The 55447-nt window shown below is 68.0% G+C and carries 49 protein-coding genes (2 of these 49 running past the window's edge); 18 read left to right on the forward strand and 31 right to left on the reverse strand.

Translation table 11 applies throughout. The features are described from left to right. A protein-coding gene (gene zapE / locus BM198_RS15355; RefSeq protein ID WP_074971062.1) for a cell division protein ZapE crosses the window boundary here: on the forward strand, positions 1–829 show its 3' portion. It extends 275 nt beyond the left edge of the window; 829 of the gene's 1104 nt are visible here — the last part of the coding sequence; its start codon lies off the left edge, out of view; the stop codon is at positions 827–829. A 209-nt stretch (positions 830–1038) separates the two neighbouring features. On the opposite strand, the gene paaZ is transcribed toward zapE, so the two are convergent. The 9 genes from paaZ to paaA form a co-directional block, all read right to left on the reverse strand. Beyond that, positions 1039–3099 carry a phenylacetic acid degradation bifunctional protein PaaZ gene (paaZ, locus tag BM198_RS15360; RefSeq protein WP_074971064.1) on the reverse strand — a complete coding sequence of 687 codons (2061 nt, stop codon included), beginning with the start codon at positions 3097–3099 and terminating at the stop codon, positions 1039–1041. 59 nt (positions 3100–3158) lie between these two features. Further along, entirely contained in the window at positions 3159–4394 is a 1236-nt protein-coding gene (locus BM198_RS15365) for an OprD family porin (RefSeq protein WP_074971066.1), read from the reverse strand. A 27-nt stretch (positions 4395–4421) separates the two neighbouring features. Then, positions 4422–6065, reverse strand: a complete 1644-nt coding sequence (locus BM198_RS15370) for a cation acetate symporter (protein ID WP_074971068.1) — start codon at positions 6063–6065, stop codon at positions 4422–4424. Then, the gene (locus BM198_RS15375) at positions 6062–6370 is read right to left on the reverse strand and encodes a DUF485 domain-containing protein (RefSeq protein WP_074971070.1); all 309 of its coding nucleotides are present in this window, start codon (positions 6368–6370) and stop codon (positions 6062–6064) included. Before BM198_RS15375 ends, BM198_RS15370 begins: the two co-directional genes overlap by 4 nt. Before the next feature lie 143 nt (positions 6371–6513). Further along, entirely contained in the window at positions 6514–7590 is a 1077-nt protein-coding gene (gene paaE / locus BM198_RS15380) for a 1,2-phenylacetyl-CoA epoxidase subunit PaaE (RefSeq protein WP_074971072.1), read from the reverse strand. Positions 7591–7654: 64 nt separating this feature from the next. Continuing rightward, the gene (paaD, locus tag BM198_RS15385; RefSeq protein WP_074971074.1) at positions 7655–8179 is read right to left on the reverse strand and encodes a 1,2-phenylacetyl-CoA epoxidase subunit PaaD; all 525 of its coding nucleotides are present in this window, start codon (positions 8177–8179) and stop codon (positions 7655–7657) included. Beyond that, entirely contained in the window at positions 8166–8927 is a 762-nt protein-coding gene (gene paaC / locus BM198_RS15390) for a 1,2-phenylacetyl-CoA epoxidase subunit PaaC (RefSeq protein WP_044404049.1), read from the reverse strand. Before paaC ends, paaD begins: the two co-directional genes overlap by 14 nt. Positions 8928–8937: 10 nt before the next feature. Beyond that, the gene (paaB, locus tag BM198_RS15395; protein ID WP_044404046.1) at positions 8938–9219 is read right to left on the reverse strand and encodes a 1,2-phenylacetyl-CoA epoxidase subunit PaaB; all 282 of its coding nucleotides are present in this window, start codon (positions 9217–9219) and stop codon (positions 8938–8940) included. Positions 9220–9272: 53 nt separating this feature from the next. Further along, positions 9273–10262, reverse strand: coding sequence for a 1,2-phenylacetyl-CoA epoxidase subunit PaaA (gene paaA / locus BM198_RS15400; protein WP_074971076.1), 990 nt, complete (start codon positions 10260–10262; stop codon positions 9273–9275). Between the two features lie 369 nt (positions 10263–10631). Here paaA and BM198_RS15405 point away from each other — a divergent pair, with 369 nt between their 5' ends. Next, positions 10632–11024 (forward strand): DUF4280 domain-containing protein, encoded by a 393-nt coding sequence (locus tag BM198_RS15405; protein ID WP_044404039.1) that lies wholly within the window; start codon positions 10632–10634, stop codon positions 11022–11024. Between the two features lie 18 nt (positions 11025–11042). Here the strand turns inward: BM198_RS15405 and BM198_RS15410 are convergent, their stop codons facing one another. The 11 genes from BM198_RS15410 to tssB all read right to left on the reverse strand — a co-directional run bounded on the left by BM198_RS15410 (position 11043) and on the right by tssB (position 24505). Continuing rightward, positions 11043–11585, reverse strand: a complete 543-nt coding sequence (locus tag BM198_RS15410) for a toxin-antitoxin system YwqK family antitoxin (protein WP_074971078.1) — start codon at positions 11583–11585, stop codon at positions 11043–11045. Positions 11586–11736: 151 nt separating this feature from the next. Continuing rightward, a complete protein-coding gene (gene tssI, locus BM198_RS15415) occupies positions 11737–13746 on the reverse strand; it encodes a type VI secretion system Vgr family protein (protein ID WP_074971080.1) in 2010 nt (669 codons plus the stop codon). 176 nt (positions 13747–13922) lie between these two features. Continuing rightward, positions 13923–15023, reverse strand: coding sequence for a nucleic acid/nucleotide deaminase domain-containing protein (locus tag BM198_RS29340; protein WP_083422390.1), 1101 nt, complete (start codon positions 15021–15023; stop codon positions 13923–13925). 103 nt (positions 15024–15126) lie between these two features. Beyond that, positions 15127–16011 (reverse strand): hypothetical protein, encoded by an 885-nt coding sequence (locus BM198_RS29655; RefSeq protein ID WP_139233629.1) that lies wholly within the window; start codon positions 16009–16011, stop codon positions 15127–15129. Between the two features lie 68 nt (positions 16012–16079). Next, positions 16080–18629: a type VI secretion system ATPase TssH gene (tssH, locus tag BM198_RS15425; protein WP_044404030.1), complete on the reverse strand. Its 2550-nt coding sequence runs from the start codon at positions 18627–18629 to the stop codon at positions 16080–16082. Next, positions 18629–19669 carry a type VI secretion system baseplate subunit TssG gene (gene tssG / locus BM198_RS15430; protein WP_074971083.1) on the reverse strand — a complete coding sequence of 347 codons (1041 nt, stop codon included), beginning with the start codon at positions 19667–19669 and terminating at the stop codon, positions 18629–18631. Before tssG ends, tssH begins: the two co-directional genes overlap by 1 nt. Next, positions 19633–21420, reverse strand: a complete 1788-nt coding sequence (gene tssF / locus BM198_RS15435; RefSeq protein WP_074971085.1) for a type VI secretion system baseplate subunit TssF — start codon at positions 21418–21420, stop codon at positions 19633–19635. Before tssF ends, tssG begins: the two co-directional genes overlap by 37 nt. Next, a complete protein-coding gene (gene tssE / locus BM198_RS15440; protein WP_074971087.1) occupies positions 21404–21844 on the reverse strand; it encodes a type VI secretion system baseplate subunit TssE in 441 nt (146 codons plus the stop codon). Before tssE ends, tssF begins: the two co-directional genes overlap by 17 nt. A 15-nt stretch (positions 21845–21859) precedes the next feature. Next, positions 21860–22357: an Hcp family type VI secretion system effector gene (locus tag BM198_RS15445; protein WP_074971089.1), complete on the reverse strand. Its 498-nt coding sequence runs from the start codon at positions 22355–22357 to the stop codon at positions 21860–21862. Between the two features lie 82 nt (positions 22358–22439). Beyond that, entirely contained in the window at positions 22440–23918 is a 1479-nt protein-coding gene (gene tssC / locus BM198_RS15450) for a type VI secretion system contractile sheath large subunit (protein WP_074971091.1), read from the reverse strand. 29 nt (positions 23919–23947) lie between these two features. Next, positions 23948–24505 (reverse strand): type VI secretion system contractile sheath small subunit, encoded by a 558-nt coding sequence (gene tssB / locus BM198_RS15455; RefSeq protein WP_074971093.1) that lies wholly within the window; start codon positions 24503–24505, stop codon positions 23948–23950. 204 nt (positions 24506–24709) lie between these two features. On the opposite strand from tssB, the gene BM198_RS15460 reads away from it, so the two are divergent. The 5 genes from BM198_RS15460 to tssA all read left to right on the forward strand — a co-directional run bounded on the left by BM198_RS15460 (position 24710) and on the right by tssA (position 32267). Then, positions 24710–25186 (forward strand): type VI secretion protein, encoded by a 477-nt coding sequence (locus tag BM198_RS15460; RefSeq protein WP_074971095.1) that lies wholly within the window; start codon positions 24710–24712, stop codon positions 25184–25186. A 66-nt stretch (positions 25187–25252) separates the two neighbouring features. Then, positions 25253–26587 carry a type VI secretion system baseplate subunit TssK gene (gene tssK, locus BM198_RS15465; protein WP_074971097.1) on the forward strand — a complete coding sequence of 445 codons (1335 nt, stop codon included), beginning with the start codon at positions 25253–25255 and terminating at the stop codon, positions 26585–26587. Positions 26588–26605: 18 nt separating this feature from the next. After that, positions 26606–27376 (forward strand): DotU family type IV/VI secretion system protein, encoded by a 771-nt coding sequence (locus BM198_RS15470; RefSeq protein ID WP_074971099.1) that lies wholly within the window; start codon positions 26606–26608, stop codon positions 27374–27376. Further along, entirely contained in the window at positions 27373–31194 is a 3822-nt protein-coding gene (locus BM198_RS15475) for a type VI secretion protein IcmF/TssM N-terminal domain-containing protein (RefSeq protein ID WP_074971102.1), read from the forward strand. The genes BM198_RS15470 and BM198_RS15475 overlap by 4 nt, the downstream gene beginning before the upstream one ends. After that, positions 31191–32267, forward strand: coding sequence for a type VI secretion system protein TssA (gene tssA / locus BM198_RS15480; RefSeq protein ID WP_074971104.1), 1077 nt, complete (start codon positions 31191–31193; stop codon positions 32265–32267). The genes BM198_RS15475 and tssA overlap by 4 nt, the downstream gene beginning before the upstream one ends. An 8-nt stretch (positions 32268–32275) precedes the next feature. Here tssA and BM198_RS15485 read toward each other — a convergent pair whose 3' ends face one another. Continuing rightward, a complete protein-coding gene (locus BM198_RS15485; protein ID WP_074971106.1) occupies positions 32276–32632 on the reverse strand; it encodes a DUF1428 domain-containing protein in 357 nt (118 codons plus the stop codon). Between the two features lie 165 nt (positions 32633–32797). Here BM198_RS15485 and BM198_RS15490 point away from each other — a divergent pair, with 165 nt between their 5' ends. Then, positions 32798–33190, forward strand: a complete 393-nt coding sequence (locus BM198_RS15490) for a VOC family protein (protein ID WP_074971108.1) — start codon at positions 32798–32800, stop codon at positions 33188–33190. Position 33191: 1 nt separating this feature from the next. Then, positions 33192–33923, forward strand: coding sequence for a hypothetical protein (locus BM198_RS15495; protein WP_074971110.1), 732 nt, complete (start codon positions 33192–33194; stop codon positions 33921–33923). A 36-nt stretch (positions 33924–33959) separates the two neighbouring features. On the opposite strand, the gene paaK is transcribed toward BM198_RS15495, so the two are convergent. The 6 genes from paaK to paaF form a co-directional block, all read right to left on the reverse strand. Further along, complete coding sequence (gene paaK, locus BM198_RS15500) at positions 33960–35273, reverse strand: phenylacetate--CoA ligase PaaK (protein WP_044404129.1); 1314 nt, start codon at positions 35271–35273, stop codon at positions 33960–33962. Between the two features lie 104 nt (positions 35274–35377). Further along, positions 35378–36583 (reverse strand): 3-oxoadipyl-CoA thiolase, encoded by a 1206-nt coding sequence (pcaF, locus tag BM198_RS15505; RefSeq protein ID WP_201774863.1) that lies wholly within the window; start codon positions 36581–36583, stop codon positions 35378–35380. A gap of 7 nt (positions 36584–36590) precedes the next feature. Continuing rightward, positions 36591–37040, reverse strand: coding sequence for a hydroxyphenylacetyl-CoA thioesterase PaaI (gene paaI, locus BM198_RS15510; RefSeq protein ID WP_044403985.1), 450 nt, complete (start codon positions 37038–37040; stop codon positions 36591–36593). Further along, on the reverse strand, positions 37027–38550 hold the full coding sequence (gene paaH, locus BM198_RS15515; RefSeq protein WP_074971112.1) for a 3-hydroxyacyl-CoA dehydrogenase PaaH: 1524 nt from the start codon (positions 38548–38550) through the stop codon (positions 37027–37029). Before paaH ends, paaI begins: the two co-directional genes overlap by 14 nt. A gap of 4 nt (positions 38551–38554) precedes the next feature. Further along, on the reverse strand, positions 38555–39346 hold the full coding sequence (paaG, locus tag BM198_RS15520) for a 2-(1,2-epoxy-1,2-dihydrophenyl)acetyl-CoA isomerase PaaG (protein WP_074971114.1): 792 nt from the start codon (positions 39344–39346) through the stop codon (positions 38555–38557). 41 nt (positions 39347–39387) lie between these two features. Further along, entirely contained in the window at positions 39388–40161 is a 774-nt protein-coding gene (gene paaF / locus BM198_RS15525) for a 2,3-dehydroadipyl-CoA hydratase PaaF (protein ID WP_074971116.1), read from the reverse strand. Positions 40162–40497: 336 nt separating this feature from the next. On the opposite strand from paaF, the gene paaY reads away from it, so the two are divergent. Both paaY and paaX read left to right on the forward strand, forming a co-directional pair. After that, on the forward strand, positions 40498–41094 hold the full coding sequence (paaY, locus tag BM198_RS15530) for a phenylacetic acid degradation protein PaaY (RefSeq protein WP_074971118.1): 597 nt from the start codon (positions 40498–40500) through the stop codon (positions 41092–41094). Positions 41095–41182: 88 nt separating this feature from the next. Then, a complete protein-coding gene (gene paaX / locus BM198_RS15535) occupies positions 41183–42106 on the forward strand; it encodes a phenylacetic acid degradation operon negative regulatory protein PaaX (protein ID WP_074971332.1) in 924 nt (307 codons plus the stop codon). A 75-nt stretch (positions 42107–42181) separates the two neighbouring features. Here paaX and BM198_RS15540 read toward each other — a convergent pair whose 3' ends face one another. Then, positions 42182–43675, reverse strand: a complete 1494-nt coding sequence (locus BM198_RS15540; RefSeq protein ID WP_074971120.1) for an aldehyde dehydrogenase family protein — start codon at positions 43673–43675, stop codon at positions 42182–42184. 407 nt (positions 43676–44082) lie between these two features. Here BM198_RS15540 and peaA point away from each other — a divergent pair, with 407 nt between their 5' ends. The 6 genes from peaA (at position 44083) to BM198_RS15570 (ending at position 51668) form a co-directional block, all read left to right on the forward strand. Then, complete coding sequence (gene peaA / locus BM198_RS15545; protein WP_074971122.1) at positions 44083–45648, forward strand: quinohemoprotein amine dehydrogenase subunit alpha; 1566 nt, start codon at positions 44083–44085, stop codon at positions 45646–45648. 73 nt (positions 45649–45721) lie between these two features. Beyond that, positions 45722–47152 carry a quinohemoprotein amine dehydrogenase maturation protein gene (gene peaB / locus BM198_RS15550; protein ID WP_074971124.1) on the forward strand — a complete coding sequence of 477 codons (1431 nt, stop codon included), beginning with the start codon at positions 45722–45724 and terminating at the stop codon, positions 47150–47152. A 1-nt stretch (position 47153) separates the two neighbouring features. After that, positions 47154–47477, forward strand: a complete 324-nt coding sequence (gene qhpC, locus BM198_RS15555; protein WP_044403960.1) for a quinohemoprotein amine dehydrogenase subunit gamma — start codon at positions 47154–47156, stop codon at positions 47475–47477. 28 nt (positions 47478–47505) lie between these two features. Beyond that, positions 47506–48627, forward strand: coding sequence for a quinohemoprotein amine dehydrogenase subunit beta (gene peaD / locus BM198_RS15560; protein ID WP_074971126.1), 1122 nt, complete (start codon positions 47506–47508; stop codon positions 48625–48627). A 223-nt stretch (positions 48628–48850) separates the two neighbouring features. Continuing rightward, complete coding sequence (locus BM198_RS15565) at positions 48851–50551, forward strand: AMP-binding protein (RefSeq protein ID WP_074971128.1); 1701 nt, start codon at positions 48851–48853, stop codon at positions 50549–50551. A 91-nt stretch (positions 50552–50642) separates the two neighbouring features. Beyond that, positions 50643–51668 (forward strand): AraC family transcriptional regulator, encoded by a 1026-nt coding sequence (locus BM198_RS15570; RefSeq protein ID WP_074971130.1) that lies wholly within the window; start codon positions 50643–50645, stop codon positions 51666–51668. Between the two features lie 6 nt (positions 51669–51674). On the opposite strand, the gene BM198_RS15575 is transcribed toward BM198_RS15570, so the two are convergent. Continuing rightward, positions 51675–52100: a VOC family protein gene (locus BM198_RS15575; RefSeq protein WP_074971132.1), complete on the reverse strand. Its 426-nt coding sequence runs from the start codon at positions 52098–52100 to the stop codon at positions 51675–51677. 104 nt (positions 52101–52204) lie between these two features. On the opposite strand from BM198_RS15575, the gene BM198_RS15580 reads away from it, so the two are divergent. Then, entirely contained in the window at positions 52205–53110 is a 906-nt protein-coding gene (locus tag BM198_RS15580; RefSeq protein WP_074971134.1) for a LysR family transcriptional regulator, read from the forward strand. 28 nt (positions 53111–53138) lie between these two features. Here BM198_RS15580 and BM198_RS15585 read toward each other — a convergent pair whose 3' ends face one another. Further along, complete coding sequence (locus tag BM198_RS15585) at positions 53139–54584, reverse strand: SulP family inorganic anion transporter (RefSeq protein WP_074971136.1); 1446 nt, start codon at positions 54582–54584, stop codon at positions 53139–53141. A gap of 95 nt (positions 54585–54679) precedes the next feature. Further along, positions 54680–55447: the 3' portion of a LysR family transcriptional regulator gene (locus tag BM198_RS15590; RefSeq protein WP_074971138.1), read on the reverse strand. Its footprint extends 105 nt past the window's final position; 768 of the gene's 873 nt are visible here — the last part of the coding sequence; its start codon lies beyond the right edge, outside the window; the stop codon is at positions 54680–54682.

A 55447-nucleotide genomic window follows, 5' to 3' on the forward strand; every position in this document is an offset into this window, starting at 1 on the left:
CCTGACCGGTACGCCGGACCCACTGCTCGCCCTGGCCCGTGAGCTGGCCACCGAGGTGCGGGTGCTGTGTTTCGACGAGCTGTTCGTCAGCGACATCGGCGATGCGCTGATCCTCGGGCGGCTGCTGCAGGCGATGTTCGACGAGGGCGTGACCCTGGTGGCCACCTCCAACCAGCCGCCTTCGCAGCTGTATGCCGACGGCTTCAACCGTGACCGCTTCCTGCCCGCCATCAGGGCCCTGGAGCGGCACACCGACGTGGTGGAGGTGGACGGCGGCCAGGACCACCGCCTGCACCCGGGCGCGGTGACCCAGCGCTACTGGGTGGCCGATCCGGACGCCCTGGCCGGGGTGTTCCGCACCTTGAACGGCAATGCGTCGGCCACCGATGCTCCGCTGCAACTGGCCCACCGCGAGGTGACGGTGCGCCTGCGTGGCGAGGGCGTGCTCTGGTGCGACTACGCCCACCTGTGTGAAGCGCCCCTGGCGGCGCTGGATTTCATCGAACTGTGCGACCGCTTTCCGGCCATCCTCCTCGGCGCGGTGCCGGTGCTGGGTGCGGCCGAACGGGAAGGGCGCATCGCCCGAGGCACCGAGGACGCCGCCGAGAAGGTCGCCGCCGGCGACCGCCAGCTGCCGCGCCTGTCGCCCAAGGACGACGGTGTACGCCGCTTCATCGCCCTGGTGGACGAGTGCTACGACCGCCGGGTGCCGCTCTACCTGGAGGCTGCCGTGCCGCTGGAGGCGCTCTACACCGAGGGCGGGTTGGCCTTCCCCTTCCGCCGTACCCTCAGCCGTCTGCGTGAGATGCAGATGACGCGATTCGCATGAGCCCCCGGTGGTGAGCTCGCGAACCGCATCGTTCCGGTCCCGATCCCTGGTCTGCGATCCCAGGGCTTGTCTTTCGTCAAACGGGGCTGGCCCGGGAAGGCGAGACGGAGTCGGTAATCGACTTGACCCCGTAACAGCGGTGCTGGAGCCCAGCCGAAAAAAGACCGGCCACAAGGCCGGTCGAATCGCTCACGGAGAATCGAGGCTGATCAGGCGCCTTCCGGGCGCTTGAGCACCAGGGTGAGGATGTCGTAGCTGGCCACCAGCTCGCCGTGCTGGTTGGTGACTTCCACGTCCCAGGCGACCACGCCCTGGGGTTCGCCTTTTGGGCTCTTCTTGCCCTGGTCGATCTTGCGCTTGCAGGTCAGGCGCGCCTGGAGGGTGTCGCCGATGCCCACCGGGTTGATGAAGCGCAGGGTGTCCAGGCCGTAGTTGGCCAGCACCGGGCCGGGGGCGGGGGAGACGAACAGGCCGGCGGCGGCGGAGAGCACGAAGTAGCCATGGGCGATGCGCTTGCCGAACTGGGAGTCCCTGGCCGCCAGCTCGTCGAAGTGCATGTAGAAGTGGTCGCCCGAGAGGCAGCCGAAGTTGACGATGTCCGCCTCGGTCACGGTGCGGCGGTGGGTCAGCAGCGACTCGCCGATCTGCAGTTCGTCGAACCAGCGGCGGAACGGGTGCACCTCGGTCTCGATCACCCGGGCGCCGCGTACGTGCTCGCGGGTGACGGCGGCCAGCATGCTCGGCGAGCCCTGCACGGCGGTGCGCTGCAGGTAGTGCTTCACGGCACGCAGGCCGCCCAGTTCCTCACCACCGCCGGCGCGGCCGGGGCCGCCGTGCTTGAGCATCGGCAGCGGCGAGCCGTGGCCGGTGGATTCGGCGGCGGCCTCGCGGTCGAGGATGTGCACGCGGCCGTGCAGGGCGCCCATCACCGGCACCACGCGGGCGGCGACGGCCGGGTCCTTGGTGACCAGGCTGGCCACCAGGCTGCCCTTGCCATGGGCGGCGAGGGCGACGGCTTCGTCCAGGTCCTCGTAGGCCATCAGCGTGCTCACCGGGCCGAAGGCCTCGATGTCGTGGGCGCCGCCCTCGGCATGCGGGTCGCGGGCGCGCAGCAGGGTGGGGGCGAAGAAGGCGCCTTCGGCCACGCCCTCGCCACGGGGGGCGAAGCCGTCCCGGGCGCCGAACAGCAGCTCGCTGCCGGCCAGCAGGGCATTGACCCGCTCGGCGACGTCCGCCTGCTGGGCATGGGAGGCCAGGGCGCCCATCTTCACGCCCTCCACCGACGGGTCGCCCACCACCACCTTGGCCAGGCGCTCGCGCAGGCGCTCGGCCACGGCGTCGATGTGCTTCGCCGGGACGATGGCGCGGCGGATGGCGGTGCACTTCTGCCCGGCCTTGACCGTCATCTCGCGGGCCACTTCCTTGACGAAGAGGTCGAACTCCGGGTCGTCCGGGGTGATCTCCGGGGCGAGAATGGCGCAGTTCAGCGAGTCCGCCTCGGCGTTGAAGGGGATGGAATGGCGCACCAGGTTGGCGTTCACCCGCAGCTTGGCGGCGGTGTCGGCGGAGCCGGTGAAGGTCACCACGTCCTGGCCCTGGAGGCGGTCCAGCAGGTCACCGGTGCTGCCGATCACCAGTTGCAGGCTGCCTTCGGGCAGCAGGCCGGATTCGTGCATCAGGCGCGCGGTGGCTTCGGTCAGGTAGCTGGTGGCGCTGGCCGGCTTGACGATGCAGGGCATGCCGGCGAGGAAGGTGGGGGCGAACTTTTCCAGCATCCCCCAGATGGGGAAGTTGAAGGCGTTGATGTGCACCGCCACGCCGCCGCGCGGCACCAGGATGTGGGTGCCGGCGAACTGGTTCTGCTTGCCCAGGGGCAGGGCCGGGCCTTCGTGGACGAGGTTGCCGGAGGGCAGTTCGCGGGCGCCGACGCCGGCATAGGCGAACAGGGTGCCGGTGCCGCCCTCGATGTCGATCCAGCTGTCGGCGCGGGTGGCACCGCTGTGGTGGGAGAGGGCGTAGAGCTGCTCCTTGCGCTCGTTGAGATACAGCGCCAGGGCCTTGAGGCGCGCGGCGCGCTGCTGGAAGTCCAGGGCCATGAGCGCCGGGACGCCGCGGGTGCGGCCGAAGTCCACGGCTTCGGCGAAGTCCGGCGTTTCTTCATGGGTGCGGAACAGCGGTTGCCCGTTGAGGGCGCTGCGCAGCACCTGGGCACCGTGCTGGCCGATCCAGCGGCCGCCGATGAAGCTCTGCAGGGTGGGGGCGTTGCTCATGGGGATTCTCCGTGAAAAAGGCCGGCACCCCGGGTGCCGGCTGGGGCTCGTGGGTGGCGCTACCAGAGGGCCAGGGTGTAGCCGAGGATCAGGCGGTTCTCGTCTAGGTCGGTGGTCAGGCCGTTGCCGGAGCGGAAGGTGACGTTGCGCCAGCGCAGGCTGACGCCCTTGAGGGCGCCGCTCTGGATGACGTAGGCGATGTCGGTGTCGCGTTCCCACTCCTCGCCGCGATCACCGCCGGTGGTCTTGGCGTTGCGGCCGTCGACGTAGCGGGTCATGAAGGTCAGGCCGGGGACGCCGAGGGCGGCGAAGTCGTAGTCGTAGCGCAGTTGCCAGGCGTCTTCCTCGGCGCGGGTGAAGGTGTTGTAGGTCACCAGGTTCACCACGTAGGGGTCGCCGCCGTTGAGGAAGGGGAAGGCGCTGCTGCCGGACATGCGCTGGAACGCCGCGCTGAGGCGGTGGCCGCCCTGGCTGAGGCTGAACAGGCCGTTGAGGTTGCGGTTGTCGATGCGCCCGGCGCGTTCGGCGCCATCGCCCCGGCTGTCGAAGTAGCGCAGGTCGCTCTTCAGGCTGAAGCCGCCCGGCAGCGGCAGGGTGTGCACCAGGCCGGCGAACTGCTGGCGGTAGATGCCGTCGAGCTTGCCGTAGTAGTAGCTGGCCGCCAGCTGCGGGTTGATGGCGTAGGTGCCGCCGGCGAAGTCGAAGGCGTCGCTGGTGGCGGCGCCGTAGCCGATGTCGTCGCGGCCGGAGGAGTCGCGCAGGTTGGCGCGGGTCAGGCGGCCGCCGTTGAAGGTCAGGCCGTCCAGCTCCTGGCTGGTCAGCATCCCGCCCTGGAAGGTGGAGGAAAGCAGGCGAGTGTCGTTGTAGGTGGCCACCGGCAGCAGCGGTTGCAGGGTGCCCAGGCGCAGCACGCTCTTGGAGACGCGCAGCTTGGCGGTCAGCCCCAGTTCGCTGTAGTCGTCCACCGGCTCCTTGCTCGTGGGGCCGAAGGGCAGCAGGCCGGTGCCGCGCCGGTCGCGGCTGGAATCCAGCTTGACGCCCAGTTGGCCGATGGCGTCGAGGCCGACGCCGACGGTGCCTTCGGTGAAGCCGGATTCGATGCGCGCGGTGAAGCCCTGGGCCCATTCCTCGGCCTTGGACTGGGCCGCACCGTGCTGGCGGAAGTCGCGGTTGATGTAGTGGTTGCGCAGCTCCAGGCTGGCCTTGCTGTCGTCGACGAAGCCGGCCAGGGCCGGGGTGGCCAGGGGCAGGGCCAGGGAGGCGAGCAGCGGTGTGGTCCGGTTGAGGCGTTTCATTGTTGTTGTGTCCGTCAATCCGTGGGTTCAGTGGCGGCTGGCAGCGGCGGCGCCGATGCCGGTCATGGAGCGGATGAACTGCGCCAGGTAGCGGCCGCGTTCCTGCCGAGCGCGCTCGGAGGCATCCGTCACCGAGAACGCCCAGGCACTGAAGAAGGCCAGGCCCATGGAGAACAGCGCCGGGTTGGAGTAGGGGAACAGCGGCGATTCGTGGTGCAGCACGTTGACCCACACCGCCGGGCTGAGCACCAGCAGGACGATGGCCGAGAGCAGCCCGGCGACGCTGCCGGCGACCGCGCCACGGGTGGTCAGGCCCTTCCAGAACATGGAGAGGAACAGCACCGGGAAGTTGACCGAGGCGGCGATGGCCAGCACCAGGCCGGAGAGGAAGGCGATGTTCTGCGACTCGAAGAGCAGCCCGAGGATCACCGCCAGCACGCCGATGCCGAGGGTGGCGATGCGCGAGACGCGCATTTCCTCGCGCTCGCTGGCCTTGCCCTTGCGCACCACGCAGGCATACAGGTCGTGGGACACGGCGGAGGCACCGGAGAGCGCCAGCCCGGCCACCACCGCGAGGATGGTGGCGAAGGCCACGGCGGAGATGAAGCCGAGGAACAGGCTGCCGCCCACCGCGTGGGACAGGTGCACCGCCACCATGTTGCCGCCACCGATGATGGCGCCGGCCGCGTCGCGGAACTCGGGGTTGGTGCCGACCATGACGATGGAGCCGAAGCCGACCACGATCAGCAGCAGGTAGAAGTAGCCGATGAAGCCGGTGGCGTAGAACACGCTCTTGCGCGCTTCACGGGCGTCGCTGACGGTGAAGAAGCGCATGAGGATGTGCGGCAGGCCGGCGGTGCCGAACATCATGCCGAGCCCCAGGGAGATGGCGTCGACGGGGTTCGACAGCAGCCCGCCCGGCGCCATGATCGCGGTGCCCTTGGCGTGCACCTCGGTGGCGGCGGCGAACATCGCCTCGGTGCTGAAGCCGAAGTGCCGGAGCACCATGAAGGCCATGAAGCTGGTGCCGGAGAGCAGCAGCACGGCCTTGATGATCTGCACCCAGGTGGTGGCCAGCATGCCGCCGAAGGTGACATAGCAGACCATCAGCACGCCCACCAGCAGCACCGCCTGCAGGTAGCTGAGGCCGAACAGCAGTTCGATCAGCTTGCCGGCACCGACCATCTGCGCCACCAGGTACATCAGCGCCACGGTGAGGGTGCCGAAGGCGGCGGTGATGCGGATCGGGCTCTGTTCCAGGCGGTAGGAAACCACGTCGGCGAAGGTGAACTTGCCCAGGTTGCGCAGGCGTTCGGCGATCAGGAAGAGGATGATCGGCCAGCCGGCGAGCACGCCCAGGGCGTAGAGCAGGCCGTCGTAGCCGTTCATGAACATCATCGCGGAGATACCGAGGAAGGACGCCGCGCTGATCATGTCGCCGGCGATCGCCAGCCCGTTCTGGAAGCCGGTGAGGCCGCCGCCGGCGGTGTAGAAATCGGCGGTGGAGCGGGTGCGCAGCGCGGCCCAGCGGGTGATGCCGAGGGTGAACACGACGAAGGCCAGGAACATGTAGATGGCCGTCCAATTCAGCGGGCGAACGGCATCGGCGGCGAAGGCCAGCGGCGAGGCCAGCAGGCTGGCGCCGAGCAGCAGGGAGGCGAGCGCTTTCATGGGGCGAGCACCTCTTTGACCTTGTCGTTGAGCGGGTCGATGACGCTGTTGGTCTTCGAGACGTAGATGCCGGTGAGGGCGAACGACAGCAGGATCACGCCGACGCCCACCAGCATGCCGACGCTGGTGACGCCGCCACTGAGTGACTGGCCGAGCACGCCGGGGGCGAAGGCCACCAGCAGCACGAAGCCGTAGTAGATGACCAGCATGGCGCCGGTGAGGGACCAGGTCAGGCGCTGCTTGCGCCGGACCAGCTGGATGAAATCCGGGTGCTGCCGGATGCGTTCGAGGTCGTGCGGGGTCATGGGTGCTCTCTCTTGTTGTGGTTGTAGAGGCGGTGCAACGCAGGTGAAGCCGGTGGAGCTGTCTCCTCGTAGGGTGGGCTTCAGCCCACCGATGGATGCACGTGACGTGGCGGGCTGAAGCCCACCCTACGGAGCGAGTCGGTTCAGGGCTGGTCGAAGTCGAGGACGACCCTGTCGCTGACCGGGTAGGACTGGCACGAGAGCACGTAGCCGGCGGCTACTTCGTAGTCCTCCAGGGCGAAGTTGCTGTCCATCTCCACCTCGCCTTCGATGACCTTGCACTTGCAGGTGGAGCACACCCCGGCCTTGCAGGAGTAGGGCAGCTCCAGGCCCTGGGCGTTGCCGGCGTCGAGCACGCTGCGGGTGTTGCGCGGCAGGTCGAAGCTCAGGGCGCGGCCGTCGCTGATGACGGTGACCTGGCTGCTGGCGCTGTCGGCGGCGCGGGCGGCTTCGCGGGCCTCGCGGCGGGCGGCGGCGCCCTCGCTGGCGAAGAGTTCGAAATGGATGCGTTCGGCGGCCAGGCCGTGGCCCTGCAACTGGTCGCGGACGGTCTCGGTCATGGCCTGCGGGCCGCAGATGAAGGCGGCATCCAGGGCTTTCACGTCGATCCAGCGGGCGAACAGCTGGCCGCATTTATCAGCGTCGATGCGGCCGTTGTAGAGGTCCACGTCCTGCTGTTCGCGGCTGAACACGAAGATCAGGTTGAGGCGCTGGAGGAAGCGGTTCTTCAGGTCCTCCAGCTGTTCGCGGAACAGCGCGGAGGCACTGGAGCGGTTGCCGTAGAGCAAGGTGAAGCGGCTGTGGGGCTCGCGCTCGAGGGTGGTCTTGATGATCGACAGGATCGGCGTGATGCCGCTGCCGGCGGCCACGGCGAGGTACTGGCCGTGGCGGGCCGGGTCGAGGGGTACGAAGAAGCGCCCGTCCGGCGGCATCACATCCAGGCGCTGGCCGGGTTGCAGGCGCTCGTTGGCGAAGGTGGAGAAGCGCCCGCCGGCCACGCGCTTGATGGCCACGCGCAGTTCGCCGTCGCCGGTGCCGGTGCAGATGGAGTAGGAGCGGCGTACCTCCTCGCCATCCAGCTCGGTGCGCAGCACCAGGTACTGGCCCTGGGTGAAGTGGAAGGCCTCGGCCAGGTTCTCGGGGATGTCGAAGGCGATGGACACGGCGTCGCGGGTTTCCGGGCGCACGTCCTTGATGGTCAGGCTATGGAATTGGCTCATGTTCTCTCCTGCGGCTTGGCCGCGCGGGGGACGAAGGCAAGCGCCGCCGTTCGTGCTCGCCCGCCTAGATGCACTTGAAGTAATCGAACGGCTCCAGGCAGTCCCTGCAGCGGTGCAGGGCCTTGCAGGCGGTGGAGCCGAATTCGCTGAGCTGTTCGGTGTGGGCGCTGCCGCATTGCGGGCAGCGGATCTCCGGCGCCTCCCCGAGCAGGCTGCGTTTGCTGGCACTGCCCTCGGGCGGGGCGATGCCGTAGGCGCGCAGCCGTTCGCGGCCTTCAGCGCTGATCCAGTCGGTGGTCCAGGCGGGTGTCAGGCGGCGCTCCAGGCGTGGGACGAAACCCGCCTGCAGCAGCGCCTGCTCGATGTCCCGCTCGATGACCTCGGTGGCCGGGCAGCCGGAGTAGGTGGGCGTGACCACCACGTGCAGCCGGCCGCCGTCGCACTCCAGCGCCCGCACGATGCCGAGGTCGACCACGCTGACCACCGGGACTTCCGGGTCCATCACCGCATCCAGCACCTGCCAGGCACGGGTGACGTCGCCGGCGCCGAGGGGCGCGCGGTCGCTGGCGATCAGCTCACCAGCTCGCATCGGGGTAGGCCCGCTGGAGGAACTGCATCTCGGCCAGCAGCAGGCCCAGGTGCTCGGTGTGCAGGCCCTTGCGACCGGAGAGGTAGAAGGGGCTGGCCGGTGCCGGCAGCGGCAGGGTGGCGCGGGCGAACACGTCGGCGACCTTGGCCTGCCAGCCGGCCGCGACCTGCTGCGGGTCGGGGGCGAGGCCGGCCTCGAACAGGCGCTGTTCCACCTCGTCGGCATTCACCAGCTCGACGCTGAAGCGCCACAGCGCGCTCACGGCGGCGAGCATGCGCCGGTGGCTTTCCTCGGTGCCATCGCCCAGGCGCTGCACCCATTCGCTGGAGCGGCGCAGGTGGTAGGTGACTTCCTTCAGCGCCTTGGCGGCGATGCCGGCGACCCGTTCGTCAGCGGAGGTGGAGAGGCCATGCAGCACCTGGAAGTGCCAGGCATCAAAAAGGAACTGCTTGGTCATGGTGACGGCGAAGTCGCCGTTGGGCTGCTCCACCAGCAGTAGGTTGCGGTAGGCGCGTTCGTCCCGGCGGTAGGCCAGGTGGTCGGCGTCGCGGCCGTCGTCCAGCAGCTCGGCGGCGTAGTCCAGCCAGTTGCGGGCCTGGCCCACCAGGTCGAGGCCGACGTTCATCAGGGCCAGTTCTTCTTCCAGGGCCGGGGCCCGGCCGCACCACTCGCACAGGCGCTGGCCCTGGATCAGGGCACTGTCGCCGAGGCGCAGCAGGAGGTCGATGAGATCGTGCTTGGCAGTCATGGCAGGCGCCTCACATGTGGCCGACTTCGGCCGGCAGCTCGTAGAAGCTGGCGTGGCGGTAGACCTTGTCCTGGGACGGGTCGAACAGCGGCTCCTTCTCGTCGGGGGCGGAGGCGGTGATCAGTGCGGAGGGCACCACCCACAGGCTCACGCCCTCGTTGCGGCGGGTGTACAGCTCGCGGGCGTTGTCGATGGCCATGCGGGCGTCGGCGGCGTGCACGCTGCCGACATGTTTGTGGTTGAGGCCGTGCTTGCTGCGCACGAAAACTTCGAAAAGGGTCCACTCAGTCATGGGGCTATCTCCTCATGGGGCCGGGTCGTGCCGGCGCCCTTCTTGTCGTCAGGTCAGGCGGCGCTGTGTTCACGCTGCTTGCGGGCATGGGCCACGGCGGCTTCGCGCACCCAGGCACCGTCCTCGATGGCCTTGCGGCGGGTGGCGAGGCGTTCGTGGTTGCAGGGGCCGTTGCCCTTGAGCACTTCGTAGAACTCGCTCCAGTCGATTTCGCCGAAGTCGTAGTGGCCGCGCGCTTCGTTCCACTTCAGGTCCGGGTCGGGGGCGGTGCAGCCGAGGAACTCCAGCTGCGGCACGGTCTGGTCGATGAAGCGCTGGCGCAGCTCGTCGTTGCTCTGGCGTTTGATCTTCCAGGCCATGGACTGGGCGCTGTTGGGGGAGTCGGCATCGCTCGGGCCGAACATCATCAGTGCCGGCCACCAGAGGCGGTTGATGGCGTCCTGGACCATGTCCCGCTGGGCCTGGTTACCGTGGCGCATCATGTGCAGGAGGATTTCGTAGCCCTGGCGCTGGTGGAAGGACTCTTCCTTGCAGATGCGCACCATGGCGCGGGAGTAGGGGCCGTAGGAGGTGCGCTGCAGCACCACCTGGTTGACGATCGCGGCGCCGTCCACCAGCCAGCCGATGGCGCCCATATCGGCCCAGTTCAGCGTGGGGTAGTTGAAGATGCTGGAGTACTTCACCTTGCCGGCGTGCAGCTTGGCGACTTCCTCGTCGCGGCAGGCGCCGAGGGTCTCCATGGCGCTGTAGAGGTACAGGCCGTGGCCGGCCTCGTCCTGGATCTTCGCCATCAGCTGCAGCTTGCGCTTGAGGGTCGGCGCGCGGGTGACCCAGTTGCCTTCCGGCAGCATGCCGACGATCTCGGAGTGGGCGTGCTGGGAAATCTGCCGGATCAGCGTCTGGCGGTAGCCGTCGGGCATCCAGTTCTTCGGTTCGATCTTGATCTCGGCGTCGATCCGCTCCTGGAAGGCGCGTTCCTCGGGCGACATCTCGTCCAGCGCCTTCACGCGCTTGGCGCCGGTTTCTACCAATTGTGCGTACATGCCGTTCTCCAGCCATGCAGGGTTCGTGGGAGGGCCATGGCGCTCTTTTTAAATGATACGAAATCAAATATCAAACATAAAAATATGTATCGCGTAGTGATCGTGTATCGCTTTGCGGATGGCCGGCTCCAATGCCTGGGCCTTGCATGCTGCATTTTTCCTGGGCTTTGAGCGTGTGTTGACGCTCTGGGGCGAGGGTTTTGGTCGTTGGGTTGGGCGCGCGGGAGGTGTCTCGATCCAGATTATGTATCGTATTTTGCGATACGGAATGCTGCGCCGGTTTGTCGGCGAAAAAGCGGCATGGGGACGCTGGTGGAGGGCGGATGGCTGGTCTAGAGTCACTGCCGACCAGCAAAAGGAGGGGGTGCGATGGGATGTCCGCAGGTGTGCAGCGGGGCGACGCTGCAATGCAGTTTCGGGGTGGCGCCGTCGGTGCTGAACGTGCTGCCGGTCAACCGGACGCTCACCAACAACATGCCGGCGGCGAACATCATGGATCACATCCCGCTGGTGAACATCATGCCCTTCGGCATGTGCCAGAGCCTGGCCAACCCCATGGTGGCCGCCGCCACCGCTGCCGCACTGGGCGCGCTGACGCCGATGCCGTGCATCCCCGCCACGGCTTCGCCCTGGATACCGGGGGCGCCGACGATGCTGCTGGGCAACATGCCTTCGCTGGATGCCAACTGCGTGCTGATGTGCAACTGGGCCGGGGTGATCAAGGTCGCCATGCCGGGCCAGATGCAGATGCTGATCCCCTAGGTATCGCTCAAGGTCGGATCAGTCCTCGCTCGATTCGCTCCAGCGCCTCCACCACCAGCGCAGCCGCGAGATCGGCTTGCCCTCGGCGTCCAGCGGCCGGCCGTCCTCGGCGAAGCCCTGGCCTTCGTCCAGCGGCTTGCCGTTGAGGTAGCGGCTGCGCTGGGCCACCTGGCCGTTGCCGTGGAAGCGCTGGTAGAGGCCGTCGCGCACGCCATCGCGGTACTGCTCCAGTTCGGCCAGGCTGCCGTCCGGGTAGTAGCTGCTGGCTTCGCCGTGCATCAGCCCCTGGCGGTAGCCGACCTTGCGTTGCAGTCCGCCTTCGGCGGCGAAGTACTGGGCCACGCCCTGCAGGCGGCCGTCCACGTAGGGCAGCCGCGCCGACACCTGGCCGTTGGGGTGGTAGAGGGTGCTGGTGCCGTGCAGTACGCCGTTGGCATAGAGGAGCTGGGCCTGGGGGCGGCCGGCTTCCTGGATGCGCACCGGGCCGTCGAGGGCACCATCTTCCAGGCGGCCCTGCAGGCGGCTGTCGCCACGGGTGAGGTCGAGGGTTCCGTTGGCCATGGACGCCTCAGAGGGTGTTTACAAGATAGGCGAGCGAAGGCAAGACAAGGCGAAAATGATCGAGAAAGCGGAGTTTACGTGCTGTAAATGAGCATTTCGAGATCGTTTTCAACGCAGTATTGCCAAGTGCAGCCATTTTGTAGAAACCCTCTCAGTTCACCTTTACCAGTCCGCCCTTGAGGGTCAGCATGCCGCCGCCGTCCACGGTCTGTTCGGCAGCGGCCTTGTTGGTGAGGCTGACGCCGGCGTCGTTGGTCAGGGTGGTACCGGCCTTGTTGTCCAGGGAGGTGCCGGCCTGGTTGGTGAGCGAGGTGCCGGCCTTGTCGGTGAGCGCCATGCCGGCCTGGGTGGTGAGGTTCTTGTCGCTCTTGGCGGTGAGGTCGCCGCTGCTCTGCAGGGTGAGGGTGCCGGTCACCTTGATGGTGAGGTTGCCGTCCACGGTCAGTTCGTAGTTGCCGCTCACCTTGTGGCTGTAGTTGCCGCCGGTGCTGTGGGTCTGGTCGGCGCCGACGCTGACGGTGCGGCTGTCCTTCACATCGAGGGTGTCGCTGCCGGTCTGGATGGTCACCGTGCGCTTGCCCTTCTCCAGGGTGATGGTCTCGTCGCCTTCCTTCACCGTGCGGGTGCGGGCGTTCTGCACCGTGAGGGTTTCGTCGTGGCCGATGGTGGCGGTGCTGTCGTTGAGCACGTTGACCTTCATGTCCTTCTGCGCCTGGAGGAAGACCTCCTCGGCGTCCTTCTTGTCTTCGAAGCGCAGCTCGTTGAAACCGCCGCCGCCCTTGGAGGAGTTGGTCTTGATGCCGGACTGGGTCTGGTTGTCCGGCAGGGTGTAGGGCAGGGTGTTGTCGCCGTTGTAGACGCAGCCGGTGACCAGCGGGCGGTCCGGGTCGCCGTCGATGAAGGTGACGATCACTTCCTGGCCGATACGCGGGATGAACTGCATGCCGAAGCCCTTGCCGCTCCAGGGCAGCACCACGCGCACCCAGCAGGACGAGGTTTCGTCGTTCTTGCCGTCGCGATCCCAGGGGAACTGGATCTTGATGCGGCCGTACTGGTCGGTCCAGATCTCCTCGCCGGCCTTGCCCACCACCTGCGCGGTCTGGGTGTGCATGCGCGGCTTGGGCGTGAGCCGGGGCGGGCGGTAGGCAGTGGCCTTGGGTATGGCTTCGAAGCGGTTGCGGTAGTGCTCGTGGCTGGCGTCGTGGGTGACGGCGGTCACCACCCAGTCGATGTCGAGGCTGGCGTCGTCATGCCCGGTGAGGGTGAACCAGTGGCCGGGCACCAGCCAGCGGCAGTCGCTCTCGCCGATCAGGCGCTTCTCCTGGCTGCGCAGCCCGTCCACGCGCTGCTTGGTCAAGGCATCGCCCCGCGCCTTGGCGATGTAGCCGCCCGGGTGCTCGTACATCGACAGCGGCCCGGCCACCGCCTCGGCCTTGCTGTAGAGCGAGGTGGTGGGCGTCGTGAAGGCGTAGTCCGTGGCGCTGTACACCCCGCTCACTGCCTGCACGCTGTACTGCGCCGAGCGGATGCCATGCAACTCGCGCACGCCGATGCCCTGGCCCAGGTAGGGCACCTTCGGCCCGTTGGGGATCGGCACGAAGGCATCGCTGCTGTCGCCCAGCACCAGCGTGTGCTTGCCATCCTCGTGGGTGAAGAACCAGAAGATGCCTTCCTCCTCCAGCAGCCGCGAAACGAAGGCGAAATCCGTCTCGCCGTACTGCACGCAATACTCGCGCGGCTCGTAGCTGCCGGAGAGCGACAGCTTGAAGTCGGTGAAGCCATGGGCCTTGAAGATCGTGGTGACGATGTCGCTGGTGGACAGGTTCTGGAACACCCGGTTGTTGCTGGCCAGCGTCAGCCACCAGAGCCAGGGGCGCAGCACCACCTGATAGCGGTCGGCGGTGGCATCGGCGGGAAGCTGGCGGATCTCCGCGACCAGGGCATCGAGGGGGCGCTGGTTGGCGTCGTTGTGCAGGGTGAGGGTGACGTGGGTGGCGATGGCGTCGGGGAGGGTGAGGGATGCGCCGTCGTTGAGACCACTAAGGTTCTGCGAGCCTAGTGCATTGAGTGTTTCGTCACCAGCCAGGGACTCAGGGTAAATAGCTGATAGCGAGACGGCGCTGAGGGCGAATGTAGTGTTGCTATCGGTAGATCGTGGCATCACTCATCCTCTAAAATTTGAAAAGGGGAGCGGTTTCGGATACTACTTTTAACGTGGATTTAATTCTTGCTCTAGTGTGGCGGGGTTTTGTGTCTTTATATTGTCAAGCAAGAAGAGTTAGGTTGCTCGGTTTTTCGTGAATTTTTTATTTTTGTAAATATTTCTGCTGTAGCGCTTTAGTATCCATCAGAATCAGAGTCAGATAAATCTTCAGTCATATGTTTGCCTACCCCGGGTGCAAGGTCTGAAGGGGGGAGTGAGCTGAGGACTATTTTTTCAATAAGTGTGCCGTTTTGAATGAGGTTGGTAAGTAGTGGCGGCGCCTGCCAATTTGAGTCCATAATTCCATGTTGCCCTCTACTCGAAGGTAGTAATAGTCGCTCACTACATTTTCTATATAAAAAGAAAAATGCAACGCATTTTGAGCAGCAAAGCAGTGATACGCCGATATATAATGGGATTGGTTTTTCTTTTGTGAGCAGGCCGTTCTCGCAACTATACCAGTGTATATATTCGAGTATTCTTAGTTCGGCATGGACATCATTTGACCGGGTTTTTACAACAAAAAACTTTCCATTTTTAATTGCCGTTGCTGCTCTGCTGTTGTCTCTATTTAGTTTTGCATGGTCACGCGCGCTCAAAAAAGCCTGCATATCTGCTGAATACGCTGCTGGAGGGCGATTATGATGTTTATTTTTGAGGCTGGCTTTTTCTAAGGCTGAATATTTTTCTTCCTGAGCAGGAGGGTTGTAGTTGGAGAAAAAAGTGAGAATCTTCTTTTTTATCTCTCTATCAGTAGTTCCTAACTCTCCTTGGCATTTATTGGTGCTAAAAACTATGCTGGGCGCTCCTAGGTCCCACTGATAAGGAGTCCAGCAAGCAGCAACACACACTTCGTTCTTTAGAGGTCCTGCCTGCAGTAGCCTGCAAATCCGATCAAGATCGCGCTCGTCTTTATTGGCATCATTCATGAAGCGCTGGCCTATGCCAGCATCTGGCATTGCGGCCATAACTTCATTTCTTAGTGCTGCTTTTTTTTTCGAGATTGCAATGTTGATTATTTTTTTTGCTTCTTTTTGGAATTCTGCTCTTGTGCTCTGCTTGTTATCGAAGATAGTTCCACTGCAGACGTCTCCAGGTATCGTTTGAGTGAACGGCACATCAAGTAGTGAAGAGGTTTTAGCCGTGATGATCGAGTTTGATGCGATATTAAGCTCCGTGATGTTTTTGGTGTCGCACTTAATCGCTATCGTGGTGAGGAAGCAAGTTATGCACATGTCTCGATCTCGAGTGGTATTTGGAATTAAATTGTAGTGCGAGGTGTGTTTTAATTTTCTTGTCCTGACGGGATTGTGGGTTGTGTTAAGTGGCTATCCACAGCTAAGGGAAATAATATTCTTTTGCTAGATCGCATAACAGATTGTTCCCATTTCTATATATATTGAATACGGCAAGTGAGAGCCATTTGTAATAGAGTTGGCCATTCATTTGGTACTTTATTGGGAATCCTTCCTTGTATCTGATTTTTACTGTAAGGTGAATTACTTTCTCATACTGCGGGCCATTAATTGTGTTGGCTTGGTGAACAAGTTGCGTGCTATTTGGGAAGTGGCTATTAAGGTCGGAAAGTTTTTGTGGGTGCTGTGTGTCGGTGAGTTTCATGAGGGAGTTATAGCTCATGCCGTATCCATCTACTTTCGGGAGTCGCGGCTGCCCTCTTTTGTTCTTAGGGCGCACATGTTGTTGATAAGTTGTAATCAGGCTAAAAAGTTTATCGCGTGCAGCTGTCTGGAATTCATCAATCGTCATGCAGCCTATGGTAGAGTTTGGCGACGGCCAAGGGTTCTCTGAGTTGTGAATAGACATATCAATTATCAGTCTGTCGTTTGATCGTGGCATCTCTCCCCTCTCGCCGGCCAGCTGATTTGCTGCCTCTCGAATCATATTGTTCACTGCAGCTGGATCAGCTTGTGTTGTGCTTTTCATTTGTACAGATTTGGCGATAACTGAATCCGAAGCGCCAATTGAAACATCTGCATAGCTACCGAGAATCGTTCTTCCTTTGATGGTTCTGTGCTTGTACATTTCAATGAATTCAGCAGAATATCCATTGGATATGCCGTGAATCTTGTTTGCCCACTCTGTAATCTTATCTAGAAAATATTTGTCGACTGGATTTGCTTGTTTTGAAATGATTTCGTCATAAGCGCTGTATAGTTTCTGAAGCAGATCATAAACTTGTCCCAACTTTTGCTTAGTATCCATTGCATCTCCTGATAGAGCTTAATTCTAATGGTCGATATTTTTAAAACGATTGCCGTGATGTAATTGAGTTATTCCAACACCCACTCCGCCAACTTCCCCGTCACCTGCGCCATCAGCACATTCTCGATATCCCGTGCGCCCGCTGCGCTGCACTTGGCGAGCACGGCTTTGACGATGGCCGGGTCGAAGTCGAACTGTTTGCCAGTCGCGGCCTTGTAGCGTTCCCGCAGTTTTTCCAGCTTGGCCAGGACGATGCCTTCCAGGGTCGTTTCGTCCAGCGGGCGGTAGGGCACGACGGTCATGCGGGCGAGGAAGGCGGGGCGGAAGGCTTGTAGCAGCACCTTGCGCAGGCGTTCGTTGAAGGCGTCGCTGCCGAGCTGGTCGGTGGGGGTGTCCAGCACCAGTTCGGCGCCGACGTTGCTGGTGGCGAGCATCACGGTGTTCTTGAAGTCCACCACCAGGCCGGTGCCGTCTTCCATCACGCCCTTGTCGAAGACGTTGTAGAAGGCTTCCAGCACGTCGGGGTGGGCCTTTTCGATTTCGTCCAGCAGCACCACGGAGTAGGGCCGGCGGCGCACCGCTTCGGTGAGCACGCCGCCGGTGCCGTAGCCGACGTAGCCGGGCGGGGCGCCCTTGAGCTGGCTGACGGTGTGGGCCTCCTGGTACTCGGAGAGGTTGATGCTGATGAGGTTGCGCTCGCCACCGTAGAGGGCATCGGCCAGGGCGTAGGCGGTTTCGGTCTTGCCGACGCCGGTGGGGCCCACCAGCAGGAACACGCCCACCGGCTTGGCCGGGTCGGTGAGGCCGGCGCGGTAGGCCTGGATGCGCTGGGCGATGGTGCCCAGGGCGCTGTCCTGGCCCATGACCCGCTGGCCCAGGCGCTGGCCGAGGGTGCGCACGGCATAGGCTTCGTCGGCGAGCATCTTGCCGATGGGGATGCCGGTCCAGCCGGCGATCACGGCGGCCACGGTGCGCGAGTCCACCTGCTCGGGCACCAGGGGGTCGTCCTGGCGGATGGCGTCGAGGCCGGCCTCCAGCCGGGTGAGTTCGGCGGCGAGGTGGTCGATGCGCTCGTCGAGGGCTTCGTCGGGGTGGCTGGCGTCGGCGCTCTCGCTCAGGGCCAGCAGTTCGCGGCGGGCCTCCAGCAGTTCGCGCACCGCTTCGCGCTCTTCGCCCCAGCGGGTTTCCAGTTCGCGGATGGCGGCCTGGTTGCCGGTGGATTCCTGCTCCAGGGCGGTGATGCGTTCGCGGTGGTCGAGGCCGGTGGCCTGTTCCCGGCGCAGGCGCTGCAGTTCCTCGCCCAGGGCCTGCTGGCGGTGGCGCAGGCTTTCCAGCGGTGGCGGCACGTCGTGCTGGCCGAGGGAGACCCGGGCGCAGGCGGTGTCGAGCACGCTGATGGCCTTGTCCGGCAACTGGCGGCCGGAGATGTAGCGGTGGGAGAGCTTGACCGCGTCGTGGATGGCGCTATCGAGCACCTGCACGCCGTGGTGCTGCTCCAGCTTGGCGGCGACGCCGCGCAGCATCTCCACGGCGGTGGCCTCGTCGGGCTCTTCCACCTGCACCAGCTGGAAGCGGCGGGCCAGGGCCGGGTCCTTCTCGAAATACTTCTTGTATTCCAGCCAGGTGGTGGCGGCCAGGGTGCGCAGCTCGCCGCGGGCCAGGGCCGGCTTGAGCAGGTTGGCGGCGTCGCTGCCGCCTTCGCTGCCGCCGGCGCCGATGAGGGTGTGGGCCTCGTCGATGAACAGGATGATCGGCTGCTCGCTGTTGCGCACGGCGTCGATCACGCCCTTGAGGCGCTGCTCGAACTCGCCCTTGACCCCGGCGCCGGCCTGCAGCAGGCCGAGGTCGAGCACCCGCAGGATGACGTTCTGCAGGGGCGGCGGCACGTCACCGGCAGCGATGCGCAGGGCCAGGCCCTCGACCACGGCGGTTTTGCCGACGCCGGGGGCGCCGACGAGGATGGGGTTGTTCTGCCGCCGGCGCAGGAGGATGTCGATGCTCTGGCGAATCTCCCCGTCGCGTCCGACGATGGGGTCGATGCGCCCGGCGCGGGCGTCGGCGGTGAGGTCCTGGGTGTACTGGTCGAGCACGCTGTCCTGTGGCGCTTCCTGGGCGGGGCGGGCCTTGCCAGCCGGGCCGGGACTGCCGGTGTGCTCGCGGGAGGTCTGGGTCCATTCCAGCAGGTTGGCGCGGAGGGCTTCACGGGGAATGCGCAGCAGCGAGGAGGCGCTGTTGAGCAGCAGGCTGCGGCGTTCGTCGCGGTCCAGCAGGGCCACGAGCAGCAGGCCGGAGCGGATGCTCGCCTGGCCCTGCACGCTGGCCTGCACCACGGCATCCTCCAGCAGGCCGATGGTCTGGGCGGAGAGCGCGGGGGTGCGGGTGCTGCCGGCCTTGAACAGCTCCAGGGCGCGGTTGATCTCGGTGGCGACGGCGTCGCGCTCCAGGCCGAAGCGCGGCAGCAGCCAGGCTAGGTCGCCGCCTTCTATATCCAGCAGCTCCAGCAGCAGGTGCTCGATCTCCACGTAGTGGTGGGTGCGCTGCAGGCAACGCTGGGCAGCCCGCTCCAGGGCGCGGCGGCTGTCGGCGTTGAGGCGGCCGATGAGCGCGGCGAGTTCCATCAGGGCGTCTCCTTGGACGGCAGGCCGGCATCGCTGTGCCGCAGGTGGGTGTCGATGCGTTGCAAGGTGCTGGCGGCGGCCAGGTGCAGCCCGCCGCTCCAGCGCAGGCGTGGCGGTTGCTGGCGGTCCAGGCGCAACGGCGCGCCGGGGCGCACCAGCAGGCGCAGGTGACAGTCCAGGTCGGGGCCGAGGTAGAGCCCGGCGAGGTCGGCAAGACGCCGGTGCTGCTCGCCGCCGGGCAGGTAGGCATTGGCCTGCTCGGTGCCCAGCGGGCCGAGGGTGAGGCGGATGCCGGCGTGCTCGTCCCACACCCGGGTGCCGGCGATGGCGTCGCGGCCCAGGCCGAGGTTGCGGCCGCCGCGTTGCAGGCGGCTGCGGCTGGCCGGGGGGATCTCCCGCCAGGCGCCCTGGTAGGCCTCGTAGTCGACCGCCACGCCGAACTGGTGGCGCACCAGCACGGCGAAGCCGGCCAGGGAGCGGCGCGGGCCGTTGAACAGCGCGGCGCGGGCGGTGATGGCAGCGTCCGGCAGGTCCATGCGCTGCTGCAGGCTGCGCGGCAGCAGGCCGGCCAGTGCCAGCAGCGGCGGGTGTACGGGGGCTCGCTCGGGCGGCTGGAAGCCGAGGGCCAGGCGATGCCGACCCAGCACGCGATAGAGCTGGGCGAGCAGGCGGTTCTGGAACAGGTCGAGGAATTCGGCCGGGGCGTGGTCCTTGTGGCGGGCACGCTGTTGCAGCCATTCCTGGTAGGCGTAGGGCAGCGGGCCGTCGGGGCCGCCGAGGCCGAATACGGCGGTGCTCAGCACAGGGGGCTGCCCCGGCTTTTCCTCCAGGCGTTCCACCTGGCTGGCGGCGAAGGTCGGCGTGAGTGGCCCGCGCAGGCGCAGGGCCTCGTCGTCCGGGCTGCTGCCCTGGCCCAGTGGCGTGGCATCGGGGCGCTCGCGCTCCAGCAGCAACAGGGCCTGGAGGAATTCGAAGGCCTGGGGCCTGTCGCGCAGGCGCTGGCTCAGAGGCTGAGGGGCTTGCCGGCCTGGGGCTGCCATGTCCGCACCTCCTTGTCGTGATCCACCAGCACCGTGCGCACGAAGCGGTTGGGCGTGGCGTAGAGGGAGAAGAACTGCGCCAGCACGGCGGAGAACAGCACGGCGCTGCTGCCGGCGAAGTGCTGCGGGTCGAGGCGGATGCGCACCTCCAGGCCGTTGCGCCAGCCGCGCCAGGCGTCGTCGCCGACCCGTGCTACGACCCGTTCGCTGGTGAGCTCCACGAGGCCGTCCACCTGGCGTCGTGGCCCGGCTTCGTCCCGCAGGTTGTGCAGGTGCAGCAGCTCGCGCAGGGCGTCCAGGGCCTCGGGGCCTTCCACCAGGGACAGGTGGTTGAGGCTGAGCTGGGACACCAGGCGCCAGCGCGAGGGGCCGGCGAGGCGCGGCAGGCTCTGCGGCGTGGGCGGTGCCAGCAGGCTGGCCAGGGCCACCGGGCCGGGGCGCTCGAAGCCCAGGCGGGTGCCGGCGGGCAGGTTCTCGGCCAGGTGCCGGTTGGTGCACAGCAGCTCGGCGGTGAGGCTGTATTCGGGGGCGTCGTGCAGCGGGTCGAAGGCGGTGTCCACCAGGCTCAGCAGCAGGTCGCTGCCGGGGCGTGCCGGGTTCAGGCCCTGGACGCGCCGGGCATGCCAGTAGAGGCCGGCGCCGGCATGGCTGTGGCCGTAGTAGGCCGGCACGCGGCGCACGCCCTGGGGCGTGGCGGCGCGGACGCTGCGGACGCTGTGGATCTCCACGCTGCTCTCGCGGTGGGCGTCGGCCACCAGGCGGTATTCGCTGCGGGTACCGTCCGGGCGCAGGGGCTCGGAGGTGCGCGGGAACAGGTTGATGGCCGGGGCGCAGCCCAGGCGCAGTTCACTGGCCTGCAGGTGCGGCCGGCCCGATGGGGCGCGGTCGAAGGCGATCAGCACCTGGCAGTCGCGCCCGCCGCCGGCCGGTGGCAGCAGCGGCAGGTCGAAGAAGGCGAACTTGTCGGGGAAGGCGAAGTACTCCGCCAGCAGGCGCAGGCCGGGGTGCTGGCCGTCTTCGTCGGGCAGCAGCGCCTGGTCGCCGGCGAAACCCACCGGGGCGATCTCGCCGGGCACCGGCTGCAGCGGGCTGTCCGGGGCGCCGCTCCACACCCCGAGGCTGTGGGCGCCGAGCAGGTCGTAGAGCGTGGCGTTGGTCATCGGCGAGGCGGCCAGGTGCACCCGCAGGTGGCGCACCGGCAGTTGCGACCAGTCGAATTCGCCCAGGCATTCCAGGGTCAGGCGCAGGGCCGAGCGCGCGCGCGGGTGGCCGGAGAAGGCCACGGCGGCATCGCCGTCCAGCAGGGTCGCTTCGCGGATGCGCAGCGGCCAGAGCACGGCTTCGGCGCTGGTGCGCAGGTGCACGCTGGCACCGTCGCGGGTGGTGACGAACAGCGGCGTGTCGCGGGGCAGGCGGTAGCCTTCGGCGAGGCTGCCCTGGGTCGGGTCCGGCTCGAACTGCACGATGGCGCAGGAGGGCAGGGGCCTCAGCACCAGGGGGTAGAGCTGCTCCAGCAGGGCGTCGCTGAATTCGGCGTAGTCGTCGTCGAGGCGCCGGTGCAGCCGCGCGCTGAGCAGGGCGAAGCCTTCCAGCAGCCGTTCGACGTGGGGGTCCGGGCATTCGCCGGGGGCCAGTTCCAGGCGCCGCGCCACCTTCGGGTAGCGCTGGGCGAAGCTGTTGCCGGCGTGGCGCAGCCAGGTGAGTTCGCGCTGGTAGTAGTCCAGCAGGTCGGCATCAATCGAGTCGCTCATGGCGCACCTCCAGGCCGTCGTCGCCGGGGGCGAGGAGGAACAGCGCCGGCCAGCTGCGGCGACCGCTGCGCAGGTGCCCGGCCAGGCGAATGCCGAGGCGCTGGGGCTGGTCGGGCAGGGCTTCGACGTCGATCTCGCTCAGCTGCAGGCGGGGTTCGAAGTGCTGCACGGCGGCGCGCAGTTCCCGCAGCAGCAGGCGCCGGTCATCCACCCGCAGAGCCTGCAGGGCGCTCCAGTCGGCGATGCCGTAGTCCAGCACGGTCAGTGGCCGGCCGGGCGCGCGGGGTGGGCGGCGGGTGTTGAGCAGGCGCGCCAGCTCCAGGCGGACGGACTCGGCCAGGGCGTCGCGGTCGAAGTCCGGCGCCTCGTCCGCCTGGGCGGAGAGGCGCTCGAACAGGGGGGGCAGCAGTCCGCTGTACGGCATGGAGCGGCGGCGTCCTTACTTGACGAGCTTGTTGGCGGCCAGGTCCCAGGTGGAGGCGGCGGTGCCTTCCTTGGTGCCGTCGTCCTTCTGCGCGGTGAGTTCCCATTTGATCTTGGTGAAGTTCAGCGAGAGGGTTTCCACCGGCTTGCCGCCGGCACCGCCGCTGACGCTGACGTTGGAGAGCACCACGTTGTCGAGGGTGTAGATGATGAACGGCAGCAGCTTGCCGTCGCCTTCTGCGGCGTTGCGGCCGATGGTGATCTTGGCCGTGGCGATGGGCTTGCCGGCGCAGCAGTATTCGTTGAGCGAGGGGGTGGCGGTGTCGACGAACTTGGTGACGGTGAACTCGCCGATGTGCGGCTTGCCGGAGGTGCGCTCCGAGTTGCTGACGTCGTTGGTGACCTGCATCGCCACGTTGTGGCTGTAGGACATCAACTCGATCTTGTCGGTGTAGCCCTCGAGCAGGCTGTCGCCTTTGATGTCGTCGCCGAGGTCGAGAATGATGGCATCCATCGCGGATAACTCCTGGGTCTGGAAACGGGGTGGATCGTGAGAGAGGCGAGCCCCCGCCGGAGCGGCCGGCGGGGGCGTCGGGTCAGGCCGCTACCGGCGGCGGCAGGCTGGCCACCAGGCGGATCGAGGCGGTCAGCTCCTCCAGCTGGAAGTGCGGGCGCAGGAACACGGTGGCGCGGTAGACGCCCGGCTTGCCGGCGACTTCCGAGACGTCCACGCGGGCTTCGCGCAGCGGGTACTGGGCCTTGATCTCCTGGGGCGCGTTGTCGTTGATCAGCACGTAGTCCGCGATCCAGTTGTTGAGGTAGGTCTGTACGTTGTCGCGGGTCATGAAGCTGCCCACCTTGTCGCGCATGATCACCTTCAGGTAGTGGGCGAAGCGCGAGGCGGCCAGCACGTACGGCAACATGGCCGAGATGCGTGCGTTGGCGTTGGCCTCGTTGGTGTTGTAGACCTTGGCCTTGTTGGTGGTCTGGCCGCCGAAGAACACCGCCATGTCGGTGTTCTTCTTGTGGCAGAGGGAGATGAAACCGAGGTCGTTCAGCTCCTTCTCGCGGCGGTCGGTGATCGCCACTTCGGTCGGGCACTTCAGCGTCAGGTCGCCGGACAGGGTGCGGAAGGTGTGGGCCGGCAGCCCCTCTACCGCGCCGCCGCCCTCGGCGCCGCGGATCGCCGCGCACCAGCCGTATTTGGCGAAGGCGCTGGTGATGCGGGCGGCCAGCAGCCAGGCGGCGTTGCCCCAGAGGTACTTGGAGTGGTCGGTGCCGTTGACGTCCTCGACGTAGTCCATGCCTTCCACCGGCTTGGTGTCCGGGCCGTAGGGCAGGCGCAGGAGGAAGTTCGGCAGCACCAGGGAGACGTAGCGCGAATCCTCGCTCTCGCGGAAGCTGCGCCACTTGATCAGCTCCAGGCTCTCGAAGATCTTGCCGAGCTCACGGGGCACGGCCAGCTCGGTGAAGCTGTTCATGTCGAACAGCTTGGGGTTGGCGGCGGCGATGAAGGGCGCGTGGGCGGCGGCGGCGACGTTGGAGAGTTTCTCCAGCAGGGCCACGTCCTGGGGGTGGCGGCCGAAGGCGTAGTCGCCCACCAGCAGGCTGAACGGGTGCCCGCCGAAGGTGCCGTATTCCTCTTCGTAGATCTTCTTGAACAGCGCGCTCTGGTCGAACTCGACGGCCTTCTCCAGGTCGTTCTGCAACTCTTTCTGGGTGACGTTGAGCAGGCGCAGTTTCAGGCGGCTGCTGGTCTCGGTCTGGTCCACCAGCATGTGCAGGCCGCGCCAGGAGGCTTCCAGCTTCTGCAGCTCGGGGTGGTGCAGGACTTCGTTGAGCTGGTCGCTGATCAGCTTGTCGATCTGGCTGATGCGGTCGTTGATCATGGCCACGGTGTCCTTGTCGATGGCCATGCCTTCGTCGAGGACCTGGGTGGCGAACTCCGCGAGCAGGTCGCGGGCGTAGCCCTGCTGGCTCTCGTCGTGGGCCATGCGGCCCTCGGCGATGATGCGGTCGAGCAGGGTCAGGGTCTGGGTCGTGCTCTCGCTGGATGCACCGGCTTCGGTTGCCATTGCGTTGTCTCCGGGAATTCGGGGGTCGGTCAGGCCGGTTCGGCCGGTGCTTCGCCATCGGCTGCGGCGGCGCCATCAGCGGCCGGCGCCTCACCTTCGGGGCGGGCGGACTTGATCTCCTGCAGGCCTTCGGTGTTGCTCACCACCTCCTGCAGCAGCTTGTCGAGGTCGTCGTTGCCGTCGAGCTTGGTGAGCAGGTCGCGCAGGCGCTGGCGGGCCTCGTAGAGACGGCGCAGCGGGGTGATCTGCTTGACGATGTTGACCGGGTCGAAGTCGTCGAAGTGACGGAAGCGCAGCTCGACGTTGAGCTTGCTGCCGTCGCCGCTGATGGTGTTCTCCACCTGCAGGGTGCTGCGCGGTTCGATGGAGGCGAGCACCTCGTTGAAGTTGTCGCGGTCGAGTTCGGTGAAACGACGTTCGATCAGCTTGGGCAGGGGCTTGTCGGGCTTGCCGGAGAGGTCGGCGAGGATGCCGACCACGAGGGGCAGCTCCTTCTTCTCGATGGCGTTGCCGATCTCGACGTCGTAGGTGATCTGGACGCGGGGCGGGCGGATCCGGTCCAGCTTGTGCTGCGTGCTTTCTGCCATGGTGAGGGGGCTCCGATGCAATGCTTCGAGCGCAATGCCTCGGCGACGCCTGCCATTGCACTCCCTTGCGAGGCCGCCGGAACGACGCGGCCTGGAGCCGGTGCCTGTCCGTGGCGGTCCTACAGATTCGTCTGTCAGACGAACTATCCAGACACGCTAGAACAGGTTTATAAATTTGCAAACGCAAACCAAGAACGGACCTCCATGAAGCACGGACGTTTCAAATTCCGCCTCCGAATCCTCCTGCTCGCCCTTGCCGTACTGCCCCTGGCTGGCTGCGCCTGGCTGTTCGCGCCGCGCGTCCAGCTCGACGAAATCACCCTCGATGTCGCCCCCCGTGCCAACGACGACACCCCCCTGGCGGTGGACTTCGTGGCGGTGGACGACCCGGACCTGTTCAAGCTGCTCTCCAGCGTCAACGCGCGGCAGTGGTTCAGCGAGCGCGAGCAGTACCGCCGCGACTACCGTACGCAGTTTTCCGTGTGGAGCCTGGAACTGGTTCCGGGGCAGTTGATGCAGGTCCAGGACTTTCCGTTTTCCGGCCGCCGCTCGGCTGGACTTTTGGTCTTCGCCGGCTATAACACTCCCGGTGCTCACCGCCTGCGGCTGGATGAGCAGAGCCGTGTGTGGCTCAGGTTCGACAGCCGAGAGATGCGCCTGATGGGTGACGACGGGCGGTGAACCCGAGCCCCTGAAACAGCGGGAAACCGCACTGCGGGATGGTCAAGGATGTCGAAGGGGAGTGGTATGAACGTGTTGCCTGACGCAGTCTGCTGGCACGAGGGCATGCAGTTGCTGCCCCAGCATTTCCAGCTGCAGGGATTGCGCGCCGAAGTCCTCGCCGCCCGTTTCGGTCATGCCGCCAACCCCTGGTTCTGGGGGCTCAGCCAACTCGAACTCGACCCCGCCGCGCTCAGTGCCGGCCTCATCCGCGTGCTGGCCCTGGAGGCCATCCTCCCCGACGGTTTGCCGGTGAGCCTGCAGCCCGGCGACGGCGCCACCCTGGAGCTGGACGTCGGCCCTGCCATCGCCGAATCGCCCACCGCCAGCACCACCGTCTACCTCGCCATCAACCCCCTCGGCCGCAGCGGCCAGGTACTGCCGCTGCGCGGTCGCCTGCAGTCCCAGGTGGGCGAGGCGGTGCCGGACCTGGCCAGTGGCGAGCACCCCGAACCGATCCTGGTCTGGCGGCCCGCCGCGCGCCTGGTCACCGACAGTGGCCGGGCCGATTCGGTGTGCCTACCGCTGTTGCGCATCGCCAAGGAGGGCGGCGGCTTCGTGCGCCAGCCCTATGCCGCGCCGACGCCGCGCATCCTCCCCGAATCCGACCTCGGCCGCGCGGTGGCCGAACTCTGCGCCCGGGCGCGGGAGAAGTGCCTGTTCCTCGGCGGTCGCCTGCGCCAGGCCGAGCAGGCCGGGCAGGACGACGACCGTGCCGAGATCGGCCGCCAGCTCACCGCGTTGTGGGCACGCCTGCCGGAAGTGGAAGCCGCGCTGAACAGCCGCGTCACCACCCCGGATCGCCTCCACGGCTTGCTGGTGGGCATGGCCGGCGCCTGGTGCGCGCTGGACCCGGTGGCCGGCGTACCCGCATTCGCCCCCCTGGACTACCTGGACCTCAAGCGTGGCTACGACGAGGTGATCGACTGGCTGGATGCGGTCCTGGCGCGCATTCGCGTCGGCTACCGCTGCCTGCTGTTCCAGGGCCTGGAGCAGGGCTTCGCCATCCAGCTGCCCGACGCCCGTTCCCCCCGCCAACGCCTGGTGATCGGCCTGCGCATGCCCGCCGGTGCCGGCGAACAGGGTGCGCTGGACTGGCTCGGCCAGGCCATCATCGCCTCGCAATCGAAGGTCGCCACCCTGGCTCGCCAGCGCATGAGCGGCTTACCCCACCAGAGCATGAGCCGCGCCGAGCAACTGGCCTACGGCGTGGGCGAGGACACCCGGCTGTTCGTGGTCCAGGCCGCCGGGGAGTGGTTCGACCCGGAGCAGCGCTTCTGCCTGATCGTCCCCGGCCAGGCGGCCCAGGTCGGTCCCTGGCAGGTGGTGCTGTTCGTCAACCAGGACACCGAGACCGCCTGATCAGCCAAGGACGCGCACATGCCCGAAAGGAGTCTGGCCCTTTACCCGCCCGAGTTCGGCGAGGCCCCCCTGAGCCTCGCCTTCCGTGAAGCCTGGCTGGAATGGCGAGGGGCCTGGGACCTGCTGGAAGACCTCGACGACCCCGAGCCGCAACTGGTGGAGAAGGTGGCCGAAGCCGCCACGCGCATCGTCCGCCGGTTGTGGCGCAGCGGCTTTGCCCGGGTCGGGGATTCCGCCGCGGACCAGGTCAAGGCCTCGGTCTACGCCTTCGTCGCGCTGCTGGATGAAAGCCTCCTGTTCACTCCCTGGCGTGGCCAGTCCACCTGGCAGGAGCGCCCGCTGGAGATGCGCCTCTATGGCTCGCGCAATGCCGGCGAACGCCTGCCGGCGGCCATCCGCACCCTGTTGCAGACGCGCTCGCCGTCCACCCGCGACCTGGCCAACGTCTACCTGCAATGCCTGGTGCTGGGCTTCCAGGGGCAACTGCGCGGGGAGCGCGGCCGGGTGCTCCACGAGCGCTGGCGGCGGGCGCTGTTCACCTTCGCCTGGCACCGCGAGCCCGATCCCCAGGGGGCCCTGCAGAGCCTGGCGCGGCCGACTCAGGCGGCGCCGCTGCGCCTGCCGCTGCGGCGCACCCTGCCTGACGGTTTCCGCCTGACCCTGGCGGTGGTCGCCGGCGTCCTGTTGCTGACCGCCGTGGGCCACGGGTTCTGGCGCGACATCCAGTCCGAGCTGGAGCCGGTGATGCACCTGGGCCAACTGGTCGATGAAGAGGAAGGCGCCGAATGAGCGGCTTCGCCATCGCCCTGACCGTCTTCCTGGTGATCCTCGCGCTGGTGGCCCTCGGCGCCCTCTACTGGTGGCTGCGCACCCAGTCCGGCGCGGCGATCCGCACCTTCTACAACGCCGTGCGCAAGATGGAGCACGACCAGGGCACCCAGGACCGCTACCAGACGCCCTGGCTGATGCTGGTGGGCGACCCCCGCGAGGGCGCGCTGCTGGCCCCGGACTGGCAACTGGCCCCGGTGGGCCGTCCGGCCTGGTTCGGCCGCTGGTGGGCCGACCCGGACGGCAGCCTGCTGGTGGTGCCGCAGAGCCTGTTCCTGCCGGAGGAGGGCGGCACCGCGCCGGCCTTCGTCTGGCGCCGCCTGCTGGGCATGCTGCTGCGCCTGCGTGGCCAGCGCCCGCTGGACGGAGTGATCTGGGTGGTGCCGCTGTCGCGCCTGATGAACGAGGCGCAACTGGCGTCGGATGCCATCACTGCACGCCGCCGCTTCAGCGAGCTGATGCAGCGCCTGGGCCTGAGCCTGCCGGTGCAGGTGATGGTCACCTGCATGGAAGACATGCCCGGCTTCCTCGAACTGCTCGATGCCCTGCCCGACGAGGCCCGCGAGCGCCTGCTGGGCTGGTCCTCGCCCTACAGCCTGGACGCCGGCTGGCAGGGCTACTGGCTGGACGACGGCCTCGATCAGGTCATGCAGGCCCTGCAGGCCACGGTGATGGAAGTGGGCGCCCTGCGTGGCGAACTGGGGGAAGACCTCTATCGCCTGCCGGGCCAGCTGGACAGCCTGCGTACCCACCTGCGGGCGCTGCTGGAGCCGGTGTTCCAGGGCAACACCCAGGGCGAGGCACCGCGTTTGCGGGGCATCTACTTCAGCGGAGCGCGTGCGCTCGGCGGTCCGGCCGATCCTTGGGCAGCCGGCACGGGCGAGGGCCAGCCGCAGCAGCCGGCCTTCGCCGCCGGCCTCTGGCGCCAGCGCTTCCTCGCCGAGCAGGGGCTGGCCCAGGCCGTTCCGCGCATCCTCTACTTGCGCCAGCGCTGGCAGCGGGTGACGGCGGTGGTCGCCGGGGTGGTCGGTGTGTGCTGGCTGCTGGGCATGGTCTGGGTCTGGCACGACGCGCGGCAGGATGCCCGCGAGCTGACGCGCCTGGTGCAGGTCACGCAGAACGCCCACGTGCAGCTCAAGGACCCGGCCCGCAGCCAGGAGCAGGCCCGGCGCAATATCCAGGGTTTCTGGAACCTGTTGCGCGATGCGCCGCGCTGGCATTTCGCCGCGCTGGTCTACCCCACCTCCTGGTTCTCCAGCCAGAACGCGCGCATGGACGAGGTTCTGCGCACCCTGGCCCGCAGCGAGGCCCTGTCGCCCGTGCTGCAACTGGAGCAGATGGAGCTGGAGCGCCTGCTGGCGATCCGCCCGACGGAGCGCCACACCAATGTCGAGGGCGAGGTGCCGGAAGACTGGCCCAACTACGTCAAGGCGCGGAGCCTGGCCACCGGCGCCGCGGCCCTGGAGCAGCAGAACCGCTGGCTGGGCGATGCGCTGTCCGGTGACAAGGGCGTGCTGGAACCCCTGGCGCAATTGGCCAACACCACCCTGGGCATGGAGCTGAACAGCGCCAGCCTGCATCGCCGCGCCTACTACGACCAGGTGCTGCGCAACCTGGGCGGCGCCGGGCTGGCACCGCTGGACCTGCGCAATGCGCGCGAGCCGATCACGGAAAACTTCCAGTCCCTGATGAAGCTCTGGCTGACCCAGTACTTCCTGGCGGAGAACTTCGTCGAGCCGGCGGCCTACCTGCGCATCCACCTGGAGAGCCTGCGCCGGGGGCAGGGCAGTTCGCTGGCTGATCTGGAAACCATCCGTGCCCGCATCGCGCGCCTGCAGGACATCCTCGCGCTGACCAACTCTGCCTGGAGCCACACCAATGGCGAGGAGCTGGTGCCCGGCTACGGCAACCTGATGCAGACCGTGCGCCAGAGCAGCCTGCTGGGGAGCACCGTCGAGCAGGAGCTCAACGAGGAAGCCAACAAGCTGCGCCGCAGCTTCCATGGCCAATGGATCGCCGGTAACGGAAACGACGCGAGCCTGCTGCAACGCCAGGCCGGCAACACCCTGGCCCTGCAGGACCACGTGGTGGCCCTGGACCGCGCCATCGACGACCTGCTGCGGCGGGACTTCACGGTGGCAGCCCTGCGCAAGGACTCGGGCGATGCCAACCCGCGCAGCCTGCGCAACGTCGACGCCCGCGCCCTGACCCAGGCCTTCAGCTACGTGGAGAGCTACCGCGCCTTCGTCGCCAGCGCCATGGCGCCGATCCCCTCGGACTACCGCGAAGGCATGCGCAGTGCGGCCGGCGAAGCGGTGGCCCGTGCCGTGTGGGCCAGCCTGGTGGCCTCGCCGGAGCGTGCGCCGGGTGCCACCGGGCGGGTCTTCGACGTACCGGTGGACCAGGCCATGCAGGTGCTCCAGGCGCTGCTGGAAGTGGGGCGCCACGACCTCGCCGGGAGCCTGCGCGGGCAGCTCACGCGGATGGCCATGGCCGACGTCAACGGCGCGCTGGCCAGCATCGACGGCATGCCGCTGTTCACCCAGCGCTACGACATCGCCCAGTGGGACGGCTCCCGCGAGCTGGGCCTGCGCCTGTTCCGCGCCAGCGACGTGCAGGACCTGAAGACCAGCCTCGCCCAGCAGTTCGGCGCCATCCAGGGCAGCTGCGAAAGCGCCGCCCCGGCCCTGGCCTGGCTGCAGGACCAGCCCGAGCTGAGCGTCGCCGAGCAGGACCGGGTGCACCGCCTCGCCGCCCTCAGCGAGGAAATGGTCAAGTACAAGGCACAGAACCCCACCAGCTCGCCGGCCCTGTTCGAGCAACTGGTGGCCCGCGACTTCGTCGAGATGGACCGTGGCTCCTGCCAGCAGGTGCTCACCACCGCCACCCTGTCCACCGGCGCCGGTGACCTGGCGCGCCGCTCCCAGGTGCTGCGTGACCAGGCCGCCCAGCGCTGCAGCGACCTGCAGCGGCAGCAAGCCGCCCAGGCCTGGGACGCCCTGGCGGTCTACTTCAACCAGTACCTGGCGGGGCGCTTCCCCTTCGCCTACAGCCTGCGGACCGAAGACGCCGACCCGGCCCGGGTGCAGCACCTGGTGGAGCTGATCGACACCCACCTGGCCGCCGCCCGCGAGGGGCTCAAGTGGGGGCAGGCCGCCGACCGGCCCGCTGCCGAGGACTTCCTCACCCGCCTGGAGCAGGCGCGGGCCTGGCTCGGGCCGCTGCTGCAGCGCGACAAGTCCGGCGCCCTGGGGCTGGACATGGAAGTGCGCTGGCGCACCGACCGCGAGTCCGAGCGCGGGGCCGACCAGGTGATTGCCTGGTCCCTGCACGCCGCCGATCGCCAGCTGGACTACCCGGGCGAGCCCGGGCGCCTGCTGTGGAATGCCGGCGAGCCGCTGCACCTGCTGCTGCGCTGGGCCAAGGACAGCGGCCAGCGGCCGGGCATCGACCCGCTGCAGCCGAGCATGGCGGTCAACGACCTGGAGGTCGGCTGGGAGTACCGCGGGCCTTGGGCGCTGATGCGGCTGCTGCGCACCCATGTGGTCGCGCAGCGCCAGCCCAGCCCGGACTACACCGACTTCCCGCTGACCCTGCGCGTACCCGTGCGCGGCGTGACCCAGGGCGAGCCGCAGGCGCTGATGTTCCTGCGCCTGTCGCTGATGGCCCAGGGCGGCAAGCAGCCCCTGTCGCTGCAGCCCTTGCCGGTGCGCGCGCCGCGCTCGCCGTTCGACGGCTGGCGGCCCGATTCCTTCGTCAGTTCCCAGGTAACCCCATGAGTTGGCAACCCACCGGCCCCAGCCTCGACGACTTGCTGGCACCGATTTCCGACGGCGATCCCTGCGGCGAGAACCTGCGCCACGCCCCCGAGATGGACCGTCTGCGGCAGATGCGCCGTGAGGACGACCCCTCGCTGCCCGAGGGCGTCTGGCAGGCGGAGCTCAAGCGCGGTGACTGGAGCGGCGTGGAGGCCCTGGCCGGCGACCTGCTGTGTCGCCGCAGCAAGGACCTGATGCTCGCCGCCTGGCTCGGCGAGGCCTGGCTGATGCGCCATGGCCTGCATGGTGCGGCGCCGGCCCTGGGCCTGCTGGCCGGGCTCTGGGCGCGCTACCCGGACGACCTGCACCCGCGCGCCGAGGATGACGACCGCTCCTGGCGAGTGGCGCCCCTGGAGTGGGTGGCGCGGCGCTACAACGAACTGCTGCTGACCCGTTGCCCGATGCTGGGCGTGGTGGAGGGCGACCTGGCCGAGGTCACCCTGGCCCACTGGCAGGGCCTCAAGCAGCGCCAGGTCCAGGTCGGCGACAGCAAGGCGGCCAAGGCCGCTGCCGAGGCTGCGCGGCTGGAGCAGAGCAAACTGGATGAGGCGCTGCGGCGCCTGCCTGCCGAGCAGTTCGTCACCCTGGACGCCGAGCTGGGTCAGGCGCTGGCCGAGCTGGCACGGCTCGAGCGCGGCTGTGACGAGTGGCTGGGCGAGCTGGCGCCGGGTTTCGGCCCGCTGCGTGGCGTTCTGGAAGCCCTGCATGCCTTCGTCCACGAACGTCTTCCCTACGTCCCCGAGGTGCCGCCCATGCCGGAACCCGTTTCCACCCCCGAGCACGAGGCCGCGCCGGCCACTGCCGCCGTCGCCGCCTTGCCCGCCGGTGCGCCCAGCAGCCGCGAGGAGGCCTACCGGCAACTGGCGCAGATTGCCGACTTCCTGGCCCGTACCGAGCCCCACAGCCCCGTGCCCTATGTGATCCGCCGCGCGGTGGAGTGGGGCCACCAGCCGCTGAGCAGCCTGCTGGACGAACTGCTCAACGCCGACGCCGAGTCGCGGCGCCTGTGGCAGTTGCTGGGGGTGCTGAGGTAGCGAAGCGGTCAGGCGCTCACCAGCACCTCGAACCCGCCGAAGATCATCCGCTTGCCGTCGAAGGGCATTCCGGCGGGATCGGTCTTCAGGCGCTGGTCTTCCATGGCCCGTTGCATGCCACTGTCGCGCACGGCCTTCGAGGGCCAGGTGATCCAGGAGAACACCACGGTTTCCTCCGGTTTGCACTGCACGGCCATGGGGAAGGACGTCAGAGTCCCTTCCGGGACGTCATCGCCCCAGCATTCGCAGACGCTGAGGGCGCCGCAGTCCCTGAACACAGTGGCGGCCTGCTCGGCCAGTTCGCGGTAGGCCTCGCGGGAGGCGGTTGGCACGGCCAGTACATAGCCGTCGACGTAGAGGGTCATGGTCGATCTCCTGGGTGGACTCATGGACAGGCGGTACGGCGTGCCTGGATTCATTCGACACGGGTTTCGTCACCCTGCGGAAGCGTGCCGACCAATGGGCCGCTTGTGGGCGCGGCGGTGAGCGAGGAAGATGCCGGACCTCCCAGCCAACACGGACGTACGACCATGAAACTCGGCTACACCATCCTCTACGTCAGCGACGTACCCGCCTCCCTGGCCTTCTTCGAAACGGCCTTCGGGCTGCCGACGCGCTTCCTCCACGAGTCCGGCGACTACGGCGAGGTGGAGACCGGCGCCACCACCCTGGCCTTCGCCAACCATGCCCTGGGCGACTTCAACTTCCCCGGCGGCCATGTGCGTGCCGATGCTTCCGCCCAGCCGCTGGGCATGGAGATCGGCCTGGTCACCGACGATGTGGCCGCCGCGCACCAGCGCGCGCTGTCGGCCGGTGCCCGCGAGCTGGCGCCGCCGGTGGCGCGGCCCTGGGGCCAGGTGGTGTCCTACCTGCGCTGCCCGGACGGCCTGCTGGTGGAACTGTGCACCCCGGTGGGGGGCTGACGTGGGCACACGGCACCTGGCACTGGGGGCGCTGCTGGGGCTGGCCGCCGGCCCGCTGCTGGCAGCGCCCTACGAGGGCTATGACGAGTTCTATGCCGGGCTCGGCAGGAACCTGTTCCCGGGTGAGGGGCTCGAGTTGCAGCAGGCCTGCACCGACGAGCCCCGTCATTGCCTGTGGACCAACGCCCTCGGCGTGGCGGCCGAGCGCTATCCGGATGCACTGTGGAGCGCGCCCGGGGAGCTGGGCAGCGAGGCACCGGCCGGCTGGCCGGCGCTGGTGTTCGATGGCAGCAGCCTGGCGGTGGCCGGGCGCACCTTGTCGCTGGCGGACGCGGTGAACCTCGCCCCGGCGGACTGGGGCGGCACCTCGCCCCAGGACCCGGAATCACTGGCCTCGGTCACTGCCTGGCAACAGGGCACGGACCTGTGCCTGGAGCTGCACTACAACGGCAGCGGACGCATGGCCCGCTACAGCGGCGTGCTGGTGGTGAGGGGCGGGAACCTGCATGTGCTGCCGCCGCTGTTCGCCGCCTGCGGGGCGGTGCGCGAGGGGGGCAATGGCGTCTTCTTCTACCCCGACACCCGCTACCTGGAAGGCCCGGGCGACCTGCCGCCGGGCGTGCAGATGGATTACCGGCGCAGCGACGGGGCCGCTTCGGCCGAGACCTATCGCCTGCGCTTCAGTGAGCCGGACAACCCCTATCGCTTCGTGATCGAGCCCGCGCCCCGCTGAGAACGGGCGCAGGCCCGTTCCCGGCGGCGGGGTGGCTCAGCCGGCCTTGCGTCGGTCGTAGACGTGGCAGGCCTTGCCTTCGGAGCGCTTCAGCGAGAAGGGCGGGCGCAGCACCACCCGTGCGCTGATGCCGATGTAGGTCTTGATCAGCTTGCCCAGCTCGCTGCACAGGGCCAGCTCCTGGGCCGTGTTGGCCGGCTCCTGGCCCGGGCGCGGCTCGACGTGGATCTCGATGCCGTCGAGGTTGCCGTCGCGGTAGAGGTGGATCTCGTAGTTCTCCGACAGGGCGCGCACCTTCAGCACCAGCTCCTCCACCTGGGTGGGGAACACGTTCACGCCGCGGATGATCAGCATGTCGTCGCTGCGCCCGGTGATCTTGTCCATGCGCCGCATCGGCCGCGCGGTGCCGGGCAGCAGGCGGGTGAGGTCGCGGGTGCGGTAGCGGATCATCGGCAGCGCCTCCTTGGACAGGGAGGTGAACACCAGCTCGCCGTACTCGCCGTCCGGCAGCACCTGGCCGGTCACCGGGTCGATGATCTCGGGGTAGAAGTGGTCCTCCCAGATGGTCGGGCCGTCCTTGGTCTCGGCGCATTCCATGGCCACGCCCGGGCCCATGATTTCCGAGAGGCCGTAGATGTCCAGCGCGGTGATGCCCATGCGCTCCTCGATGGCGCGGCGCAGCTCGGCCGTCCAGGGTTCGGCACCGAAGATGCCCAGGCGCAGGGGCAGGTCGTGGGGGTCGATGCCCTGGCGTTCGATCTCGTCCGCCAGGTTCAGCATGTAGGACGGGGTGACCATGATGATGTCGGGCTGGAAGTCGCGGATCAGCTGCACCTGCTTCTCGGTCTGGCCGCCGGACATGGGGATCACCGTGCAGCCCAGGCGCTCGGCGCCGTAGTGGGCGCCCAGGCCGCCGGTGAACAGGCCGTAGCCGTAGGACACGTGCACCTTGTCGCCCTTGCGCCCCCCGGCGGCGCGGATGGAGCGCGCCACCACGCCGGCCCAGGTGTCGATGTCGTTGCGGGTGTAGCCCACCACCGTCGGCTTGCCGGTGGTGCCGCTGGAGGCGTGCAGGCGCACCACCTCGCTCTGGGGCACGGCGAACATGCCGTAGGGGTAGTTGTCGCGCAGGTCGTTCTTGCCGGTGAAGGGGAAGCGCGCCAGGTCCTCCAGGGACTGCAGGTCGTCCGGGTGCACGCCCGCCTCGTCGAAGCGGCGGCGGTAAAGCGGGACGTTGTCGTAGGCGTGCTTCAGGCTCCAGCGCAGGCGATCCAGCTGGTGCTGGCGCAGTTCGTCGACGCTGGCGGTTTCCATGGGATCGAGCAAGGCGGTGGAGGCGATCGTGTTCATCATGGGTCACTCGAATTGTTGTTGTAGTCGACAGCCGGTGAGGGGCTGCGAGTGCAGGCGAGCAGCATACTCCGCGCTGTTCGCCCGGGCTCGGGCGTAGCGTTTCAGCGCCTTTCAATGACCAGGGCGATGCCCTGGCCGACGCCGATGCACATGGTGCAGAGGGCATAGCGGCCCTGGCGTTCTTCCAGTTCGTGGAGGGCGGTGGTCACCAGGCGCGCGCCGCTCATGCCCAGCGGGTGGCCGAGGGCGATGGCGCCGCCGTTGGGATTGACCCGAGGGTCGTCGTCGGCCACGCCCAGCTCCCGCAGCACGGCCAGGCCCTGGGCGGCGAAGGCCTCGTTGAGTTCGATCACGTCCATGTCGGCCAGGGACAGCCCGGTCAGCTCCAGCACCTTGCGGGTCGCCGGGACCGGGCCGATGCCCATGATGCGCGGCTCCACCCCGGCAGTGGCCATGCCGACCACCCGGGCGCGGGCCTTGAGGCCGTGGCGCCGGGCGGCGGCGGGGCTGGCCAGCAGCAGGGCACAGGCACCGTCGTTGACGCCCGAGGCGTTGCCGGCGGTGACCGAGCCGCCCGCGCGGAAGGGCGTGCCCAGTTTGGCCAGTTGCTCCAGGGTGGTGTCGCCGCGCGGGTGTTCGTCCTGGCTCACCACCTTGGGCGGGCCTTTGCGCTGGGGGATTTCCACGGGGACGATCTCTTTGCCCAGGCGCCCGCTGGCCTGGGCCGCGGCGGCGCGCTGCTGGCTGCGCAGGGCGAAGGCGTCCTGGTCGGCGCGGGAGATGCCGAACTGCTCGGCGACGTTCTCGGCGGTCTCCGGCATGGAGTCGATGCCGAATCCGGCCTGCATCAGCGGGTTGACGAAGCGCCAGCCGATGGTGGTGTCGAAGATCTCCGCCTGGCGGGAGAAGGCGGTGTCGGCCTTGCCCATGACGAAGGGCGCGCGGGACATGGACTCTACCCCGCCGGCGATCATCAGCCCGGCTTCGCCGCAGCGCAGGGCGCGGGCGGCGCTGCCCACGGCGTCGAGGCCGGAGCCGCACAGGCGGTTGAGGGTGGTGCCGGGCACGCTCTGCGGCAGGCCGGCGAGCAGGGCGGCCATGCGCGCGACGTTGCGGTTGTCCTCGCCGGCCTGGTTGGCGCAGCCGTAGATCACGTCGTCGATGGCGCTCCAGTCCAGTTCCGGGTGGCGCGCCATCAGGGCGCGGATCGGCACCGCGCCGAGGTCGTCGGCACGCACGCCGGACAGCGCCCCGGCGTAGCGGCCGATGGGGGTGCGCACGGCGTCGATGATCAGGGCGTCGTTCATCTGGACATCACTCATCAGGGGTCTCCTGCGCGAGCACCGTGCCGCGCACTTTGTAGGATTTGCCGTGGAACAGGGCGATCAGCTGCCCGTTCTGGTTCTCGATGCGCACGTCGTAGTTGCCGGTGCGCCCGCTGCGGCTCTGCTCGCTGGCCTGGGCGGTGAGGGTGTCGCCCAGGCGCGCCGGGGCCACGTAGTCGATGCTGCAGCCGATGGCCACGGTGGCTTCGTTGTAGCTGTTGCAGGCGAAGGCGAAGGCCGAATCGGCCAGGGCGAAGAGGTAGCCGCCGTGGCAGGTGCCGTGGCCCTGGACCATGTCGGCGCGCACGGTCATGCCCATCTGCGCCCGCCCGGGTGCGACGGAGAGCAGGCGCATGCCCATGGCCTGGCTGGCGGTGTCGCGCTCGAACAGGGCGCTGCCGCAGGCCTCGGCCAGGGACAGGGCTTCATGGTTGGTCATGGAAGGTCCTCCCTTCGGCGACGTGGCGGCGCAGCAGCAGCGACGGGCGATAGCGCGCCTCGCCGTAGGCCGTCTGCAGGTTGTCCAGGGTGCGCAGCAGCGCCGCCAGGCCGATGGCGTCGGCCCAGGCCAGCGGGCCCTTGGGGTAGTTGACGCCGGCGCGCATGGCCAGGTCGATGTCCGCCGCCGAGCCGACGCCCTGCAGCACCGCATCGGCGCCTTCGTTGGCCAGCATGGCGACGGTGCGCAGCACGGCCAGGCCGGGGATGTCGGCCAACGGCGTGGCGGTGATGCCGGCGCGCTGCAGCAGTGCCACGGCCTGGTCGCGGGCGAGGGCGGAGGTGCCGGCGGCCCAGGTGATGCCCAGGCGGCTGGCCTCGGCGTAGTCCAGCGCCAGGTCCAGCAGCACCAGGTTGGCCAGGCCGTCCTCGCGGGCGCGCTGGCTGGCCAGGCGGCCGTCGGAGAGGGCCAGCACGGCATCGCCGACCCGCAGCAGGCCGGCGCCGTCGCGGCGGGTCACCGCCAGGCCGGCGGCCTGCAGGCGCGCCACCAGCGGCTCGGCCACGCCCAGGTGGCCTTCCACCACGCAGCCGTCCACGGTCTGCTCGCTGGAGAGCGCGGCGGGCGTCGGGCGCTGGGCGCCTTTGGTGTAGTCGTAGAAGCCACGGCCGCTCTTGCGCCCGAGGCGGCCGGCGTCCACCAGCTCCTTCTGGATCAGCGAGGGCTGGAAGCGGAAGTCACCGTAGTAGGCGTCGAACACCGAGCAGGTGACGGCGTAGTTGACGTCGTGGCCGATCAGGTCGGTGAGTTCGAAGGCACCCATGCGGAAGCCGCCGGCCTCGCGCATCAGGGCGTCGAGGGTGGCGCAGTCGGCGGCACCCTCCTGCAGCAGGCGCAGGCTTTCCGCATAGAAGGGCCGGGCCACGCGGTTGACGATGAAGCCGGGGGTGGAGCGGGTGTGCACCGGCTGCTTGCCCCAGGCACGCGCGGTGGCGTACAGGGCGTCGGCCAGGGCCGGGTCGCTGGCCAGGCCCGAGACGACTTCCACCAGGGCCATCAGCGGTGCCGGGTTGAAGAAGTGCAGGCCGATCACCCGTCCCGGGTGGGCGAGCCCGGCGGCCAGGGCGGTGATGGACAGCGAGGAGGTGTTGCTGGCGAGGATGCAGGTGGGGCTGCACAGCGCCTCCAGCTGCTGCAGCAGGGCGCGCTTGATCTCCAGGTTCTCGACGATGGCTTCGATCACCAGGCGTGCGTCGGCCAGGGCTTCCAGCGTCTCCGCCGGTTGCAGGCGGGCGACGATGGCCTGGCGCTCGGCGGCATCCAGCTTGCCTTTCTCCACCAGGCGGCCGAGCTGGCGGTCGATGCCGTCCACGGCCTGGGCGGCGGCGCCGGGTCGGTTGTCGTAGAGCCGGACCGGGTGGCCGGCCTGGGCCGCCACCTGGGCGATGCCGGCGCCCATGGCACCGGCGCCGATCACGGCGACGAGGGACGTTTGGGGCAGGGCGGGCATGGGCTCAGCGTCCTTTGAAGACCGGGGTGCGTTTGGTCATGAAGGCGCTGACGCCTTCGCGGTAGTCCTCGCTGCGGCCGGCCAGGCGCTGCAGGTCGCGCTCCAGTTCCAGCTGCTGGTCGAAGCTGTTGTCCAGGCTGGCATTGAGGCTGCGCTTGATCAGCGCCAGGCCGTAGGTCGGCTGGGTGGCCAGGTGGCGGGCGAGCTTGAGGGCCTCGTCACGCAGGGCGGCATCGTCCACCACGCGGTGGATCAGCCCCCACTGCTCGGCCTGCTCGGCGCTCAGGCGCTCGCCCAGCAGGGCCAGGGCCTTGGCGCGGGCCATGCCCACCAGGCGCGGCAGGGTCCAGGTGCCGCCGGAATCGGGGATCAGGCCGATCTTGCAGAAGGCCTGGATGAAGCTGGCGGAGCGGGCGGCCAGGACCAGGTCGCACGCCAGGGGGATGTTGGCCCCGGCCCCGGCGGCGACGCCGTTGACGGCGCAGACCACCGGCATGGGCAGGTCGCGCAGGGTGCGGATCAGCGGGTTGTAGAACTGCTCGATGGAGGCCCCCAGGTCCGGCGCCTCGCTGCCGGGGGCGACGTTGCGGTCGGCCAGGTCCTGGCCGGCGCAGAAGCCACGGCCTTCGCCGGTCAGCAGCAGCACGCGCACCGCCGGGTCCTGGCGCACCTGCTTGAGGGCCTCGCGGACCTCGCCGTGCATCTGGGCGTTGAAGCTGTTGAGCTGCTCGGGTCGGTTGAGGCTGAGGGTGGCGACACCCGCCTCGATGGAAAAGAGGATGTGTTCGAAGGTCATGTCTCGGGCGCTCCAGGGCGGCGGGAGAGGGCGGCCAGCGATTACTGGCCGGTGAAGTCGGGGCGGCGCTTTTCCTGGAAGGCACGGATGCCTTCGTCGCGGTCGCGGGTGCCGGCCAGCAGGGTGAAGGCGTGGCGCTCGAAGCGCAGGCCGCTGGCGAGGTCGGTGTCCTCGGCCTTGAGCACGGCCTCCTTGGCCAGGCGCACGGCCAGTGGCGCTTTCTGGGCGATCAGCCGGGCGATGGCGAGGGCGCGCTCGACGGTGAACTCGGGTTGGGTCACCTCGCTGACCAGTCCGGCGCGCTGGGCGTGGCGGGCGTCGATGGCTTCGCCGGTGAGCACCATCTGCATGGCCAGGGACTTGCCCACGGCGCGCAGCAGGCGCTGGGTGCCGCCGGCGCCGGGCATGATCCCGAGGTTGATTTCCGGCTGGCCGAAGCGGGCGTCTTCACCGGCGATGAGGATGTCGGCGTGCATGGCCAGCTCGCAGCCACCGCCGAGGCAGAAGCCGTTGACGGCGGCCACCAGCGGTTTGCCGAAGCGTGCGATGCGTTGCCAGTGGGCCTGGCGCGGGTCGTTGAGGATGCCCACCAGGTCGCGCTCGGCCATCTCCTGGATGTCGGCACCGGCGGCGAAGGCCCTGCGGCTGCCGGTGATCACCACTGCGCGGGTGTCGGCGTCCTGCTCGGCCAGGTCCAGCTCGGCAGCCAGTTCGCCGAGCAGCTCGGTGTTCAGCGCATTCAGCGCCTCGGGGCGCTGCAGGGTGATCAGGCGGACACCCAGTTCGGGCGGCAGGACAGCAAGGGTACGAGGCATGACGAACGTCCTCTGGTGCACGCGCGGCTCAGGCATGCCGCTCTTGTTGGTGAGATGGCGTGTGACCCGGGCGTTCGCGACGGGTCGCCATCCGTTGTGGCGGCAGTATAGGCATAAAGCGATACAAAACAACAAATCAAAAAATAGAAAATGTGTCTTAAAAGATCGCGATTTGGTGGTTGTGAAGGGCCTGCTACAGGGCTTATCGGCCTTTATTTAGCGTTGAGTGGCTGATTGGTCATGATTCCGGTGCTTTTTTGAAGGTGTTTCCATGTGATACAAGAGCTGCGTATTTTTGAATCGAATAAGGCTTGAGCCTGAGAAGGAGAAACGCCCATGGCCTGCTACAGCCTGGATGGACTGGTTCCGGTGGTGCACCCCACTGCCTATGTGCACCCGAGCGCGGTGCTGATCGGTGACGTGATCATCGGCCCGCACTGCTACGTCGGCCCGCTGGCCAGCCTGCGCGGCGATTTCGGGCGCATCGTTCTGGAGGAGGGCGCCAACATCCAGGACACCTGCGTGATGCACGGCTTTCCCGGCAGCGACACGGTGGTGGCACGCAACGGCCACATCGGCCACGGTGCGGTGTTGCACGGCTGCCAGATCGGCGAAGACGCCTTGGTGGGCATGAACGCGGTGGTGATGGATGGCGCGCGCATCGGCGCGCGTTCCTTCGTTTCCGCCACGGCCTTCGTCAAGGCCGGCTTCACCTGCGAGGCGCAGTCCCTGGTGATGGGCTCTCCGGCGCAGGTGCGCCGTGTGCTGAGCGATGACGAGGTGGCCTGGAAGCAGGCCGGCACTCGCGAGTACCAGCGCCTGGCCCAGCGCTGCCTGGCGGCGCTCGAGCCTTGCGAGCCGCTGGCCGAGGTGGAGCCCGGCCGGCCGCGTATGAGCGACCCGGGTCTGCGGCCCAAGGGCGAGGCACGCTGATGGGTTCGGTCTGTGGCTTCCTAACGCCTGTGGCCCCATCGTGAAGCGTGCGGGTATAGTCGGCATCCCTTCACGACCCCGTATGCCCATGACCTCCCTCGCGCCCCTGGACCAGCTCATCACCCGCTTCCAGCAGCAGACCCCCATTCGCGCCAGCTCGCTGATCATGACCCTCTACGGGGATGCCATCGAACCTCACGGCGGCACCGTTTGGCTGGGCAGCCTGATCCAGATGCTGGAGCCCATCGGCATCAACGAGCGGCTGATCCGCACCTCGATCTTCCGCCTCACCAAGGACGGCTGGCTGAGTGCCGAGAAGGTCGGGCGGCGCAGCTACTACAGCCTCACCGGCACGGGTCGTCGGCGTTTCGAGAAGGCCTTCAAGCGCGTCTACAGCTCCGGCATCCCGGCCTGGGATGGCTCCTGGCACCTGGTGGTGCTGTCGCAGCTGCCCCAGGAGAAGCGCAAGCAGGTGCGCGAGGAGCTGGAGTGGCAGGGCTTCGGTGCCATCGCGCCGACTGTGCTGGCCAACCCCCGCTGCGACCGCGTGGACCTCACCACCACCCTGCAGGAACTGGACGCCCTGGAGGACAGCATCGTCTTCGAGACCAGTGCCCAGAATGTGCTGGCCTCCAAGGCCCTGCGCATGCAGGTGCGCGAGAGCTGGCGGCTGGACGAACTGGGCGAGCACTACCGCGAGTTCATCCAGCTGTTCCGCCCGCTCTGGCAGGCCCTGCGCGAGCAGGAAAGCCTGGACCCGGAGGACTGCCTGCTGGCCCGCACGCTGCTGATACACGAATACCGCCGCCTGCTGCTGCGCGACCCGCAACTGCCGGACGAGCTGCTGCCCAGCGACTGGGAAGGCCGCTCGGCCCGCCAGCTGTGCCGCAACATCTACCGCCTGATCTACGCCAAGGCCGAGGAATGGCTGAACGCCAACCTGGAAACCGCCGACGGCCCGCTGCCCGACGCCAGCGAGGGCTTCTACCGGCGCTTTGGCGGTCTGCGCTAGCACGCTGAACGAGGTGGGCGGGCCGGCCGCCTGCCCGGTCTTGTGCCGGCCCCTGCCTTGGGGCCGGCGTTGCGCTTACAACCGCATCAGCACCGACTTGAGTTCGGTGTAGTGCTCGATGGCGGCTGCGCCCATCTCGCGGCCGAGCCCCGACATCTTGTAGCCGCCGAAGGGCAGGGCCGGGTCCAGTGCGCTGTGGCAGTTGACCCACACGGAGCCGGACTTGATGCGCGGGATCATCCTATGCACGGCGCCCAGGTCGTTGGACCAGATGCTGGCACCGAGGCCGTAGGGGTTGTCGTTGGCCAGGCGCACGGCTTCGTCGAGGTCGTCGAAGGGCATGGCCACCAGCACTGGACCGAAGATCTCTTCCTGCACCAGGCGGTGCTTCTGGTCGACGTCGGCGATCACCGTCGGCTTGACGAAATACCCCGGCCCGAAACCTTCGCCGCCGCAGACCACCGAGGCCCCCAGCTCGCGGCCGAGGTTGATGTAGCCGGTCACGCGGTCCTGCTGGCGGGCGGAGATCAGCGGGCCCATCTGCACGCTCGGGTCCAGCCCGTTGCCCAGCTTCATGCCGTTGGCGATGCCGGCGATGTCGGCCACCACGTTGTCGAAGTGCTTGCGCTGCACGTACAGGCGCGAGCCGGCGCAGCACACCTGGCCCTGGTTGAAGAAGATCGCCGTGGCGGCGCCGGCGGCGGCGTCCTGCAGGTTGGCGTCGGCCAGTACCAGGGTCGGCGACTTGCCACCCAGCTCCAGGGTGACGCGGGTCATGTTGTCCATGGCGGCTTTGCCGATCTGCTTGCCGACCTCGGTGGAGCCGGTGAAGGTCAGCTTGTCCACGCCCGGGTGGCGGGTGAGGGCGGCGCCGGCGTTCAGGCCGGTGCCGGTCACCACGTTGAACACCCCGGCGGGGTAGCCCGCCTCCAACACCAGTTCGGCCAGCTTGAGGGCGGTGACCGGCGTTTCGTCCGCTGGCTTGAGCACCACCGTGCAGCCAGTGGCCAGGGCCGGGCCGAGCTTCCAGCAGGCCAGCAGCAGGGGGAAGTTCCAGGCGACGATGGCGCCCACCACGCCGACGGCTTCGCGGCGGATGAAACCGTGGAACCGGTCGTCCGGCATCAGCGGCAGGGAGACGTCGACGCTGCTGCCTTCGATCTTGGTGGCCCAGCCGGCCATGTAGCGGAGGAAGTCGATGGCCAGCTGCACGTCCATCACCTGCGCCACCGCCGCGCTCTTGCCGTTGTTGAGGCATTCCAGCTCCGCCAGTTGCTGGGCGTCGCGCTGCATCAGGTCGGCCAGGCGCCACAGCAGGTTCTGCCGCTCGCGGGGGCGCATGCGGCTCCAGGCGGAGTCATCGAAAGCCTGGCGGGCGGCGCGCACGGCGCGGTCCACGTCGTCCGCGTCGGCCGAGGGCACGCGGCCGATGACGTCACCCGTGGCCGGGTTGCGGAAGTCCAGGGTGGCGCCGCTGGTGGCGTCCTGCCACTGGTCGCCGATGAGCATCTTCAGCGGGCGGTCGAGGAAGGCGCGGGTGGCCGGCAGGAGGGGCAGCTGGTCGGACATGGGTTCGCTCTCTTGTTGTCAGGGAAGGAGGTGAACCGCCATGGGGCAACCGCCATGCCAAGCTGCGCGCGAGGGCGCCAGGCGCCGTCTGCCGTGACCTGTGGCGCCGATGAGGTGGGCACCGGCGCGTTGGGGCTGTTGCACTTTGAGACGGCGTGAGACAACCCGTGCAACAGCCTCGCCCGCTGCGCTCGGGTGTCACCGTGGCGGCGTCTCAGGCTGGAACAGCCTGTCTCGAAATTAGACGCGTGCGGTGTTTCGCCACAGCCCCTATGAAGCCGCGTTGCGCGCTCAAGGCATTGATTCAGAAGGGTTTATCGGAAGTGGCACACATCCTGTATCGGCTGCGACAGTTGTGCCGCCCGGTTCGGCGCGACCCATAAGAACAAAACCGTGGAGGTCTGACCTTGAAGACGACTCGACTCCGGCGGCAAGCGGGCAGCCTGGTGCTGACCCTGGCAGCCTTGCTGTGTGCCCAGGCCCATGGGGCGGAAGAGGGGCCGGCGCTCCTCCAGTCCAAGTGCATGGGGTGCCACATCCCCGAGGGCAACGACACCTACAGCCGCATCAGCCACCAGCGCAAGACGCCCGAAGGCTGGCTGATGAGCATCGCCCGCATGCAGGTGATGCACGGCCTGAAGATCAGCGACGAGGACCGTCGCACCCTGGTCAAGTACCTGGCCGACAAGCAGGGCCTGGCGCCCAGCGAGACCGACGGCGTGCGCTACGCCATGGAGCGTCGGCTGAATACCGTCGAGCAGTTCGACGATCACCTCAGCCAGATGTGCGGTCGCTGCCACTCCGGTGCCCGTGTCGCCCTGCAGCGGCGCCCGGCGAAGGAGTGGGAGCACCTGGTCAACTTCCACCTCGGCCAGTGGCCGTCCCTCGAATACCAGGCCCAGTCCCGCGACCGCGACTGGCTGGACATCGCCCTCAAGCAGACCGTGCCCGACCTGGCCAAGCGCTTCCCGCTGGACAGCCAGGCCTGGACCGACTGGCAGAAGGCCCGGCCCAAGGCCGACGTGCTGCCGGGCCAGTGGAGCTTCAGCGGCCACATGCTCGCCAAGGGTGATGTGCGCGGCGTGATGACCGTGACCGCCGATGGCGCCGACACCTTCAAGGTGGACGTGAAGGGCCAGTACGCCGACGGCTCGCCGTTCACCGGCAGCGGCTCGGCGATCCTCTACAACGGCTACGAATGGCGCGGCAACGTGAAGGTGGGCGACACCACCCTGCGCCAGGTCTTCGCCGCCCTCGACGGGCAGATGACCGGCCGCATGTTCGAGAGCGAGCACGACGAGCGTGGCCTCGACTTCAGCGCCGCGAAGCAGGGCAAGGCCCAGCTCCTGGCGGTGCAGCCGGCGCAGGTCAAGGCCGGCAGCGAAACCGAGCTGACCCTGGTGGGCAGCGGCCTCTCGGGTGCGCCGCAACTGGGGGCCGGGCTGGAGGTGGTAAAAGTGCTGGACAGCACCCCGGACCAGGTGCGGGTGAAGGTGAAGGCGGCCGCCGATGCAGCCCCCGGCCTGCGTGAGGTGTCCGTCGGTGCGCTCAAGGGCGTGACCCTGGCGGTCTACAAGGACATCGCCGAGGTCAAGGTGGTGCCCGCGTTCTCCATCGCCCGTATCGGCGAGAACGGCGGCTCCACGCCCAAGGTCCAGGGCCGCTTCGAGGCCGAGGCCTGGGGCACCGACGCCGCCGGCAAGGCCTACCGCATCGGCTACCTGCCGGCGAAATGGTCGGTGGAACCGTTCGATGAGCGGGCCAAGGAAGACGAGGACGTGAAGTTCGCCGGGGTGATGCAGAAGGATGGCGTCTTCGTGCCCGGCGGTGCCGGCCCCAACCCGGAACGCAAGATGATGACCAACAACGCCGGCAACCTGAAGGTGATCGCCGAGCTGGAGGAGGGCGGGCAGAAGGGCGAAGGCCACCTGATCGTCACTGTCCAGCGCTGGAACAACCCGCCATTGCCCTGAGTGGGAAGGACTGGGCAGGGCGGTTGCCCTGCCCGGATTCGAAACGAATCGGGACGAATTCCAGGAGGTCGCCATGGGCGCAATCTTGAATCTGGTCGAACGCAACCTGCACGAGGTGCAGGTCAACACCGACCGCATGCTGTTCCACATCCCCAGCAGCTCGCTGTTCGCCACCGACGCGCTGACCGGGGGCATCATCGACGCCCTGCGCCAGCAGGGATGCTCGCCCGAGGAGCTGGTGCAACGCCTGGGCGGGCGCTTCGCGGGGGCCGAGATCGACGAGACCCTACGCGAGCTGATCGCGCTGGAGGTGGTGAGCGACGGCTCGCCGCTGACGCCGGAGATCGGCCTGAAGAAGGTCGACCGCACCGCCCTCAACACCGTGGTGCTGAACGTCAACACCGGCTGCAACCTGAGCTGCACCTACTGCTACAAGGAAGACCTCGACAAGCCCTCGGCCGGCAAGAAGATGGCCGTGGAAACGGCCGAGGCCTCGGTGGAGATGCTGCTGCGCGAGTCCCCCGACGAGGCCCGCTACAGCGTGGTGTTCTTCGGCGGCGAGCCGCTCTCCAACCGCCCGCTGATCGAGCACATGGTGGGCTACTGCGAGCGTCGCTTCGCCGCCGCGGGCAAGCAGGTGGAGTTCGTCATGACCACCAACGCCACGCTGCTCACCGAGGAGATCGTCGACTGGCTGAATGCCCACCGTTTCGGGCTGTCCATCAGCATCGACGGGCCGAAGACGGTGCACGACCGCAACCGCATCACCGTGGGCGGGCAGGGCACCTACGACGTGGTCCGGCGCAAGGTGGAGATGCTGCTGTCGCGCTACACCAGCCGCCCGGTGGGCGCGCGGGTGACGCTGACCACCGGCGTCACCGACGTGGAAACCATCTGGGACCACCTGTTCAACGAGCTGGGCTTCGCCGAGGTGGGGTTCGCCCCGGTCACCTCCGGTGATATCAGCAGCTTCAACCTCACGGCGGACGAGCTGGTGCAGGTGTTCGCCAACATGAAGGCCCTGGGCCGGCGCTACCTGGAGGCGGCGCTGGAGAACCGCAACATCGGCTTCTCCAACCTGCACCAGCTGATCACCGACATCCACGAGGGCCAGAAGAAGGCGCTGCCCTGCGGGGCCGGGCTGAAGATGCTGGCGGTGGACCACAAGGGCGAGCTGAACCTCTGCCACCGCTTCACCGGCTCCAGCCTGCCGACCTTCGGCAACGTGCACGGCGCGGTGAAGCAGGCCGAGCTCAACGACTTCCTTTCCCAGCGCCTGGACCGCACCAGCACCGGCTGCGACAGCTGCCGCATCCGCAACCTCTGTTCCGGCGGCTGCTACCACGAGAGCTACGCCCGCTACGGCGATCCCACGCACCCGACCTATCACTACTGCGAACTGATGCGCGACTGGGTGGACTTCGGCATCGAGGTCTACAGCCGCATCCTGGCCGGCAACCCGGCCTTCATCAGCCGCACCATCACTCCGCGGAAGGCGCACTGACATGAAACACCTCAAGCCGCTGAACCAGAAAGCGCACCTGCTCGAACAGGCCGCAGCCGAAGACCGCCTGGAAGAAGTCGTCGCCATGAGTGCCGTCGCCGGCTGCACGGCGACCACCGACCCGGGCTGGGAAGTGGATGCCTTCGGGGGCGTCAGCTCCCTGTGCCAGCCCATGGAGGCCGACCTCTACGGTTGCTCCGACCCCTGCTGGTGGCCGGCCCAGGTGCCGGACATGATGACCACCTACCAGGACTGGAACGCCAGCGCGCAGGACTCCTCGCAGGACTGGCGCAACCTCGGCACCGTCTTCCCCAAAGACAAATGACCGGCCACCGAACACGAGGGAAAACCCAATGAAGCTCAATGCGTTCGCCAGCCTGGCCGTTGCCGCCGGGCTCGCCCTGGGTGGCCAGGCCCTGGCCGCCGACAACGCCGGCCTGGCACTCAAGGCCGGCCAGGAATACATGATCGCCACCAACTACCCGAACAACCTGCACGTGCTCGACCTGGCCAGCGACAGCCTCTACAAGACCTGCCGCCTGCCCGACGCTTTCGGACCGGGCACCGCCATGGTGTCGCCGGACCGCAAGACCGCCTACCTGCTCAACAACCACTTCGGCGACCTCTACGGCATCGACCTCGACAGCTGCCGCGCGGTGTTCCACGCCAAGCTCTCGCGCAAACCGGACGAGAAGGCGCGCTCCATGTTCGCCTTCGCCCTCAGTCCGGACGGCAAGGAGCTGTACAGCGTGGTCAACCCGACCCGCATGGCCAGCGACCACTACGAGGTCCAGCAGCCGCGCCTGGAGGTGTTCGACACCGCCGCCGGCCTGGACGCCCAGCCCGTGCGCAGCTTCCCGGTGCCGCGCCAGCTGTACATCATGCGCGCCGCCGACGACGGCACCCTGTATATCGCCGGGCCCGACATCTACAAGATGGACGTGAAGACCGGCCACTACGAAGTCGCCGTGCCCGGTCGCAACTGGAAACGCCCCAACTACGGCCCGCCGGACGTACTGTACTTCTGGCCGCACCAGACCCCGTTGCACGAGTTCTCGATGCTCTACACCACCACCAGGTTCAAGGACGAGAAGCAGGACCCGGCCACCGCCGACTTCGTCTACGGCTACGTGAGCATCGACCTGAAGACCGGCAAGCCCACCGTGGAGGACTTCGCGCCGCTGACCGAGCTGTACTTCACCGGCCTGCGTTCGCCGAAGGACCCGAACCAGATGTTCGGCGTGCTCAACCGCCTGGCCAAGTACGACATCAAGCAGCAGAAGCTGATCAAGGCCGCCAACCTGGATCACTCCTACTACTGCATCGCCTTCAACACCCAGGGCAGCAAGCTCTACCTGGCCGGTACCTTCAACGACATCGCCGTCTTCGATCCGGACAGCCTGGAGAAGGTGAAGAACATCAAGCTGCCGGGTGGCGACATGGCCATCACCACCACCCAGGTATTCGTGCGCTAGGCCGGTGACTCCCCCGTGGCCCGGGCTTGCGCCCGGGAGCGGGGCGGGTTTGCCGTAGGCGTTCGCACGCCTCATTCCGCGCCATCTACGACCAATGGGTCACTGGACAGAACAAAACCCTTTACCCAGATTGACGTTTACGTAAAGGTAATCGGCCTCCCTGCCCGAATCGGAGGCCACCCGGAACGACCCGATCCCACCACAACGACAAGAAGGGACAGCCATGCATCAACCGAGCTATACCCGGGGGCGCCAGGACAAGCCCCTGCTCGCCATGACCATCGGCGCGGCATTCGACGCCACGGTCGCCCGATTCCCCGAACGCGAAGCCCTGGTGGTGCGCCACCAGGGGCTGCGCTACAGGTGGCGCAGCCTGGCCGAGGCGGTGGAGGTCCATGCCCGCGCGCTGATGGCCCTGGGTATCCAGAGCGGCGACCGGCTCGGCATCTGGGCGCCCAATTGCGCCGAGTGGTGCATCACCCAGTTCGCCAGCGCCAAGGTCGGCGCCATCCTCGTCAACATCAACCCGGCCTATCGCAGCAGCGAGCTGGAGTACGCCCTGCGCCAGTCCGGCTGCCGTTGGGTGATCTGCGCCGACGCCTTCAAGACCTCCGACTACCACGCCATGCTCCAGGGCCTGGTGCCGGAGCTGGCCAGCGCAGCCATCGGCCAGCTCGCCAGCGAGGTGCTGCCCGAACTGCGCGGGGTGATCAGCCTCGCCGCCGAACCGCCGGCCGGCTTCCTCGCCTGGGCCGACCTGCAGCAGCGGGCAGGGGAGACCACCCCGGCCGAGCTGGCCGAGCGCCAGGCCAGCCTGCAGTTCGACGACCCCATCAACATCCAGTACACCTCCGGCACCACCGGCTTCCCCAAGGGCGCCACCCTCAGCCACTACAACATCCTCAACAACGGCTACATGGTCGGCGAGAGCCTGGGGCTCACCGAGCACGACCGCCTGGTGATCCCGGTGCCGCTGTACCACTGCTTCGGCATGGTCATGGGCAACCTGGGCTGCGTGACCCACGGCGCCACCATGATCTACCCCGGCGACGCCTTCGACCCGCTCACCGCCCTGCGCGCCGTGGCGGAGGAGAAGGCCACCGCACTGTACGGCGTGCCGACCATGTTCATCGCCGAGCTGGACCACCCGCAGCGGCATGAATTCGACCTCTCCAGCCTGCGCACCGGCATCATGGCCGGCGCCACCTGCCCCATCGAGGTGATGCGCCGGGTCATCGGCGAAATGCACATGAGCGAGGTGCAGATCGCCTACGGCATGACCGAGACCAGCCCGGTGTCCCTGCAGACCGGCCCGGATGACGGGCTGGAGCTGCGCGTCACCACCGTCGGCCGCACCCAGCCGCAGCTGGAGAGCAAGATCGTCGATGCCGAGGGCCGCATCGTGCCGCGCGGCACCATCGGCGAGCTGTGCACCCGGGGCTACAGCGTGATGCTCGGCTACTGGAACAACCCCCAGGCCACCGCCGACGCCATCGACCCGGGCCGCTGGATGCACACCGGCGACCTGGCGGCCATGGACGACGACGGCTACGTGCGCATCGTCGGGCGCAGCAAGGACATGATCATCCGCGGCGGCGAGAACATTTACCCCCGCGAGCTGGAGGAGTTCTTCTTCACCCACCCGGCCGTGGCCGACGTGCAGGTGATCGGCATTCCCTGCAGCAAGTACGGCGAGGAGATCGTCGCCTGGATCAAGTTCCACCCCGGCCACAGCGCCGGCGAGGAGGAGCTGAAGGCCTGGGCCAAGGCCCGCATCGCCCACTTCAAGGTGCCCCGGCACTTCCGTTTCGTGGACGAGTTCCCCATGACGGTGACCGGCAAGATCCAGAAGTTCCGCATGCGCGAGATCAGCATCGAGGAGCTGACGCCGCCCCGGGATGGCAAGGTGACGGCGATCCGCTAGCGCCCCAGGGAGCCGCGTCTTGCGCGGCTCCTTATCCCGCCTTCCATCTCCTACACTGGGCGCCCGTAATCGCCATGCCCCCCGGAACGCCATGACAGGAACGTCTGCCGAGAAAGGCACCATCTCCGTCCGCCTCGTCGACGAAGCACTGCAGGTGCTTCGCCAGCAGGGGGGCGATGTCGCCGCACTGCTGGAGCAGGCCGGCATTCCCGCCGAGCAGATGGCCCGGCCCTACGGCCGGGTCGCCTCCAGGCAGTACGCCCAGCTGTGGCTGCTGATCGCCCGGGTGATGGATGACGAGTTCTTCGGCATGGACAGCCGCCGGCTCAAGTCCGGCAGCTTCGCCCACATGAGCCGGACCGCCCTGCAGGCCGCCACCCTGGGGGACGCGCTGCAGGCCAGCCTGACCTTCCTCGCCCTGGTGCTGGACGACCTGCAGCCCCGCCTGGCGCGGCGCGGCAGCCTGGCGGAGATCGTCCTCGACGACAGCGGCGCGCCGCCTCGGGCCTTCGCCTGCTTCACCCTGTTCCTCATGGTCCACGGCCTGCTCTGCTGGCTGGCCGGTCGGCGCCTGCCGATCCTCGGCATCGAGCTACGGGGGCCGCAGCCGGCCTACATCGAGGACTACCGGGTGATGTTCACCCCGCACCTGCGCTTCGGCCGCGACACCACCCGCCTGGTGTTCAACGCCGACTGCCTGACCCAGCCGGTGCGCCGCAACGAGGCGGACCTGCGGCGCTTCCTCGCCGGGGCGCCGGCCAACATCCTGGTGCGCTACCGCGACCCCCAGAGCCTGGCCGCCCGCATCAAGGCCTACCTGCGCAGCCTGCGCCCCGAGCGCTGGCCGGACCTGGAGGCACTCTCCGGGCACTTCTACATGGCGCCCTCCACCCTGCGGCGCAAGCTCACCCAGGAAGGGCAGTCCTACCAGGCGCTGAAGGACCAGGTGCGCCGCGACCTGGCGGTCGCCCGGCTGGACGCGGGCGAAGTCAACTTCACCGAGCTGGCCTTCGAACTCGGCTTCGCCGACGCCAGCGCCTTCTACAAGGCGTTCCGCAAGTGGACCGGCTCCACCCCCGGGCAGTACCGGGCGCTGGTGCACCCCGAGGCGGGCTGAGCCCCTTCACTTGGCGAACAGCTGGCCGATGTCCCGGAATGCCTTGAACTCCAGCGCGTTGCCGCATGGGTCGAGCAGGAACAGCGTCGCCTGCTCGCCCACCTGGCCCTTGAAGCGCACGTAGGGCTCGATCACGAAGCGCGTGCCGAGGCGTTGCAGCCGCTCGGCCAGGGCCTCCCAGTCCTCCCAGGCGAGCACCACGCCGAAGTGCGGCACGGGCACGTCGTGGCCGTCCACCGGGTTGGTGTGGGCGGCGAGCTGGCTGGCGGTCGGCGGGTGTTCGTGGATCACCAGTTGGTGACCGAAGAAGTCGAAGTCCACCCACTGCGCGCTGGAGCGGCCTTCGGCGAGGCCGAACACCTCGCCATAGAAACGCCGCGCGGCGGGCAGGTCGTGAACGGGGATTGCGAGGTGGAAAGGGGCGAGTTGCATGCTGTTCTCCTGTTTTGCTTACCAATTTTAGGTGTGGAGATTTCGATGCAAAGCCAGGATTATTTGTGTCGAGCACGAACGTTTTCGATCAATGAGGCACCCCCATGCTGCGAGAGATCCGCACCTTCGTCGCCGTTGCCCGCCATGGCACCTTCGCTGCTGCCGGCATGCACATCGGCCTCACCCAGTCCGCCGTCAGCGCGCAGATCCGCAACCTGGAAGAAGCGCTGGGCGTGCGCCTGTTCGACCGCACCGGCCGCCAGGCGCTGCTCAACACGGCCGGTGAGCGGGCGCTGCCCCTGGCGCGGGAGATGCTCGACCTGTTCGCCCGCATGGCGGCCACGGACGAGGCGGGCGCCCATGCCGGGGAACTGCGCATCGGTGCCATCGCCACCGCCCAGACCGGGCTGCTGGCGGACGCGCTGCTGCGCCTGCGGGAGCGCGCCCCGGCGGTGGAGCCGAAGCTGGTGCCCGGCGTTTCGCTGAACCTGCTGAGCCAGGTGGATGCCGGCGACCTGGACCTGGCCATCCTCATCCGCCCGCCATTCGAACTGCCCAAGGAACTGCATGCCGAGGTGCTGCGGGAGGAAGCCTTCGTGCTGGTGGTGCCGCGCGGCCTGGAGGGCGACGACCCACTGCGCCTGCTGGCCGAGCAGCCGCTGGTGCGCTATGACCGCACCTCCTTCGGCGGGCGCCTGGTCACCCGCTTCCTGCGCCAGCAGCGGCTGGACGTGAAGGTGGCGCTGGAACTGGACGAACTCGACGCAATCGTGCGCATGGTCGAGGCCGGCCTCGGCATCGCGCTGATCCCCGAAGCGGGCCTGTGGCTGGAGCGCGACGCCGCCATCCGCGTGATCCGCCTCGGCCCGATGACCTTCCACCGGCAGATCATCCTGCTCACGCGCCACGCCCAGCGCCGCCAGCCGCTGCAGCGTCTGTTCGCAGCATGCCTGGCGGGGGAGAACGCACGGTCGCCAGCAACGTTGCCTGATCAAGGGCGCCAGGGCTGATGGTTGCCTATCCGCCCCGACGGCGCCCTCAGGCCGGCTGTTCACCTGCGCGCCTGAGCAGGGTGCGGCAGCGCTCGGAGAGGTGCTCCACGCGCAGGTGCTTGCCGGCCTTGGTGTAGCGCTCGCGCAGGGTCTTGAGGGCGGCGATGGCGGAGTAGTCGACGAAGCTGAGGTGCCGGCAGTCGAGGGTGACCCGCTCCGGGTCGCCGGCCGGGTCGAACTGGTTGAGGAAGGGCGTGGCGGAGGCGAAGAACAGCGTGCCATGAACCCGGTAGAGCTTGCTGCCGTCGGCCTCGATGTGGCTGTCGGCGTACAGCTCGCGGGCGTGGTGCCAGGCGAAGTTCAGCGCGGCGATGACTATGCCGCAGAGCACGGCGGCGGCCAGGTCGGTGAAGACGGTGATCACGGTGACGGCGACGATCACCAGCACGTCGTTCAGCGGCACCTTGCCGGCGACCCGCAGGGAGCCCCAGGCGAAGGTCTGCTGGGCCACCACGAACATCACCCCGGCCAGCGCCGCCAGCGGGATGCGCTCGATCAGCGGGGACAGGAACAGCACGAACAGCAGGATCATCACCCCGGCCACCACGCCGGACAGCCGCCCCCGGCCGCCGGAGCTGAGGTTGATGGCGGTCTGGCCGATCATCGCGCAGCCGCCCATGCCGCCGAATGCGCCGGAGACGATGTTGGCCGCGCCCAGGGCCATGCACTCGCGGTCGGGGAAGCCCCGGCTCTCGGTGATCTCGTCAGTGAGGTTGAGGGTGAGCAGGGTCTCCAGCAGCCCGACCATGGCCATCAGCAGCGCATAGGGCGCGATGATCTGCAGCGTCTCCAGGTTCCAGGGCACCGACGGCAGGGCGAAGCTGGGCAGGCCGCCGGCGATCTGCGCCATGTCCGCCAGGGTGCGGGTGGGCAGGCCCAGCAGGTGCACCAGCAGCCCGACACCGAGGATCGCCACCAGCGCCGGTGGCACGGCGCGGGTCAGTCGTGGCAGCAGCCAGACCACCGCCATGGTCAGCCCCACCAGGCCGAGCATGGTGTACAGCGGCGTGCCGCTCAGCCAGGCGTCGCCCTGCTTGAAGTGCTCCAGCTGGGCCAGGGCGATGACGATCGCCAGGCCGTTGACGAAGCCCAGCATCACCGGGTGCGGCACCATGCGCACCAGCTTGCCCAGGCGCAACGCCCCGAACAGCAGCATCACGGCCCCAGCCAGCACCGTGGTGGCCAGCAGGTACTGCACGCCGTGCTCCACCACCAGGGCGACGATGACCACCGCCATGGAACCGGCAGCGCCGGAGATCATCCCCGGCCGGCCGCCGAACAGGGCGGTGAGGGTGCAGATGATGAAGGCGCCGTACAGCCCCATGAGCGGGTTGAGGTGGGCGACCAGGGCGAAGGCGATGCACTCGGGCACCAGGGCGAAGGCGGTGGTGAGACCGGCCAGGACTTCATGACGCAGGCGGGGTTTCTTCATGGGCTTACCGGGCCGGCGCGCTGCCGGCCCTGTCGGGGATGGGGAGGGGCGCGCATGGTACGGAAATGCGCCCGGCCCCACCAGCACGCTCCGCCTCAGCGGTTGACCCGCTGGATCAGCTCCAGGCAGCGCTGGACATGGGCGCTGCCGTCCTGGGCGCGGCGGCTGAGGATGATGGGCGAGACCGCCTCCGGCTCCAGCACGTCGGCGTAGTCGATGTCGGCCCGGTGCTGCTGGCGCACCGAGGCCGGCACCAGGGCGACGCCCAGGCCCGCCGCCACCAGGCCGATGGCGGTTTGCAGTTCGTTGGCCCACTGCCCGACGCGCACCGCCAGGCCACGGTTGGCGAACAGCGCCAGCACGTGGTCGGCGTAGCTCGGGCGCGGGTTGGCGGGGTAGAGCACGAAGGGTTCGCCGGCGAGCTGCTGCAGCGACACCGGGCCCCCGAGCAGCCGGTGGCCGGCGGGCAGCACCGCCACCAGCGGGTCTTCCCGCAGCACCTGCTGGTGGATGGCCGGGTCGTCGAAGCGGATGCGCCCGAAGCCGATGTCGATGCGCCCGCTCTTCAGCGCCTCCACCTGCTGCAGGGTGGTCATTTCCTGCAGGCCCAGCTCCAGGTCCGGGTCCTGGCGCAGTTCGCGGATCAGCTCCGGCAGCACCGCATAGAGCGTGGAAGGGGCGAAGCCGATGCCCAGCCACTGGCGTTGCCCCTGGCCGATGCGCCGGGTGGTGTCGCAGAGGGCCTGCACCTGCTGCAGCAGGGCTGCGCTCTGTTCATGGAAGTAGCGGCCGGCCTCGGTCAGCCGCAGCGGTCGGCCGCGTTCCAGCAGCGGTGTGCCCAGCTCCTCCTCCAGTTGCTGGAT

Source organism: Metapseudomonas otitidis, from assembly GCF_900111835.1.
Taxonomy (GTDB): Bacteria; Pseudomonadota; Gammaproteobacteria; order Pseudomonadales; family Pseudomonadaceae; genus Metapseudomonas; species Metapseudomonas otitidis.

What these genes read in the sequence shown, in the direction of transcription:
- BM198_RS15485 (WP_074971106.1), bottom strand. Translation starts at nt 32,632, where the DNA reads ATGACCCTCTACGTCGACGGCTATGTACTGGCCGTGCCAACCGCCTCC.
- peaB (WP_074971124.1), top strand. Translation starts at nt 45,722, where the DNA reads ATGGGCGCAATCTTGAATCTGGTCGAACGCAACCTGCACGAGGTGCAG.
- paaI (WP_044403985.1), bottom strand. Translation starts at nt 37,040, where the DNA reads ATGACCAACCATGAAGCCCTGTCCCTGGCCGAGGCCTGCGGCAGCGCC.
- BM198_RS29655 (WP_139233629.1), bottom strand. Translation starts at nt 16,011, where the DNA reads ATGGATACTAAGCAAAAGTTGGGACAAGTTTATGATCTGCTTCAGAAA.
- paaY (WP_074971118.1), top strand. Translation starts at nt 40,498, where the DNA reads ATGGCCTGCTACAGCCTGGATGGACTGGTTCCGGTGGTGCACCCCACT.
- tssF (WP_074971085.1), bottom strand. Translation starts at nt 21,420, where the DNA reads ATGAGCGACTCGATTGATGCCGACCTGCTGGACTACTACCAGCGCGAA.
- BM198_RS15475 (WP_074971102.1), top strand. Translation starts at nt 27,373, where the DNA reads ATGAGCGGCTTCGCCATCGCCCTGACCGTCTTCCTGGTGATCCTCGCG.
- tssA (WP_074971104.1), top strand. Translation starts at nt 31,191, where the DNA reads ATGAGTTGGCAACCCACCGGCCCCAGCCTCGACGACTTGCTGGCACCG.
- BM198_RS15460 (WP_074971095.1), top strand. Translation starts at nt 24,710, where the DNA reads ATGAAGCACGGACGTTTCAAATTCCGCCTCCGAATCCTCCTGCTCGCC.
- tssC (WP_074971091.1), bottom strand. Translation starts at nt 23,918, where the DNA reads ATGGCAACCGAAGCCGGTGCATCCAGCGAGAGCACGACCCAGACCCTG.
- pcaF (WP_201774863.1), bottom strand. Translation starts at nt 36,583, where the DNA reads ATGAACGACGCCCTGATCATCGACGCCGTGCGCACCCCCATCGGCCGC.
- BM198_RS15375 (WP_074971070.1), bottom strand. Translation starts at nt 6,370, where the DNA reads ATGACCCCGCACGACCTCGAACGCATCCGGCAGCACCCGGATTTCATC.
- paaG (WP_074971114.1), bottom strand. Translation starts at nt 39,346, where the DNA reads ATGACCTTCGAACACATCCTCTTTTCCATCGAGGCGGGTGTCGCCACC.
- BM198_RS15370 (WP_074971068.1), bottom strand. Translation starts at nt 6,065, where the DNA reads ATGAAAGCGCTCGCCTCCCTGCTGCTCGGCGCCAGCCTGCTGGCCTCG.
- paaD (WP_074971074.1), bottom strand. Translation starts at nt 8,179, where the DNA reads ATGCGAGCTGGTGAGCTGATCGCCAGCGACCGCGCGCCCCTCGGCGCC.
- tssG (WP_074971083.1), bottom strand. Translation starts at nt 19,669, where the DNA reads ATGGCAGCCCCAGGCCGGCAAGCCCCTCAGCCTCTGAGCCAGCGCCTG.
- BM198_RS15405 (WP_044404039.1), top strand. Translation starts at nt 10,632, where the DNA reads ATGGGATGTCCGCAGGTGTGCAGCGGGGCGACGCTGCAATGCAGTTTC.
- paaC (WP_044404049.1), bottom strand. Translation starts at nt 8,927, where the DNA reads ATGACTGCCAAGCACGATCTCATCGACCTCCTGCTGCGCCTCGGCGAC.
- BM198_RS15570 (WP_074971130.1), top strand. Translation starts at nt 50,643, where the DNA reads ATGACAGGAACGTCTGCCGAGAAAGGCACCATCTCCGTCCGCCTCGTC.
- BM198_RS15410 (WP_074971078.1), bottom strand. Translation starts at nt 11,585, where the DNA reads ATGGCCAACGGAACCCTCGACCTCACCCGTGGCGACAGCCGCCTGCAG.
- paaE (WP_074971072.1), bottom strand. Translation starts at nt 7,590, where the DNA reads ATGAGCCAATTCCATAGCCTGACCATCAAGGACGTGCGCCCGGAAACC.
- BM198_RS15365 (WP_074971066.1), bottom strand. Translation starts at nt 4,394, where the DNA reads ATGAAACGCCTCAACCGGACCACACCGCTGCTCGCCTCCCTGGCCCTG.
- paaH (WP_074971112.1), bottom strand. Translation starts at nt 38,550, where the DNA reads ATGCCCGCCCTGCCCCAAACGTCCCTCGTCGCCGTGATCGGCGCCGGT.
- paaB (WP_044404046.1), bottom strand. Translation starts at nt 9,219, where the DNA reads ATGACTGAGTGGACCCTTTTCGAAGTTTTCGTGCGCAGCAAGCACGGC.
- BM198_RS29340 (WP_083422390.1), bottom strand. Translation starts at nt 15,023, where the DNA reads ATGTGCATAACTTGCTTCCTCACCACGATAGCGATTAAGTGCGACACC.
- paaA (WP_074971076.1), bottom strand. Translation starts at nt 10,262, where the DNA reads ATGTACGCACAATTGGTAGAAACCGGCGCCAAGCGCGTGAAGGCGCTG.
- tssE (WP_074971087.1), bottom strand. Translation starts at nt 21,844, where the DNA reads ATGCCGTACAGCGGACTGCTGCCCCCCCTGTTCGAGCGCCTCTCCGCC.
- tssK (WP_074971097.1), top strand. Translation starts at nt 25,253, where the DNA reads ATGAACGTGTTGCCTGACGCAGTCTGCTGGCACGAGGGCATGCAGTTG.
- qhpC (WP_044403960.1), top strand. Translation starts at nt 47,154, where the DNA reads ATGAAACACCTCAAGCCGCTGAACCAGAAAGCGCACCTGCTCGAACAG.
- BM198_RS15580 (WP_074971134.1), top strand. Translation starts at nt 52,205, where the DNA reads ATGCTGCGAGAGATCCGCACCTTCGTCGCCGTTGCCCGCCATGGCACC.
- BM198_RS15585 (WP_074971136.1), bottom strand. Translation starts at nt 54,584, where the DNA reads ATGAAGAAACCCCGCCTGCGTCATGAAGTCCTGGCCGGTCTCACCACC.
- paaF (WP_074971116.1), bottom strand. Translation starts at nt 40,161, where the DNA reads ATGCCTCGTACCCTTGCTGTCCTGCCGCCCGAACTGGGTGTCCGCCTG.
- paaX (WP_074971332.1), top strand. Translation starts at nt 41,183, where the DNA reads ATGACCTCCCTCGCGCCCCTGGACCAGCTCATCACCCGCTTCCAGCAG.
- BM198_RS15540 (WP_074971120.1), bottom strand. Translation starts at nt 43,675, where the DNA reads ATGTCCGACCAGCTGCCCCTCCTGCCGGCCACCCGCGCCTTCCTCGAC.
- BM198_RS15470 (WP_074971099.1), top strand. Translation starts at nt 26,606, where the DNA reads ATGCCCGAAAGGAGTCTGGCCCTTTACCCGCCCGAGTTCGGCGAGGCC.
- paaZ (WP_074971064.1), bottom strand. Translation starts at nt 3,099, where the DNA reads ATGAGCAACGCCCCCACCCTGCAGAGCTTCATCGGCGGCCGCTGGATC.
- peaD (WP_074971126.1), top strand. Translation starts at nt 47,506, where the DNA reads ATGAAGCTCAATGCGTTCGCCAGCCTGGCCGTTGCCGCCGGGCTCGCC.
- tssB (WP_074971093.1), bottom strand. Translation starts at nt 24,505, where the DNA reads ATGGCAGAAAGCACGCAGCACAAGCTGGACCGGATCCGCCCGCCCCGC.
- tssH (WP_044404030.1), bottom strand. Translation starts at nt 18,629, where the DNA reads ATGGAACTCGCCGCGCTCATCGGCCGCCTCAACGCCGACAGCCGCCGC.
- BM198_RS15445 (WP_074971089.1), bottom strand. Translation starts at nt 22,357, where the DNA reads ATGGATGCCATCATTCTCGACCTCGGCGACGACATCAAAGGCGACAGC.
- BM198_RS15565 (WP_074971128.1), top strand. Translation starts at nt 48,851, where the DNA reads ATGCATCAACCGAGCTATACCCGGGGGCGCCAGGACAAGCCCCTGCTC.
- BM198_RS15575 (WP_074971132.1), bottom strand. Translation starts at nt 52,100, where the DNA reads ATGCAACTCGCCCCTTTCCACCTCGCAATCCCCGTTCACGACCTGCCC.
- BM198_RS15490 (WP_074971108.1), top strand. Translation starts at nt 32,798, where the DNA reads ATGAAACTCGGCTACACCATCCTCTACGTCAGCGACGTACCCGCCTCC.
- paaK (WP_044404129.1), bottom strand. Translation starts at nt 35,273, where the DNA reads ATGAACACGATCGCCTCCACCGCCTTGCTCGATCCCATGGAAACCGCC.
- tssI (WP_074971080.1), bottom strand. Translation starts at nt 13,746, where the DNA reads ATGCCACGATCTACCGATAGCAACACTACATTCGCCCTCAGCGCCGTC.